The following is a 57,671-nucleotide window of genomic DNA, read 5'->3' as shown; positions in this document are numbered from 1 at the left end:
CGAGCTCGGTGGCCATCCGGACGGCGCCGTGCCGGGGCCGGGAACAGGCGTGCAGGGTGGTGCGCAGTCCCACTGACTGGCCCACGCCCAGGAGCATGTGGGCGTCCTCGGTGGTGAACTGCTGGTTGTCGCAGTAGACGTCGACACCGTCGGCTCCGGCCATGGCCGCGTCGCTGAGCCAGGAGGCGGCCGTGCTCACGTACTCCTTGGGGCGGCCGAAGAACTCGGGCGGGACACCGTGCGCGGGGAAGAAGGTGACGTGCAGGCGCGGCATGCCCGGTTCCTCCTCCAAGGAGCGCAGCAGGCGCACGTCGGCGAGCTCGCCGTCCCTGGTGAGGTGGTAGCCGGTCTTGGCCTCCACGGTGGTGCTGCCGGACAGCACCCAGTGCCGCAGCCGTTCGCGGACGGCGTTGCACAGCGTCCAGGGGTCGGTTCCCCGGGTGATGGTGACGGTCGTGGACACACCCCCGCCCGCCGCGAAGATGTCGGCGCGGGTGGCCCCCTTGGCCCACATGTTGACCTCGGCGTAGCGGTCACCCGCGTAGACGGGGTGGCAGTGGGCGTCGACCAGTCCGGGGGTGACGAGGCCGCCGCCGATGTTGACGATCTCGTCGACGTCGGTGAGGTCCTCCATCACGCCTGGGATGTGCTGGGGAAGTTCCGCGGCCGCGCCGACCCAGGCGATCCGGTCGTTGTCCAAGAGGACGGCGGCTTTCGTGAGCAGCTCGTTCCCGGTCCAGAGCCGACCGATGTTGGTGAGGAGTACTACCGGCATGGGTGGTCCGCCCTCGCCGGTCAGTTCCGCTGGGGTGCGTGCGGAACGGGCGCGTGGGGTGCACGGGCGGACATGGGGACCTCGTATCTGGGTGCGATTCCGACAGGGCCGTGAGCGACCCTGGGTCGCTTCGCGGTGCCGTGACAGTGGGGGTTCGCATCGGCCTCGGGGGACAGCGATCACTGTCGGCCAGTGCTCAAAGACCGTAGTCCATCCGCGGACTCCGTGTACACCTCCTCTCGGGGACGAATGCGAGCGTTCACGACCGAAATTCGCAAGCCGAAAAGGTGATGAAGGCCACTCTCACCCCGGAGGCCTGGTCAACAGCGCGGCCGGGCCGCCTCGTGGGCGCCCCGGCCGTGTGTCGCCACCGCCCGCGCACCCGCGGGCCGTGCCTCGCTTCTTCTTCTCGTGTCCAGCCCGCCTGTCTGAACCCGCCAGTCAGCCCCGCCTAAGCGTTACTGGGCGTGAACTCCTCCAGCTTGGCGGCGAGCAGTTCGGGGACGAAGGCGTGGAGCGCCGTGCCCTCCCCGGTGTGCTCCTCGCTGAGGATGCGGCCCTCGTCGTGCACCTTGGCGACCAAGTCGCCCCGGGAGTACGGGACGAGCGCGCGTACTTCCTCGGCGAGCTCCGGCAGTGCCCCGGCCAGTGCCGTGACCAGTGCGGGGACGCCCTCTCCTGTCCGCGCCGAGACCTCGACCAGGTCGGGGTAGCGGGTACGCAGTGCCTTGAGCGTGTCCGGGTCGGCGGCGTCGACCTTGTTCACCACGACGAGCTCGGGCACGTCGACGGCCTCGATCTCGGCGAACACCTCGTGGACCGCGCTGATCTGCTGCCCGGGGTCGGGGTGGGAGCCGTCGACCACGTGCAGGATCAGGTCGGCGTCGGCGACTTCCTCCAGGGTGGAACGGAACGCTTCCACCAGCTGGTGCGGCAAGTGCCGGACGAAGCCGACCGTGTCGCTCAGAGTGAAGCCGCGGCCGTCGGGCGTGCGGGCCTGGCGGACCGTCGGGTCCAGGGTGGCGAACAGGGCGTTCTCCACCAGCACCCCGGCTCCGGTGAGCCGGTTGAGCAAGCTGGACTTGCCCGCGTTGGTGTATCCGGCGATCGCCACCGAGGGGACCTTGCGGGTGCGGCGGACGTCCTTCTTGACGTCGCGCGCGGTACGCATGTGGGCGAGCTGACGGCGCAGTTTGGCCATCTTGTCGTTGATGCGTCGGCGGTCGGTCTCGATCTTGGTCTCACCGGGACCACGCAGTCCCACACCGCCGCCGGAGCCGCCTCCGGAGCCGCCCGCCTGTCGGGACAGGGAGTCACCCCAGCCGCGCAGGCGCGGCAGCAGGTAGTTGAGCTGGGCGAGTTCGACCTGGGCCTTGCCCTCGCTGCTGCGGGCGTGCTGGGCGAAGATGTCGAGGATGAGGGCGGTCCGGTCGACCACCTTGACCTTGACGACGTCCTCGAGCTGGCGCAGCTGTCCCGGGGTGAGCTCTCCGTCGCAGACGACGGTGTCCGCCCCGGTGGCCTCGACGATGTCGTGGAGTTCGCCGGCCTTGCCCTTGCCGACGTAGGTGGCTGGGTCCGGCTTGGAGCGGCGCTGGGTGAGCCCTTCGAGGACGAGGGCGCCCGCCGTCTCGGCAAGTGCGGCGAGTTCGGTCAGGGAGTTGTCGGCTTCGGCCTGGGTTCCCCTGGTCCAGACACCGATGAGGACGACCCGCTCGAGGCGCAGCTGCCGGTTCTCGACTTCGGTGACGTCGGTGAGTTCTGTGGACAGGCCCTGGACGCGGCGGAGCGCGTGCCGTTCGGCCAGTTCCATCTCACCCTGGTCGGGGGCGTAGCCCGGGTCCTCGTAGCGGTCGCTGCCCGCGGTCTCGCGGGGTGCGTCGTCGGCGTGGACCCCGCCCCCGACGGTGGTCGCCTCACGGAACGGGTCCTCTCCCTGGGCACTGTGGCCCGGGAGGTCGCTTCCGTGGGTGTCAGCTGTATTCATATCCCTCCAGGTGGGTCAACGCTGATGCGGCCGTGATTCTTCCCTGTCCGCCGCGTACGCGGCACCGCCCCGCTGCCCCGTGGCGTGGTCGGCGACGGCCGAGGCCCAGTACGCGGGCGGAAAGTGCTCACTGGGTCGATGGTGACACCTCGCTACGGGTGAAGGCACGTTAATTATCGCGGGTGACGTGACACAGGCCACCACCCCCAGAGCCGCAGGTATCCGTGCCAATCAGCGCCAAGACTGAAAAACCACGAAACTTCCAGAAGAAGTTTTACTGCGCTTCCCTCTGTGGAAAAATTGCACGTCACTGACACCACGAGTGACGTTGACCGCTCGACATCAAGATAGTAGTTTCACTTCCACATACCAGAAGCTTGTTTCGTATTGCGGAAGGTTTTCCATGGGCGCCAAGCACGGGGTTGAGATCACCGGCCCCCTCAACGAACGGTTCGACGAGATCCTCACCGAGGACGCCCTCGCGCTCGTCGCCGAGCTGCACCGCAACTTCGAGTCCCGCCGCCAGGAACTCCTGGCCGCGCGCAAGACCGTCGAGGCGCGGGTCGCGGCCGGTGAGGACCTCGACTTCCTCCCGGAGACCAAGCACATCCGTGAGGACGGCAGCTGGAAGGTCGCGCCGCCCGCACCGGGCATCACCGACCGCCGCGTCGAGATCACCGGACCCACCGACCGGAAGATGACGATCAACGCGCTCAACTCCGGCGCGAAGGTGTGGCTGGCCGACTTCGAGGACGCCAACACCCCGCTGTGGGAGAACATGGTCCAGGGGCAGCTCAACCTGCGCGACGCCCTGGACCGCGAGGTCGACTTCACCTCCCCCCAGGGCAAGACGTACTCCCTCAAGGAGGACTCCGAGCTGGCCACGATCGTCGTGCGCCCGCGCGGCTGGCACCTGGACGAGAAGCACATCCTCGTCGACGGCGAGCGGGTCAGCGGCGGCATCGTCGACTTCGCGCTGTACTTCTTCCACAGCGCCAAGCGCCAGATCGCCAAGGGCAAGGGCCCGTACTTCTACCTGCCGAAGATGCAGAGCCACCTCGAGGCCCGCCTCTGGAACGACATCTTCGTGCTGGCCCAGGAGCGCCTGGAGATCCCCCGCGGCACCATCCGCGCCACGTGCCTGATCGAGACCATCCCGGCCGCGTTCGAGATGGAGGAGATCCTCTACGAGCTGCGCGAGCACTCCGCCGGCCTGAACGCCGGGCGCTGGGACTACCTCTTCAGCATCATCAAGACCCACCGCACCCGGGGCCGCAAGTTCCTGCTGCCCGAGCGCAACGCCGTCACCATGACCGCCCCGATGATGCGCGCCTACACCGAGCTGCTGGTCAAGACCTGCCACAAGCGCGGCGCCCACGCCATCGGCGGCATGGCCGCCTTCATCCCGTCCCGCAAGGACGAGGAGGTCAACAAGGTCGCCTTCGCCAAGGTCCGCGACGACAAGTCCCGCGAGTCCGGTGACGGCTTCGACGGCTCCTGGGTCGCCCACCCCGACCTGGTCCCCGTCGCCAAGGAGATCTTCGACGGCGTTCTGGGCGAGAAGCCCAACCAGATCGACAAGCAGCGCCCCGACGTCGAGGTCAGCGCCGCCGACCTGCTCGCCGTGGACAAGACTCCGGGCGGCAGCACGATCGACGGCCTGCGCGGCAACATCAACGTCGCCCTGCAGTACCTGGCGGCCTGGATGGGCGGCAACGGCGCGGTGGCCATCCACAACCTCATGGAGGACGCCGCGACCGCCGAGATCTCCCGCTCGCAGATCTGGCAGTGGCTGCACAACGACGTCACCCTCGACGGCGGCGAGAAGGTCACCGCCGATCTGGTCAAGCAGATCATCGGCGAGGAGCTGGCCACCATCAAGGAGAGTCTCGGCGACAACTACAGCGAGGACCTGTTCACCCAGGCCAGCGAGCTGTTCACCGAGGTCGCGCTGGACGACGACTACGTCGACTTCCTCACCCTGCCCGCCTACGAGCGCATGCCGTAGCAACAAGCTCCGGCAGCCGGGAGCACACCGGGTCGCCCCGGCCAAGGGCGACCACCCGATCCCCGCGCCGCAGATAATTTCATGAAACGGAAGACTGCTTCCACCGCGCCCCTTGCCCTGGCAAGGGGCGCGGTCGTACGGTCCCCTTGCGAGGTCGCAGTCGGAGAAGGAGACCCCGGCCACACTCTCCGACCGAACCCGGGAGGCGCCCATGGCCACGACCGCACATCCAAAGAGCACTCCGGCGGCACTGGCCGCGCTGGTGCCCCGACTACGGGAGATCTGCGGTGCGGACGGCGTCCTGACCGACCTCGCCCAACGGCGCGTCTACGAGAGCGACGGCCTCGCCTACCACCGCTCCACGCCGGGCGTCGTGGCCATGCCGACCTCCACCGCGCAGGTCGCCGCCGTCATCCGGCTCTGCGCCGAGCGCGGCGTTCCCTACGTTCCCCGCGGGGCCGGCACCGGACTCTCGGCGGGAGCGCTCCCCCACGCCGAAGGCGTCCTCCTCGTCACCTCCCGGATGCGCCGGATCATCGAGATCGACCTCGACAACGAGTGCGCGGTCGTCGAACCCGGCGTCGCCAACCTCGACATTACCCGTGCCGCGAGCCCCCACGGCTACTACTACGCGCCCGACCCCTCCAGCCAGCAGGTGTGCTCAGTGGGCGGCAACGTCGCGGAGAACTCGGGCGGAGCCCACTGCCTCAAGTACGGGTTCACCGTCAACCACGTGCGCGGCCTGGAGATCGTCACCCCGGCCGGAGAGGTCGTCGAACTGGGCGGAAAGGCCACCGGAGCACACGGTTACGACCTCATCGGGGCGTTCGTCGGCTCCGAGGGCACCCTGGGCGTGGCCACCCGCATCACCGTGTCCCTCACCCGCTCACCGCAGAAGACCGTCACCCTGCTGTCCGCGTTCACCTCCATGGACGCCGGAGGCCAAGCGGTCAGCGCCATCATCGCCGACGGCCTCCTCCCCTCGGCGATCGAGATGATGGACGCACTCGCCATCGAGGCCGCGGAGAAGGCCGTGGCCTGCGACTACCCCGAAGGCGCCGCAGCCGTGCTGGTCGTGGAGCTGGACGGCCCCACGGAGGAGGTCGACGCCCAACTGGAGCGGGTCACCGCCCTGTGCGCCGACGCCGGCGCCTTCGAGACCCGCGCGGCCAGCGGAGCCGAGGAACGCGCGCTCATCTGGAAGGGCCGCAAGTCCGCCTTCGCCGCGGTAGGCCGGATCAGCCCCGCCTATATCGTCCAGGACGGCGTGGTGCCGCGGACCGCCCTGGGCGAGGTCCTGGGCCGGATCGCCGCGCTGTCCGCCGAGAGCGGGATCCGGGTGGCCAACGTCTTCCATGCCGGTGACGGCAACCTGCACCCCCTGGTGCTCTTCGACGACACCGAACCCGGCGCGGGCGAGCGCGCCGAAGAGGTCTCGGGCGCGATCCTGGACCTGTGCATCGAGCACGGCGGCTCCATCACCGGTGAACACGGCGTGGGAGTGGACAAGGCGTGCAAGATGCCGCGCATGTACGACGACGCCGCGCTGGACACCTTCGACCGGTTCCGGCGGGCCTTCGACCCCGACGGGATCGCCAATCCCGAGAAGCTGTTGCCCACCCCGCGCCTGTGCGGAGAACGGCCAGGGGTCACCACCGGCGTGCACCCGCTGGTGGAGTCCGGCAAGGCCGAGCAGTTCTGAACCGGACGGTCGTGACCAACTCACAGGGCCGGGAGGGCCGAGCGTGACAGAGGACTTGGACGTCGAGGGCTGCGTCCTGCGGGAGGGAACCCCCGAGGACGCCGTGTGCGCGGTCGTGCCCGGGCGTGTGGCACGGCCGACCGACACCGAGGCGCTGGCCCGCCTCTTGGCGGCCGCCCGCCGGAGCGGGCTCTCCGTGGCCGCACGCGGCGGCGGGACCGCTCTGGACTGGGGGGCACCGCCGCGTTCCCTGGACCTGCTGGTGGACGCCTCCGCGCTGTCCTGGATCGACCACAACGCCGGTGACCTGGTGGTGGAGGCCGGGGCCGGCACGCCGGTGGCCGAGCTCCACGAGGCCTTGGCCGCGGCCGGGCAGCGGCTGTCCCATGACCCCGTACGGCTCGGCGGCTCCGTCGGCGGGGCGGTGGCCACCGGCGTGAGCGGCCCCCGCCGCCTGCTCTCCGGCGCCTTGCGCGACCTGGTGATCGGCATGACCGTGGTGCGCGCGGACGGGGTGGTGGCGCGCAGCGGCGGCCGGGTGGTCAAGAACGTGGCCGGCTACGACCTGGCCAAGCTGCACACCGGCGGGTTCGGCACGCTCGGCGTGATCGCTTCGGTCGCCTTCCGCCTGCACCCCGTCCCGGACGCGCTCCGCGTGGTCAGTGCCCCGGTCCGTTCCACCGAGGCGGCGGAGCGCGCTCTGGCCTCCCTGCGGGCGAGCACCGTGGTCCCGGCCGCGGTGGAGCTCGAACGGCCGCCGGGCGGTCCGGACGGCCACGCGAAGCTCACGGTGGTCCTGGAGGGGACGCCCGAAGGCCTGGCCACGCGCGTGACCGAGACCGAACACGCTTTGGGCGGGGAGGCCGAGGTCGCCCAGGAACTGCCCAAGGACTGGGGTGTGCTGGCCGCGGAGGGCTCCCTGGTACAGGTGTCGGTACCGCCCGCCGAACTCCCCTCGGCCGCCCAGGCTCTGGGCGGATTGGCCGGAGGCGGTTCCGGAGCGGACGCGCACATCACCGGCTCGGTCCCGGCCGGCGCCCTGTACGCCGCGTTCCCACCGGGTGCGTCCGCCGAGGCCGTGGCCGCGCTCATGGACGGGGCCCGTTCACATCCGCACTGGTCGGCGACGCTGCTGCGCGCCGAACCGCACGTCCACGCCACCGGGGTCGACCCGTGGGGCGAGGTACCCGGGCTGGCCCTGATGCGGTCGGTCAAGGACTCCCTCGACCCCGACCACCGCCTCTCCCCCGGCCGCTTCGCCGGTGGCATCTGAATCGCCGAACACCCCCGCGACGACCCTTGGGAGGGCCCGTGACCGACCTACCGACCGAACCGGCCGGATCCGGCAGCGCGCCCGGCAGTACGCCCGGTAGGACGTCTGGCGATACGCCCAGTAGTACGTCCGGCGAGCGCGAGCGGCTCTTCGGCGACCTGCTCAACGAATGCGTGCACTGCGGGTTCTGCCTGCCCACGTGCCCCACCAACGTGCTGTGGGGTCAGGAGATGGACTCCCCGCGCGGGCGCATCCACCTCATGGGGCAGATGCACGAGGACGACGTGCTCAGCCAGACCGCCGTCGGACATTTCGACAACTGTCTGGGCTGTCTGGCCTGCGTGTCCTCCTGCCCGTCCGGGGTGGCCTACGACGCCCTCCTCGAGCACACCAGGCACCGGGTCGAGGAGGAACACGAGCGCCCGCGGAGCGAGCGTGCGCTGCGCGGGGCGGTGTTCTCCCTGTTCCCCTACCGGAACCGGCTCCGGGCGATGCGCGGACCGCTGCGCGCCTACCAGGCCAGCGGGCTGTCCAAGCTGGTCCGCGGGTCGGGGCTCCTGGAGCGGATCTCACCGACCCTGGCCACGATGGAGCGCATCGCCCCTCCGCTCTCGGCACCCCCTCCCCCGCTGCCCGAAGCCGTGCCCGCCGAGGGAGACAGGCGTGCCCGGGTCGGCATGCTCGTGGGCTGTGTGCAGGGCGCGTTCTTCCCCGAGGTCAACACCGCCACCGCGCGCGTCCTGGCCCTGGAGGGCTGCGAGGTGGTGATCCCGCGCTCCCAGGGGTGCTGCGGCGCGCTCTCCGGGCATTCGGGAAGGCTCTCCGAGGCCGTCCGCCTCGCCAAGGACCTGATCGAGGTGTTCGAGTCCCGCCAAGTGGAGCGGATCGTGGTGAACTCGGCGGGGTGCGGCTCCAGCATGAAGCACTTCGACCGGACCCTGGAGGAGGCGGGCGAGAGCCGGGCCTGGGTGGACCGGGCCCGCGCGGCAGCAGCGAAGGTCGTCGACCTCACCGAGTACCTGGTCGAGCTGGGCCCCCGCGCCGAACGCCACCCGATCCCGCTCCGCGTCGCCTACCACGACGCCTGCCACCTGGCGCACGGGCAGGGGATCACTCAACCGCCCCGCCAGCTCCTCGAGCAGATTCCCGGACTCGAGGTCACCGACCTGCCCAACAAGGAGGTCTGCTGCGGTTCGGCGGGCGTGTACAACCTGTTCAAGCCGGAGGCCGCCGGCGAGCTGGGCGACCGCAAGGGCGAGGACGTCGCCTCGACCGGTGCCGGGGTCCTGGTTTCGGGCAACCCGGGCTGCTCGCTCCAGATCGCGTCGGCGATGGAACGCGCCGGTTCGTCGGTGGCGGTGGCCCACACCGCCCAGCTGTTGGACGCCTCCCTGCGCGGCCTGAGCGCGGAGCAGCTGTTCGGCCAGCCCTGAACTGCCCTGCGCGGCGGTCAGACCAGGTCAGAGCCTGCTGACAAAAGGTGTTGGGCTCCCTTGGTCAGCAGGCTCTCAGACCAGGATGGTCTCACCGTCGGCGACGATGACGGCAGGGCCGCGCAGCCTGGCACCCGAAGCGTCCAGGAAGACCGTGCACTCACCGCCGAGCACGCGTACCCGCCACGTGGCGCCCTCGCCCTCGGGGGTGGCCGCGGCGGCGGCCGCCACGATGCCGGTGCCGCAGGACCGGGTCTCACCGGAGCCCCGCTCGTACACCCGCATGTCCAGCACGCCGGGGGCCGCCTCGGCGTACACCTCGACGTTGGCGCCCTCGGGGAAGGCCTCGGGGTCGAGTTCGGGGAGTCTGGTCAGGTCGACGTCGGCGACCGGCCCCTCGACCTCGCAGGCCAGGTGCGGGTTGCCCACGGAGATCTGTGCGCCGTGCACGACCTGCTGGGCGAGCTTGGCCGACGAGGTGCCCTGCATCTCCACCCGGCCCATGTCTATGGTGATGTCGCCGTCGTCCTCGACCACCACCCCCTTGGCGCCGTCGCGGGTGCCGACCTCGAAGCGGTCGCCCTCGACCAATCCGGCGTGCCGCAGGTAGTGCGCGAACACCCGCACACCGTTGCCGCACATCTCGGCGATACTGCCGTCCGAGTTGCGGTAGTCCATGAACCACTCGGGGCGTTCAGCGGTGCGGGCCGCGGGAGCGAGGGTCCCATCGAACGCGCGCGTGCGCACCACCCGGAGGACGCCGTCACCGCCGATGCCCGCCCGGCGGTCGCACAGCAGCCGGACGGTCTCCTCCGTGAGCTGGAGCTCCCCTTCGGGGTCGGGGAGGATCACGAAGTCGTTCTCTGTTCCGTGGCCCTTGGCGAATCGCATGCGGACCATCCTAGATGCTCACGCTCCAGCTACCGACCGGCCTCACGACCAGCACGATTCCCACCGTCTTCTCACCCGTACCGGGCCCAGCCGGTGCTCCACCTGGCTACGCTGGGAGCATGATCAAGGTGATCGCGGTCGTGGGCCCGACCGCTGTGGGCAAGTCGGACCTGGCCGTGCATCTCGCGGAGTGGTTGGAGGAACGCACCGGCCGTCGCGGCGAGGTGATCAACGCCGACTCCATGCAGCTCTACGAGGGCATGGACATCGGCACTGCCAAGCTCCCCGAGGCGGAGCGCAGAGGCGTGCCCCACCACTTGCTGGACATCTGGGACGTACACGAACCCGCCGACGTGGCCAGCTACCAGGCACTCGCCCGGGACCGGGTGGAGGACTGCGCCGACCGCGACGTCATCCCCGTCCTGGTGGGCGGATCCGGGCTGTACGTGCGCGCGGTCCTGGACCACATGGAGTTCCCGGGCACCGACCCCGAGGTGCGTGCCCGGTTGGAGGCCGAGCTCTCCGACCTGGGCCCCGGGCTGCTGCACGCCAGGCTCGCCGAAGCCGACCCCGACGCCGCCCGCACGATCCTGCCCGGGAACGGGCGCCGGATCGTCCGGGCACTGGAGGTCATCGAACTCACCGGCCAGCCGTTCACCGCCAACCTGCCCGACCACACCTCGTTCTACCCGTGCCTGCAGCTCGGGCTGACCGCACCGCGCCCCGAACTCGACGAGCGCATCGCCCAACGGGTCGAGCACATGTGGGACCAGGGCCTGCTGGAGGAGGTCCGCCGCCTGGACAAGCAGGGGCTGCGCGACGGCCGCACCGCGTCGAAGGCGCTCGGATACGCGCAGGCGCTGGCGCAGCTCGACGGCGAGATCACCGAGACCGAGGCCAAGGAGCAGACCGCCCAGGCAACCCGCCGGTTCGCCCGCCGCCAGGAGTCCTGGTTCCGCCGCGACCCGCGGGTGCGGTGGCTGCCCTACGACGCGCCCAACCTGTTGGAGCGGGCGATGGCCCACGTCGAGGCTGCCCTGGCGGGCCAGAGCGAGGATCCGGGCGAGGCCCTGGTGGACGTGGCCACCCTGCTGCCGAACTCCCAGCGCTGACTGTTCGGGACCGGGCGGTTCGGGACCGGGCTGTTCAGGACCAGGCGGCCACGAAGTACCCCACGCCGTAGGGCGCCTCGTAGGCGATCAGATCACCGGTGAACGCGCGGCCACCGGCGGCACCGGCCAGGACCTGCCACGCTGGGCGCCCGGCGACCATGAGATCGCGGGCCGGCGCGGGGTCGAGCCCGGCCAGGCGCGCGGTGTCCGCTTCGGCCAGTGCCTCGGCGACGGCGTCGTCGTACGGGATGGCGCGCCGGTCCACGAACCCCGGAGAGTGTTCGGTGCGGCGGGCGCTGCCGTCCCCCATGACCAGCAGCGCGACCCTGTCCCCGTACCGGGCCAGTTCGGCACCCAGCGCGGCCGCGCGCTCCGGCGGGGTTGTGGAAGGGACCTCCAGGTATCCGTCGGGACTCATCCCGGAGCGGTCGGCCAGCCACCGGCCGGTGGTCGCGGCCAGGCCCAGGACGCACGGCTCCGGCCCGACCCGCAGGCCCACCCCGTAGGCGGAGAGGTCTCCCCCGGCCTCGGGCCCGTGCCACCGTTCCTCCGTCCCCCGGCCCACCACGTAGAGGCGGTCGGCCCCGCAAGCGCCGAGCCCGGCGACCGCCCGGTCACAGGCGGCGCGCAGGTCCGCCAGCTCCGGCGCGGCCCCTTGGGCGACCTCCGGAAACAGGACGGGCGGGTGGGGACAGACGGCAGCGGCGTTCAACACAGGTGCGAGGCTATACCCGGGCCGCGCTCCCCGCGGCCCCTCCCACCCCTTGCCCGAGGTCCGACCCTCGCCTATATTTGACTGTGTGACCATGTTTGAAATTCGGTCACACAGTCAGAAGGGCGCGGTCGCGGGACGGGGGCTGGATATGGTCTTCGCACTACCCGACCCAGAGGAGCCGCCTGTGTCCCCGTCCGCCAACCAGTCCCCGGCCGAACGCGAGCTTCGGGCCGACCGCATCCTCGATGCGGCGGAGGAGCTCATGGTGGCCTGGGGCCACCGCAAGACCACCATCGAAGACGTCTCCCGCAGGGCGGGTGTCGGCAAGGGCACGGTCTACCTGCACTTCCCCACCAAGGAACGGCTGTTCCTCACCGTGGTGATGCGCGCCCAGCACGGAATGGTCACCCGCCTCGTCCAGCTCATGCGCGAGGACCCGGAAGCCGTGCGGCCCAGCGAGATCGCCCGCAACATCTACCTCCTACAGTTCGGCGCGCCGATCATCCGGGCGATTTTCACCAACGACACAGAGGCACTGGGCACCCTCTCCCGCACCGTCACCGACCTGGTCGGCGACCTGGCCAAAGCCCGACAGGAGGTCCTGGCCGATTACTGGGGCGTACTGGGTGAGCACGGGGTGCTCAGCACGCAGCTCCCCGCGGAACAGCAGATCTACGCCTACAGCGCCACCGTCACCGGACACCTCGTCGCCGACGCCCTGCTCGCCCAACAGGGATTTCCCGTCCCCGACGTCAACGCCAGGGCCGACCTGACCGCCCGCAGCATCCGCCTGCTCCTGGAGCAGGACGTCGCCGAAACCGCCATGAGGTCCGCCCGAGCCGAAGCTGTCGCCCTTTTCGAGGGCCTCCGCCAACGGCTGGACAGCGAGCTCGAGGAACAGAAGCGCGTCAAGCGCACCACGTAGCACTCCCGAGGAGGCACCATGACCGCCGCAGCCACGTCCACCCCCGGTGACAACCGACTCAACCTGCGCGAACAGGAGTTCGTCGAGGAGCCGTTCAGGGTGATCGAACGGATCCGGGAGGCGGGCGGCTCCGCACCGGTGCTCTTCGTCGACGGCCAGGAAGCGCGGGTCTTCGTCGACGACGAGGACGCGCGCACCATCCTCAGCGACCGGCGGTTCGCCGTGAACGCGGAGAACGTGCCCGAGGGCACTGAGGGGGCCTCACGCACCAACGCCCTGGCGACCCTGGGCATCCGTCCCGACCTGGTCACCTACCTGACCGAGTCCGTACTGGACAAGGACGGCTCCGACCACACCCGGCTGCGCAAACTCGTCTCCCGGACCTTCACCGTCCGCCGGGTGGGGGAGCTGCGCCCGAGCGTCGAACGCATTACCGCGGACCTGCTGGCCGAACTCCCCTCGCACGCTGACGAGGACGGCGTGGTCGACCTGATCGAGCACTTCGCCTACCCGCTGCCCATCGCGGTCATCTGCGACCTGGTCGGGGTCCCCGAAGAGGAGCGGGCCCAGTGGCTGGCCTGGAGCCATCAGCTCACCAGGTTCGACCCGTCCCGCCCCACAGAGATGAACGAGACCCTCGGCGAGATGATCGACCACATCGAAAGGATGATCGCCGAACGCCGGGAGACCCCGCACGACGATCTCCTGGACGCGCTCATCCGGGAACGGGACGAGGACGGCGGCCGGCTCAGCGGGGCCGAACTCGTCACCATGGTGTTCAGCCTGGTGATCGCCGGGCACGAGACCACCGCGCACCTTCTGGGCAACGGCACCCGCGCACTCCTCGAAAACCCCGATCAGCTCTCCCTGCTCCGGTCCGACCCGGGGCTGCTGCCCGCCGCCGTCCACGAGATGCTCCGCTACGGCGGTACCGCCGTCATCACCCGGGCCCGCTACGCCACCGAAGACGTCCGGCTCAAGTGCGGGGACGTAGCCGCAGGGGAACGCGCCATCGCGCTCGTCGCGGGCGCCAACCGGGACCCGAACGTGCACCCCGATCCGTACCGCTTCGACATCACCCGGCACCAAGGGAAGCCCGGCGAGGCACACGTCGCGTTCGGCCACGGCATGCACTACTGCCTCGGTGCCGCCCTGGCCCGGCAGGAGGGCGAGATCGCCGTCCAAGCGCTCTTCGATACCTTCCCCGACCTGGCCCTGGTCCCCGGCCGCCCGCCCCGGCCCGATCTGGTCCCGGGGGCCCTGCGGCTGAGCACCCTGCCCCTGCGGCTCACACCCTAGGAGCACGGTCCCGAGGATCCCAGTGTCCCGGGAACGGACCCACTGCTCCCGGGAACGAACCCCTCCTGCCCAGGGGAACAGGAAGGCCCCGGCGCCGTGCCCGAACTCAGGCAGCGCACCGGGGGCCTCGGAGAGCCTTCCGGGTCAGGCGTCGCAGCAGCCGCCCGCGGGGGCCGGCTCCTCGGCGGGCGCCCCGACCTTGGGCATGCCCAGCAGCACGTCCGGCTTGCTGATCTGGACCGGCTTGCCCTGACGGGCGTCCCACGCGTCACCGGCGCGCGTCCGGCGCAGGTTCCGCACACCGGAGTCGGCGACCAGGTGGTGCGGAGCAGCGTAGGTCACCTCTACGGTCACCATGTCGCCCGGCCGGGGCTCCTCGGCATCGCCCACGGCGAAGTGCACGAGGCGGTTGTCGGGGGCGCGGCCGGACAGGCGGCGGTGCGCACCGTCCTTCTTGCCCTCACCCTCGGAGACCATCAGCTCGACCTCGCGGCCGACCATCTTCTGGTTCTCCTCCCAGGAGATCTGGTCCTGCAGCGCCACCAACCGCTGGTAGCGCTCCTTGACGACCTCCGGCGACACCTGGCCGTCCATGGTGGCGGCCGGGGTCCCGGGACGTTTGGAGTACTGGAAGGTGAACGCCATCGAGAACCGGGACTCGCGGACCACGTGCAGGGTCTCCTCGAAGTCCTCCTCGGTCTCACCGGGGAAACCCACGATGATGTCGGTGGTGATCGCCGCCTGGGGCATCGCCGCGCGCACCTTCTCCACGATGCCCAGGAAGCGCTCCTGGCGGTAGGAGCGGCGCATGTCCTTGAGGACCTTGCTGGACCCGGACTGCAGCGGCATGTGCAGCTGCGGCATGACGTTGGGGGTCTCGGCCATGGCCTCGATGACGTCGTCCGTGAAGTCCCTCGGATGCGGAGACGTGAAGCGGACCCGCTCCAGGCCCTCGATCTCGCCGCAGGCGCGCAGCAGCTTGGAGAAGGCCTGCCGGTCGCCGAACTCACTGCCGTAGGCGTTGACGTTCTGGCCCAGCAGCGTCACCTCGGTGACACCCTCCTCGACCAGGGCCCGGACCTCGGCGAGCACGTCGCCGGGGCGGCGGTCCTTCTCCTTGCCGCGCAGAGCGGGCACGATGCAGAAGGTGCAGGTGTTGTTGCAACCCACTGAGATCGACACCCAGGCGGCGTAGGCGGACTCGCGGCGGCTGGGCAACGTGGACGGGAAGTGCTCCAACGCCTCGGCGATCTCCACCTGCGCCTCGCGCTGGACACGCGCACGCTCCAGCAGAGTCGGCAGGGAACCGATGTTGTGCGTTCCGAACACCACGTCGACCCAGGGGGCGCGGCGCACGATCTCGCCGCGGTCCTTCTGGGCCAGGCACCCGCCCACGGCGATCTGCATCCCGGGATGGGCGTCCTTGACCGGACGCAGGTGCCCGAGGTTGCCGTAGAGGCGGTTGTCCGCGTTCTCCCGGACCGCACAGGTGTTGAAGACGACGATGTCTGCGGTGCTGTCCTCAGCTGCGCGAGCGTACCCAGCGTCCTCCAGCAGACCGGAGAGGCGCTCGGAGTCGTGGACGTTCATCTGGCAGCCGTAGGTACGCACTTGGTAGGTACGACTCTGGCTCACCATTTCAGGCTAACCCTTGCGGTGGGCGCCCGGGTACGGGTGGCAGGTCCGGTTCGGTAACGGAGGGGAACGCCCGCGGGGACGGCCCCCGATGAGCACCCCGAGGAAAAGGCCGTGCCCCCGACCCGGCGGGTCGGGGGCACGGCTGGAAGCACGTCCGGATCAGTGCATGTGCGTGACCGGCTTGGGCTCCACCTTCTCCATGTCCTTGGTAGCCCAGCGCTCGTAGAGAATGATCGCCGCGGCCAGAGCGATGCCCAGCGCCGTCGTGAAGTAGTTCGAGGAGACCACGAACAGGCCCGACAGGATCAGCGCACCGCGCATGTACCAGGCGATGTAGCGGTCGAGGAAGCCCACCAGGCCCATCGCGACCAGGATCGCACCGACGATGCCGGAGATCAGCGCGACCGTGCCCGTGACGAGGTTCACGTCCTGGAGCAGCAGCTCCGGGGAGAACACGAACATGTACGGCATGATGAACGCCGCGATGGCGACACGCACGGCGTAGAACGACGTCCGGATCGGATCGCCGCCGGAGATGCCCGAAGCCGCGTAACAGGCCAGGCAGACAGGCGGTGTGATGTCCGCCAGCACGCCGTAGTAGTACACGAACATGTGCGCCATCAGCATCATCGACAGCGTGCGGGTGTCGAACTCGCCCTCCAGCACCATCACGATCGCCGGAGCGGCGAGGGTCGCGGTGATGACGTAGTTGGCGGTGGTCGGCAGGCCGATACCCAGCACCAGACAGGCCACCATCGACATGAACAGCACCAGCGCCAGGTCCAGGCGCAGGTCGACCACGGCCTGGGCGCCGAAGTCCGGGCCGGCCCCGGTCCAGGCGAACAGCGGGGAGGTCGCGACCGCGGTGAGCAGGTAGGCGATGCCGTCGGTGACGGTGCTGGCCACTCCCAGAAGCCCCGCGCTGAGCTTGAGCCCGAGATCCGTCGTGGTGATGACACCGGCGATGATGCCCGCGGAGGCACAGGCGATGATGATCGGCATCGCCAACCGGGCGGCACCGACCAGCCCGTCCATGAAGGAGTGCAGGTTGAGCTGGTCGTTCCTGGTCTCCTTCCACCTCTTGAACATCAGGGCGACGGCCATGGCGGTCAGCGTGATGAGCACCGAGATGACCAGGGAGACCACACCGCGGTCCATGCCCAGATCGAACGTGGTGTTGGCGAACTGGACGAGGGTGGCGACCACCGACGCGCCGACGGCGGCCACGATGATCGGCAGGGCCAACCTGACCGCCAGGAAGAAGGCCACACCGACGGCGCGGGCACGCAGCTTCCCATCCACCCTCTCCCAGGGAATGGTGAGCAGCTGCACCACGAGGTTGACGGCGACCGTGGCCGCGACCGCGCCCATCGCCGAGAACATCGGCGAGTAACCGGCGGTGAGCAGGGCGAAGATCGCGATGATGGGGATCAGCAGATAGCCGCGCGTGAGCAGCACCTGGCGCACGTTCGGCAGCAGGTGCTTGGGCAGGCCGCCGATGCCCCAGCGCTTGGAGTCGTAGTGCACCACCACGTACTGCGAGACGAAGAACATGATCGCGGGGATCGCCGCCGCCTGCAGGATCTGCTGGTAGCTCGCACCGGTGAACTCGATCATGATGAAGGCGCCCGCACCCATGATCGGCGGCAGGATCTGGCCACCGGTGGAGGAAGCCGCCTCCACACCGCCGGAGTACTCGGAGCTGAACCCGGACCGCTTCATCAGCGGGATGGTGAACACACCGTTGGAGACCGTGTTGGCCACCGAGCTACCGGTGATGGTGCCTGAGAAGGCACTGGTGATGATGCTGACCTTGCCGGTGCCGCCCACCGCGGAACCGGTCATGCCCAGCGCGACGTCGGTGAAGAACTTCTCCATGCCGGTGCGCTGGAGCATCGCGGCGAAGATCATGAACAGGAAGATGAACGTCGCCGAGATACCCAGCGGTGTCCCGAAGACCCCCTCCGTGCCCACGAAGATATTGGTGATGATCTGGTCGACACTGGCGCCGCGGTGGCGCAGGAAGCCGGGCATCTCCTGGCCGAAGTAGGCGAAGGCCAGCATGCCCCCGGCCAGGACCACCAGGGCCGGACCGAGCACACGCGAAGCCGCCACCAGGATCAGCAGGATGCCGATGGTGCCCACCATGACGTAGGTCGGGTTGCGGATGCCGACCGTCTCGACGATCGCCTGGTAGTTCATGAACATGTACAGGCCGGCGAACAGACCCATACCGGCCAGCACGACGTCGAAGGCGGGCATCCCCAGGATGTTCCAGTGGAGATAGCGCGCGCCCTGCACCATAAGGAGGATCACGAAGGCCGGAGCCAGGACGTTCCAGCCCGTGACGTTGGCCGTGGCCATGTACACCAGCGTCAGCACACCGAGGATCGTCATGCCCCAGGTCGTGACGAAGGTCCACAGCACCTTCGGCAGCGCCTCAGGGAAGCACAGCAGCGCCACCGACAGGCCGATGGTGACCGCCAGCAGCACCACGCCCAGGATCGGCAGGAAGAAGTACCCGCCACCGGCGTCACTGGTGACCAGGTCGAGGCTGACCAGCGCCGACAGGACGAAGAGGGTGTACCCCGCGGAGCGCTGGGCCACCGAGGGTTCGGCGACCGAGCCCCGGCGCCGGATCAGGCCGTAGCTCGAACCCAACGCGATCACGGCCAGCGCACCGAAGGCCCACTGGGGCAGGTACAGGTACATGGCGGGGTTGCCGCCGGAGAACCCGCCCACCGCCAGATAACCGATCAGTGTGCCCGTGAAGGCCATGGCCGCGCCGTAGAAGGCACCACGGTGCTGGTGGACCTTGCGCGGTTTCGTGGGGAAGAGCAGGAAGGCCAGGGCAAGGCCCATCCCGAGGTGGAAGGAGCGCTGTTGCAGCGGGGGCAGGATCTGGGTGAACGCCGTCCACAGGTGGAAGACGGCGAGGGTAAGGGCACCGAAGAAGACCAGCCAGTGCCACAGGGGCCGCAGTTCGGTGCGGTTGCCCTCGACACCGGTGTCCTCGGTGAAGTCGTGGTCTTCGAGAGCCGCTAGATCCTCTTCGATCTTCTTCTCGAGGACGACACCTTGGTCGTCCCCGTTCTGACCGCCGCCCTTAGTGGCGGCACCACCGGGATCCCCGGTGGACTTGTGGTCGGATGTCATCGGCTTCGTCCTTGTCCTAGGCGGGGGAACCCCGGCCTTCACTCACTCGTGCGCCCCACCCAGGTAGGTCCGCACATACAGTTCGACGCCCGTTCCCGGACCCGCCAGGTCCAAGAGCCGGACATCCCTTCCCGCGACGGACAACGTGTGGTCGACATCGTCACTGCCGACCATCATGCGAACCGTCCCCAGCGGGCGCCCATGGTGGTCGACGCGGTAACCGGAACCCTCGCGCTCGAAGGTGGTGGTCACCCCGCCGATGGTCTCAGGACCCGAAGGGAGGTTCGCGCCGTGCGCGTCGAAACGCATCTCTTCCATCGCCAGCCCGGAGGACGGCGAAACCGAGTAGACCTCGTACACCGGACGCCGGTGCACGGAGTGCGTGTGGCTCAACTCGATGCGCTGGCCGATCTCGACCGGAAGGCTCAGCAGGGTCGCCTGTGTCTGCGCGTGCCGGATGCCGAACCAGGCTGGGCCCGGCCCGACGGATCCGGTCAGCGTCAACACGGACACCGACAGAACCAGTACAAGCGCAAGGCCGCCCGATACCCACCGGACGGCCTCACACGGGTAGGTCATCAGTCGACGACGCCCTCTTCGTCGAAGTAGCGCGCCGAACCCGGGTGGACCTCGAGGTCGCCCAGCCCGTCGAGCGCGGTCTCCAGAACCACCTGGCTACCGACCTCGTGACCGATCGCGTCCGCGTCCTCGTACATCACGCGGGTGATGTCGTAGGCGAGGTCGTCGTCCAGGGCCGAGGTGCCGTACAGCGTGGCCCACTGGGTCAGCGTCTCGGCGTCCTCGTCCTGGCCCGAGTACGTGCCGCCCTCGATGGTGTAGGGCGTGTAGCTCGGGTCCGCCTCGATCATCTCTTCGGCACCCTCACCCTCGATGGGGAGGATGCGGACGTCGTTATTGGCGGAGACCTCGATGATGCCCGCGGCGGGCACGGAGAGGACACCGAACGCGGCGTCGACCTGACCGTCGCCGAGCGCGGTGGCCGCGTCGCCGAAGGGACTGTCGAACGTGTTGACGTCCTCGACACCGTAGATGTCGAAGATCTGCTGGGCCGCGACCTCACTGCCGCTGCCGGGAGGACCGATCTCGACGTTGGCGCCCTCGAGGTCCTCGATCGTCTCGATGTCCGAGTCCTCCCGGACCACGATCTGCAGCACCTCGGGGTAGATGTTGCCCATCGCGTAGACGTCGTCCGGGTTGGCGAGAGGCTCGTCAGCGAACGGACCCTCGCTCTCCTGGGCCTGCATCGCCACACCGTTGATCGACATGATGAGTTCGCTCTGGTCGATCGCGCCCTCTTCCTCGTCCTCGGTCTCCCCCTCCAGAGCGCGGAGGTTCTGGACCGAGGCACCGGTGGCGAACGTGTCCACCTGGAGGTTGTCGATGCTGCTGGTCCAGAGCTGGGCGATCTCACCACCGAGCGGGTAGTAGGTGCCGCCGGTGGAACCGGTCGCCAGCTGAAGGAACACTTCCTCGTCGGCGTCGCCGTCGCCGGGGCCGTCCACATCCTCCGGCGCCGCGCACGCGGACAGCGCGACCACACCGGCCGCGGCGACAGCCACGGAGGCCCGGGCGGTCCTGCCTGCCTTGCTCATCGCTGGCATCCTCTCTAGCAGTTCGGTGACGATGTACCCTCCCCAGGAACCCGTCGACCAGTGCCGACGACCACCTGAACCCCATCGGCCACCACGTGATATCCGCGAAATCATAAACTGCGGCGCATGCCCTGCCTGTGTCGCGTGCGTCACGAAAAGAAAACGATGTCACACCCGTGATTGGCCCCCTGCCCAGGGTCACACGACGGGCCGCTCCGATCTCGGACAGATCAGGGCGGTTCGCGGCCTCCCCCAACTCAGACGCTGGGGACTAAGGTCGACATGCCATCTGATCACACCAACGACCCATCCTGAGCGGGACATGTCTGAACTGTCGAGCCCCCACGGCTCCTGGCCATCACCCATCAGCGCCGGTGACGTCGCCCGAGGGGTGCGCCGGATGGCGTACCCGTCCGTTCGGGGCGACGAGGTCTGGTGGGAGGAGTACCGACCGGCCGAGGAGGGCCGTACGACCCTCGTGCGGCGAGACGCGGACGGCACCGTCTCCGACCTGCTCCCCGCGCCATGGAGCGTGGGAACCAGGGTGCACGAGTACGGCGGCCGTTCCTACCTACCGGTCCCCCGGCGTGATGACAAGGCCATCCCCCGCGTCGGGGTGGTCTTCGCCGCAGCCTCCGACCAGCGCCTATACCTGCTGGAACGAGGCTCGAAGGAACCGGTCCCCCTCACCCCCGAACCCGCTGTGCGAGGGGCGCTGCGCTACGCCGACCCCGCACTGACGACGGACGGCAAACAGGTCGTCTGCGTGCGCGAACAGCACGCCGAAGGAACCGTACGCCGTTCGATCGTGTCCGTACCGCTCTCCGGCCGGGGCGCCGAGGACCCGGCCGCGATCCGCGAGCTGGTCTCGGGAGCGCACTTCTACGCCTCACCCACCCCCTCCCCCGACGGCGCGCACCTGGCGTACGTGCGCTGGAACCACCCGCGCATGCCCTGGGACGGCACCGAACTCCGGGTGGGCGAACTGACCGACACCGGCCTGTCCGGGGAGTACACGCTCAAGGGCGGCGTGGACGAGTCCGTCCTCTCCCCCACCTGGGCGGACGAGCGCACCCTGTACCTGGCGTCGGACTGGCCCGGTTTCTGGAACCTCTACCAGGCGGGCCTGAAAGGGCAGGCGATCGCCCTGTACCCGGCCGAGGAGGAGTTCCACACCCCGCCGTGGCAGCTGGGCGACCGGCCGTTCCAGATCCTGGAGTCGGGGCGGGTCGTGGCCCTGCACGGCGACACCGCCATGCGGCCGAGCGTGTACGACCCCGACACCCTGGACCTGGAACCGGTCACGACCGACCTGACCTCCTGGTCGCAGCTGGACTCCGACGGGCTGAGCGTCGTCGCCATCGCCGCCTCCACGGACACCGCCGGGTGCGTGGTGCGGCTGGACCCGGTGCGCCGCACCGTCGAGGTACTCCAGCGCTCGATGACGGAGGGCCCCGACCCCGCCTACCTGCCCGAGCCCCGGGTGGAGACGCTTCCGGGCCGCTACGGCGCGCCGGTGCACGCCAACGTCTACCCGCCCACACACCCCGACGCCCCCTCCGGCGGGCCCGCCCCGTACGTGGTGTGGGCGCACGGCGGCCCGGTGGGCCACTCCCGCCGCGAACTCGACCTGGTCAAGGCCTACTTCACCAGCCGCGGAATCGGGGTGGTGGACGTCGACTACGGCGGCTCCACCGGCTACGGGCGCTCTTACCGCAAGCGCCTGCACAAAGAGTGGGGCGCGGTGGACGTCGAGGACTGCACGGCTGCGGCCCGGGCCCTGGTGGAACAGGGCGTGGCCGACCCGAAGCGCCTGGCCATCCGCGGCCCGAGCGCGGGCGGCCTCACCGCGCTGTTGGCCCTGACCGGCGACGTGTTCGCCTGCGGGGTGTCGTACTTCGGTGTGGCCGACCTGCTGGGCCTGACCGAGACCACGCACGACTTCGAGTCGCGCTTCCTGGACACGCTGATCGGCTCGCTGCCGGGCTTCGTCGAGACCTACCGGGAGCGTTCCCCGATCAACCGCATCGGGGAGATCGACGTCCCCGTCCTGCTGCTCCAAGGCATGGACGACCCGGTGGTCAGCCCGGACCAGGCCTATCGGATGGCCAAGGCCCTCGGTGGGCGCGAGGTGCCGCACGCACTCCTGGAGTTCGAGGGCGAGGCCCACGGCTTCCGCACCGAAGCGGCCCGCGTGCGCTCCTTGGAGGCCGAACTGGCCTTCTACGGCAGGGTGTTCGGCTTCGAGCCGGGTGTGGAGCCGCTGGAGCTCACCACGGAGCCGCCGGAGCCGCGCCCCGAAACCGCACCGGAAGCAGAGGACGGGGACGGGGACGACGATCTGCCGGTCGCCGAGCAGCTGCCCGAGGTCACCCCCGAGTCCGGGGTCACCGCCGGGACCGGTGAGCCGGTGGTCCGCGAAACGGCCGAACGGGACTGACGGGTGCCCGCTGCCTGTCGGCGGCGGGCGCCTTCGTCAACGGCCGTTCATCAACAGCCACTCGCCAACGGCAGCTCACCCAACGGCCGCTCGCCAACGGCCGCTCGGGGAGTAGTGCCTGGCACCAGCAACGTCAGGGGCCGGAGCTTCCTCAAGGGGCGGAGCTTCCTCAAGGGTAGTGGTGCACTTGCTTCGGGGCCTCTCCGGCTAAGGTTGCGTTCCGGGCTGGAGTTCCCTCCTTTCCCGCCGCCCGATTGTGGCCGTCTCCGCTACGCGCCTCAAGGTCGTCGCCATCGAGCGCTTCGCGCGTCATTGGCGCTCCACCTTGACCCGCTCCGCTACGACGGCAGGTTGGCGGCTATCGGGAAAGGGGGACGGGTGGTTGAGGTCCGAGCGGCCCCGGCCTTCGGCCGGGCAACCCCGGTCGGCCTGACGGCCGATGCCTGCCACTCCGCCGGAGCGTTGACGGGTCGGGTGTCACGGCCGATCATTCTGAGCTGCGGACCCCGGTCGGCCTGGGGGCCGATGCCTGCCACGCCGCCGGAGCGTTGACGCCTGGGGGCCGATGCCTGCCACGCCGCCGGAGCGTTGACGCCTGGGGGCCGATGCCTGCCACGCCGCCGGAGCGTTGACGCCTGGGGGTGTCGCGGCTGGTCATGGTGTGCGGCGAACCCCTCGGGAGGGCTCCAGGTCATCAGGGTGTGGGGGCGTGGGGGCGTGGGGCGGTAGGGCCTTGGCAGGGGGTTACCGCTCCTCAGGTGTGGGGGTGGGAGTAGGGGTTGGGTCGGGGTCCCCGTCCGGGTCCTTTCCCTTCTCCTTGTTCCGGTTGCGGTGGGAGGGGCGGCCCTGCCACGTGGAGGCCTCGGGGTTGGTCTCCCTCCGGTACTTGAGCCGGTTGTGGTCCGAGCACAGCGGCTGGATGTTGTCCGCGCTCGTGGACCCGCCGGCCGAGAAGCTCCTCTTGTGGTCGGCCTCGGAGTCGCTGGCCGGGGTGTTGCACCCCTGGTACCAAGCGCAGGTGGTGTGACCGAACATCCCCGCATCCCGCACAGCACCCGTAGCGTTGCGCTGGGTACGGCCCACATCCAACACCCGGTCACCCTCAGGGGAGGTGATCATCCGACGCAGCACACTGTTGGGAGCCAGGGCACGGATCGCGGCCATAGAGACCACCTGCCCATCCTGCGTGGTGGCCGGACCCGCACCCCCGTCCTCGCCTTGGAGGCCGAGGAAGGTGGGCAGGGGCACCATGATGTTGATCATCGCCACCGCAGCACGCTTGCGACCCGTGCCGCGCTTGCCGTTGCTGTCCTTGCCCTCCCCGGCCCCGGCCTCGGCGCTCTCAGCGTCCCCGCCCTGGGCACCTTCGGCGTCCCCGGTGGGGTTGGTGGGGTGGGAGGCGGAGCGGACCAGGTTCATGAACGCGTCATACATCCGCTCCGAAGCCGACACGTGCAGCCTCTCGGGGTCATAGTCCACCTCGTGGGCCTTGAGCTCACGCTGGATCTCCTCGGCGTGCTCACCAGGACCCCACAGCTCGACCATGAAGGACGCATCAAAGGTGCGCACCAGGCGCGCACCCCGGGCGTCGAAGGCAGCCTGGTACTGCTCTTCCACCACGGCAGGGTTGTACGTGGCCAACAGCTCCCGGCCCAGCCGGGCGATGTGGGAGGTCGACATCGCCGGCTCCTTAGCCTTAGCGGCCACGATCCCGGCCTCCATCATCTGCCGGAAGATGCCCGCGTCCGGGTGGCGGCCGGTGTTGCGTGCCTTGACCGCCCTCTCAGCGGCCCGGCACACCGCCACCGCCTCCCCAATCGACAACAACCCCTCATCCAACCCCTGGCGGGTGGCAGGCAGCTCCAGGGCGAAGAGCCGGCGGGCCAGCTCGGCGCGCCCGTTGGCCTCACCGGGGACCATCCCCACCGAGTGGATCAGCCAGTTCTGCACCGACCTCTGCCCACCCGCCTCCAACAGGGTGCCGGCCGCCTCCAGCTGGGCCAGGCGCAGCAGCATCGCGAGCTGGGCCTGTTCCATGTCCTCGCACACCTGCGAGATCACATCCAGCACCTCACCAGCCGCACCGGTCGGAGGCACCTCGCCCATTTCCGAAGCGATGTTCTTCCGGGCAGCATCCATGGCGGAAACGGCGGGCGTATTGCCCGCCGTGTTCCCGCACTGCCCGAAAGAAGAAGTCATGCCCTAATGATATCAAGAAGGGCACAGAAAGGACCTATCCCGGGGGTGATAAAACCCTTACCCGGCCACCCCGACCCGCCTTTCTGTTTCCCAAGGAGAAGCCTTCCAGGCAAAGGTCCCCGGCCCCCCGTGCGCATTCTTTGGCAAAGCGGACATATGCATACCAGAATGGTGGTGATCTTGCCCCTGTCTCCACTCTCGACGGCCGAGGGTGGAGACAGGGGCAAGATCATCGGGGATTTCGCCTCCCACATTGACCGGCCGCGACACCGCCAAGCGCCAACGCTCCGGCGGAGTGGCCCACCGGCCGCCAGGCCGTGCTGTTCGGGGTCCGCCGCACACCTTGACCGGCCGCGACACCGCCAGGCGTCAGCGCTCCGGCGGAGTGTCAGGAATCGGCCGCCAGGCCGAGGAGTTCAGTTTTCGGGCGAAGCCCGAAATGGCTCGGACCTCAACCACCCGCCCCTCTTTCCCATAGCCGCCAACCCGCCGTCGCAGCGGAGCGGGTCAAGGTGGAGCGCCAATGACGCGCGAAAGCGCTCGATGGCGTCTACCTTGACGCGCGTAGCGGAGACGGCCACAATCGCGCGGCGGGAAAGGAGGGAACCCTGAACCATAGGAGAAAACCCAGCGATACAGAAAACCTTCACGGCGGGAAGAAATTCGCGCACAACAGGAAAACCGCACCAAGAAGAGATTTCTCAGAATAGAAAAAACCCCTATCTCGGAACGCGGTCCTCAACCCCCTTAGGCAGTTAGGGACCGGCAGGGGCCAGGGATGGCCGCCGTCTTCCCCGCCTGGTTGGTCAGGGTTCACAGGTCGGTGCCAGGGAGGCCGTGGTCGGGGTCAGGTTCGGGGAAGTCGACGTCGAGGCCCTCCCGTTCGAGTTCCTCACGGACGATCCGGTAGGCGAGGCCGCCCGGGTAGCCCTTGCGGCCCAGGGCGCCGAGGGCGCGGCGGATCCGTGCTTCCTTGTCCTTGTTCCGGCTGCCGCGCAGGCTCTTGCGGGCCAGGGACCGGGCACCGTCCTGCTCGTCCTCGTCACTGACCTCCGCGACCGCCTCGCGGACGGTCTCCTCCCCGACGCCCCGGGTACGCAGCTCCCGGGACAGGGCCCGGCGGGACAGGTGGCGGCTGTGCTGGCGCGAGGACACCCACGCTCGGGCGAAGGCTTCGTCGTCGACCAGCCCGGCCTCGTCGAGGCCGTTGAGGACCGACTCCACCACCTCGTCCGGGTACTCCCTGCGGTACAGGGACCGCTCCAGTTGGGCGCGGGTGCGCGGCGAGTGCGTGAGCATCCGCAGGACCAGGTTCCTCGCCCCGTTCTCCAGCTTGTCGCGGGCCTTGCCCCCGGGGTCCGTTCCGAACGGGTCCTGCCCGTCCGGAACGGACTCGTCATCGGCGCTCACCGGGTCGGCCTCGGCCTCCCCGGTGCAGTCAGGGGACCGGCGCCGCTCACGCATCCGGGTCGGGCGCCTTGGTGGTCTTGGCGGAGGCCCGCTTGGCGGGGGCCTTGGCCTCGTCCTTGGCCGGTTCGGCCTTGGCGTCCTTGACCTCGCCCTCGGCGGCACCGGAGGCGCTGTCGTCACCACCGCCGATACCCATTTTCTCCTTGATCTTCTTCTCGATCTCGAGGGCCACGTCGACGTTCTCCCGCAGGAAATTGCGCGCGTTCTCCTTGCCCTGCCCGAGCTGGGTGCCTTCGTAGGTGTACCAGGCCCCGGACTTGCGCACGATCGCGTGCTCGACCCCCAGGTCGATCAGGCTGCCCTCCCGGGAAACCCCGACACCGTAGAGGATGTCGAATTCCGCCTGCTTGAACGGAGGCGCGATCTTGTTCTTCACGACCTTGACGCGAGTCCGGTTTCCGACCGCATCGGTTCCGTCCTTCAGAGTTTCAATGCGCCGCACGTCCAAACGGACCGAGGAATAGAACTTGAGCGCCTTTCCGCCGGTGGTCGTCTCAGGTGAGCCGAACATCACGCCGACTTTTTCACGAAGCTGGTTAATGAAAATGGCGGTCGTTCCGGTAGAACTCAATGCACCAGCGATTTTGCGCAATGCCTGAGACATGAGGCGGGCCTGCAGGCCGACGTGGCTGTCGCCCATCTCGCCCTCGATCTCGGCGCGGGGCACCAGGGCCGCCACGGAGTCCACGACGATGATCGAGACGGCGCCCGAGCGGATGAGCATGTCGACAATCTCCAGCGCCTGCTCACCGGTGTCCGGCTGGGAGAGGAGGAGGTTGTCGGTGTCGACGCCGATCTTCTTGGCGTACACCGGGTCGAGGGCGTGCTCGGCGTCGACGAAGGCGGCGATACCGCCCATCTTCTGGGCACTGGCCACCGCGTGCAGGGCGACGGTGGTGTTGTGCGAGAGGACGCCGTTGGCCAGGAAGCTGTGCGTCTCGGGCAGCATGATGTCGAAGGTCGGCTGCAGCCCACCGTCCTCGATGGCGGTGATCCGCTCATAGGTGTAGGCGGCCGCGACCAGGCTCTCCAGGTACCCGAGGATGGCCTGCGCCGAGAGGGAGGGCGCCTGCCCCCGGGTCTTCGCCCAGTCGACGATGCCCGCCAGCCGCTCCCGGCTGCAGGACAGCTCGGTGTCGGCGCGGAACAGGTCACCCGCCACCCGGTCGAAGTCGCGGTCGCCGCCCATGCTGTCGCGCAGACTGCGGATCATCCCGGTGAGGTTCGGGATGTTCTCGTGCTGCGGGCTCCGCGAGGAGAGACGGAAGTTGCGGTCGACCTGGGCCGCGCGGCGCTCGGAGCGGAAGCCGACCTCGTCGAGGAAGCGGTGCGCCACCGACGGGTTGATCGCGACGGTCCAGTAGTCACGCTCGTACACGGGGTTGTACTTGGTGTAGACCGATGCGGGGACGCCCAGGCCGTAGAGCAGGAGCTGCACGTCCTTGGCGAGGCCCTCGGAAGCGGTGGCCAGGCCGACCGTGGAGCTACTGTCGATCCAGCCGTCGCCCTCGTACAGGGCGGACAGGAAGGCGCGCTGGGCCTTGTCGCCGCCGGTACGCACGGCGTGCGGTACGCGCTTGCCGGAGGACTTGACGTAGTCGAGCCCGTAGCGCTCGGCCACCTCCTTCCGGAGCTGCACGCCGGGTAGCACGTACTCGAGGCAGTTGTTGCCCTCGTACACCTTGACCTCGGTGTCGAAGAGCCAGGTCGCGATGGCGGAGAACTCGCGCCCCACCTCCTCGTCGCCGTTGGTGAAGCGGACGGAGGTGGTCGATCCGAGCGTGCCCTCGGCCACGAGGTAGCCGAGGAAGACCGCCTCGTCCTCGCTGATGCCGCCGCCCATGGCGGCCTCGTTGGCCCCGAAGCGCGCGGAGACGAGGGTGTCGCCCTCGACCAGGTCACCGGCCTTGCGCCAGACGATGTGGCCGCTGTCGTCCACCACCCGCAGGGGGTGGTTGTGGGTTACGCTCACCTCGCGCCCCGAGGCCGTGGCCACGCGGAGGACGGGCTTGCGGTTGTTGTGGCTCAGGGCGGCGACGGTCTCCAGTTCGCCGTTCTCGTTGACCACGCGGATGCCGAGGTCCCGGATGTCGGTGACCCTGCTGGTGCAGCTGGCGGGCTGCCCGGCGCGCTCGAAGAGTTCGGCGACGGTCTCCAGCCCGTGGTCGGTCCACACGTGGGTGTCGGCGGTCAGGCACTTACCGCTCGACTCGGGACCGTATACCTCCACGACCCGGCCCTTGGGCAGGCCGCCGATCCCGAGGGCGACGTCCAGGGCGATGGCGCCGGTGGGGATCGCCTCGATCGGCGGGCGGTCGTCGTCGCCCAGGCGCATGACGGAGCCCTTGCCGAACTGCCGCTCGATCTGCGCGAGCGCTGTCTCGAGAGCCTTGTCTCGGTCTCCAGATGCCACGGGGTTCCCCTGTTGGGTCGATGCCTTTTTCTTCATGATGCGCAAGACGCTACGCGGTCGCTACGACAATCGCGACGCCCGTCGTCGGCCTGTGGAAAACCCAGACTACCCGAACCCCTGTTCGAAAACAGGGACGGGCCCCTGCCGTGTCGGATCTTCCTGTGTCCGGCCGCGGCCGAGGTCAGCGGGCGGAGGTGGGAAGGTCGAACGCGTCACACACCGCCCGCCACACCTCCTTGGGCCCGATCCCGTCGGACAGCGCCTGGTTGACGGTCCGGGATCCGAGCCCTTCGATGACGTAGTCCTTGGCGAGGCTCTCCGCGTAGGCCTCGCCGAACTGCTCGTGCATGTTGCGCCAGAAAAGGGTGAGTCTCATCGCCATCAGTATGGGTGATGGAACGGACCCGCGCGGCCCGGTCCACAGGATGGCTCCGGTCTCACCCCGCTGCCCCGCTCCCAGCCGTTTGCGGCCCCGGGTGTCCTCCCCCGTTCTGTCCGAACCCTTCGCCAGACTGGCGGCATGACCCCTGCGACCAACCCGCTCGAACCCTTCGGTGCCTCGACGCGGACCTGGTTCGACCAGGCCTTCCCCGGCGGCCCCACCACGGCCCAGGCGCAGGCCTGGCAGGCGATCTCCGAGGGACGCAACACCCTGGTCGTCGCGCCGACCGGTTCCGGCAAGACCCTGTCGGCCTTCCTCTGGTCCCTGGACCGGCTCACCCGCGCGCCGGTCCCCGAGGACCGGTCCCGGCGCTGCCGCGTGCTGTACGTGTCGCCGCTGAAGGCCCTGGCCGTGGACGTGGAGCGCAACCTCCGGAAGCCGTTGGCCGGGATCGCAGCGGCGGCCGAGGCCTCCGGCGAGGAGCTCTCGCCGGTCACGGTGGGGGTGCGCACCGGGGACACCCCGGCTCAGGAGCGGCGCCGGCAGGCGACGCGTCCGCCGGACGTGCTCATCACCACCCCGGAGTCCCTGTTCCTGGTGCTGACCTCCAAGGCCCGCGAGGGCCTGTCCGGGGTGGAGACGGTGATCGTCGACGAGGTGCACGCCCTGGCGGGGACCAAGCGCGGCGCCCACCTGGCCCTGAGCCTGGAGCGGTTGACGGCCCTGTTGGACCGGCCCGCCCAGCGGATCGGCCTGTCCGCGACCGTGCGCCCGCGGGAGGCCGTGGCGGAGTACCTGGGCGGGGCCACGGTCGTGGCGCCGCCGGACACCCCGCACATGGACCTGCGGGTAGAGGCTCCGGTTCCGGACCTGGACGAGCCGGGCAGCCCTTCGCCCGAGGGGGTGCCGCCGGACCCGCGGGCGGGCAACACCATGAGCCGGGGTTCGGTGTGGCCGCACGTGGAGCGCCGGGTGTTGGAGCTGGTGGAGGAGCACCGGTCGACGATCGTTTTCACCAACGGCCGCCGGACCGCCGAGAAGCTGTGTGCCCGCCTCAACGACCTGCACGGCGAACGGGGCGGCGCTGGTGGGCTCCCGCCGGAGGAGGTCGCTGCCCAGGTCACCGGCCAGTCCGAGCAGAGCCGGGGCGGTGACGCGGTGATCGCCCGCGCCCACCACGGTTCCATGTCGAAGGCCGAGAGGGCTCTGATCGAGGACGACCTGAAGGCGGGGCGGCTGCGGTGCGTGGTGGCCACGTCCAGCTTGGAACTGGGGGTGGACATGGGCGCGGTGGACCTGGTCGTCCAGGTCGCCGCTCCCCCGTCGGTGGCCAACGGCCTCCAGCGGGTCGGGCGCGCGGGCCACCAGGTGGGTGAGACCTCGCGCGGGGTGTTCCTGCCCCAGTACCGGGGCGACCTGTTGGCGACCACGGTGGTGACCGAGCGGATGCGCGCGGGCGGGATCGAGCGGCTGGAGATGCCGAGTAATCCGTTGGATGTGCTGTCGCAGCAGGTGGTGGCGATGGTGGCGATGGATGACTGGCCGGTCGCCGACTTGGCGGCGCTGGTGCGGCGTGCGGCCCCGTTCACCGACCTGGCCGATTCGGTGCTGGAGTCGGTGTTGGACATGTTGTCGGGGCGCTACCCCTCGGATGAGTTCGCCGAGCTGCGTCCGCGGGTGGTGTGGGACCGGGACGGGGATGTGTTGCGGGGGCGTCCGGGTGCTCAGCGGTTGGCGGTGATCAGCGGTGGCACCATCCCCGACCGCGGGCTGTACGGGGTGCATCTGGCGTCGGACTCCGACAGCAAGGCGCCGACTCGTGTGGGTGAGCTGGACGAGGAGATGGTGTACGAGTCCCGGGTCGGGGACGTGTTCGTGCTGGGTTCGACGTCGTGGCGGATCGAGGCGATCACCGCCGACCGGGTGATGGTGTCGCCGGCGCCGGGGAGGCCGGGGCGGATGCCGTTCTGGAAGGCGGACGCGTTGGGGCGTCCGGCGGAGTTGGGCCGTGCGGTGGGTGAGATGACGCGTGAGTTGGCTTCGCGTGACCGGGTGGCGGGCCGGGAGCTGGCTGTGGCGGCGGGGTTGGACGGTTGGGCCGCCGACAACCTCGTGGAGTACGTGGCGGACCAGCGGGAGGCGACGGGGAGTGTGCCGGATGACCGCACGGTGGTGATCGAGCGCTTCCGTGACCAGGTCGGTGACTGGCGGGCGGTGGTGCATTCGCCGTTGGGTGCGCGGGTGCACGCTCCTTGGGCGTTGGCGATCGGCGGGCGGCTGCGTGCGCGGTTCGGGGTGGACGCGCAGGTGGTGCACGGCGATGACGGGATCGTGCTGCGGCTGCCGGACGTGGAGTTGAGCGGGGTCGGGCGGGCCGGTGAGCTGGCCGGTCTGGTGTCCGTGGATCCGGAGGAGGTGGAGTCGTTGGTCACCGACGAGCTCGCCGGTTCGGCGCTGTTCGCGTCGCGGTTCCGGGAGTGCGCGGCGCGGGCGCTGCTGTTGCCCAGGCAGCGGCCGGATCGGCGGATGCCGTTGTGGCAGCAGCGGTTGCGGTCGCAGCACTTGTTGTCGGTGGCTGGTCGGTACGGGTCGTTTCCGATCGTGTTGGAGACGGTGCGCGAGTGTCTGCGTGACGTGTTCGACGTGCCCGCGTTGGCGGAGGTGCTCGCTGATGTGCGGGCGCGCCGGATCCGGGTGGTGGAGGTGGAGACGCCTCAGGCGTCGCCGTTCGCCGGGTCGTTGCTGATGGAGTACACGGCGGCTTTTCTGTACGAGGGTGATGCTCCGGCCGCTGAGTTGCGGGCGCAGGCGCTCACTCTGGATCCGTCGTTGCTGGCGGACCTGTTGGGTACCGCGGATCTGCGGGATCTGTTGGACCCGGAGGTGGTGGAGCGCACGGGTGCTCTGTTGCAGCGGGTCGCGGCGCCGGTGCGGGATCTGGAGGGCGCCGCGGATCTGCTGCGGGAGGTGGGTCCGCTGAGCACGGCGGAGGCGGCCGAGCGGGGTGTGCGGGAGGAGTGGCTGCTCGGTCTGGCGGCGGCGGGGCGCGCGGTGCGGATGCGGGTGGCCGGGGGTGAGCGCTGGTGTGCGGTGGAGGATGTGGCGCGGTTGCGGGACGCGCTTGGGGTGGAGCCGCCGCCGGGGGTGCCGGGTGCCCTTCTTGAGCCGGTGGAGTCGCCCGTGTTGGATCTGGTGTCGCGGTACGCGCGCACGCACGGGCCGTTCACGTCAGCGGAGGCGGCGGATCGCCTGGGGTTGGCCCGGGACGTGGTGGAGGGTGCGCTGCGGGAGTTGGCCCGGGGCAGCCGGGTGGCGCGGGGCGGGTTCCGGCCCGGCGGTAGCGGTTCGGAGTGGTGTGACAGCGATGTGCTGCGGCGTCTGCGTCGGGGGTCGATCGCCCGGTTGCGGCGGGAGGTCGAACCGGTGGCGCCGGAGGCGTTGGCCCGGTTCGCGCCGTTGTGGCAGCGGGCGGTGGCGGGTGAGCGGTTGCGCGGCCCGGATGCGGTGTTCGAGGCGGTGGAGTCGTTGCGGGGTGCGCCTTTGGTGGCTTCTGCCTTGGAGTCGCTGGTGTTGCCGTGTCGGGTTGAGGGGTACGTTCCGGCTTCGTTGGACGCGCTGACGCAGGCCGGTGAGGTGGTGTGGGCCGGGGTCGGGACGCTGCCGGGTGAGGACGGCTGGTTGACGCTGGTTCCGGCCGATGAGGCGCCGCTGCTGCTGCCCGAGCCCTTCTGGCCGGAGGAGGGGGCGCTTTCGGACACGGTCCTGGGGGTGCTGCGGGAGGGCGGTGCGCTGTTCTTCCGGGACATCGCGGACCGGGTCGCGCGTGCCTTGGGTGGGGCGGTGGTCTCGGACGCCGATGTGGTGGCGGCGCTGTGGGAGTTGGTGTGGGCGGGGTGTGTCACCAATGACAGCTTGGCTCCGTTGCGGTCGGTGCTGGGTGCTCGGCCGGTTCCCCGCCGGTCGTCGCCGCGTGCCCGGCGGCGCCCGGTTCTGCCCACGCGGTCGGGGCCGCCGACGGCGGCGGGCCGGTGGTCGGCGCTGCCGGTTCCCGATCCGGACCCGACGCGGCGCACGCTGGCGCGTGTGGAGGCGCGGTTGGAGCGTGACGGGCTCTTGCTCAAGGGGCAGCAGGGGCGTGGGATCACGCAGGACGAGTACCGGGTGCTGCGGTCGATGGAGGAGGCGGGTCAGGTCCGTCGGGGGTATTTCGTGGAGGGGCTCGGTGGGGCGCAGTTCGCGCTGCCGGGTGCGGTGGACCGGTTGCGGGCACTGTCCGGTGACGCAGCTGGTGGTCCCGGCGGGGAGGGTGACCCGGTGGTGTTGGCCGCGACGGATCCGGCCAACCCCTTCGGTGCGGCGCTGGCGTGGCCCGCTGGCGCGGACGGGATGGACGTGGCGCACAGGCCGGGTCGGCTCGCGGGTGCGCTGGTGGTGGTGGACGGTGGACGGTTGACGCTGTACTTGGGCCGGGGAGGGCGGTCGGTGCTGACGTTCGGGTCGTCGCCGGCCCTGCTGGAGCGGGCCGCGGGTGCGCTGGCGGGTTTGGTGCGGGGCGGGTCGGTGGAGTCGTTGACGGTGGAGCGCGCCGACGGCGGGGAGGTGTTCGGTACGCCGGTGGACACCGCGTTGGTGTCGGCTGGTTTCCATGTCACGCCGAAGGGTCTGCGTCTGCGCCGGTGAGGGCGGGCGGGCAGTGGTTCGGGCTCGCCCGGGGTGGCGGAGGACCGGAGCTGGCGGGCCCGGAGCCGGCGGGGTTGGGTAAGGGGGGCGGAAAACCGTTCGCCCGTCTCTGGTCTTCGCGGGAGAATCTTCGCCGGTCCGCGCACTGAGATCCTGGGAGGCGACCGTGGCGCTGGAGATCCGTCCGATGGGAGACGGGGACGTCGAAGCTCTGGTGGAGGTATCGCTGGCCGCCGACACGCTCTTCGCGGAGGCCGGACTCGATCTTCCTCCGGACGACCCGCGGGAGGTGCTGGGCCACGTGGAGCGGGTTCTGGTGGCGGTCGCGGACGGTCGGGTGTGCGGGCTGGCGGCCACGATCACCTTGGACGGGGCCACGCATCTGGAACAGCTCGCCGTGCATCCGGACCACGGGCGTCGCGGTATCGGGAGCGCGCTTCTGGAGGCGGTCTGCACCGAAGCGGCGGACCACGGGCACATCCGCGCCACGCTCACCACTTTCCGTGACCTGGCTTGGAACGGGCCTTGGTACGAGCGGCGGGGCTTCTCCGTGCTGCCGAGGTCGCAGTGGGGGCCGGGGTTGGAGCGGCAGTGGGCGGACGAGGAGCGGGCCGGGATCGTGGTGCGGCCGCGGGTCGCGATGTCGCGGCGCCTCTGAGCTGACCGCGTCGGGTGCATTCCGCTGGATTTGGAAGAATGCGGCCATGCCTCCCAGCGAACCCCCGGAACCCACCGAAGACCTCTCCGCGCTCGCGCCGAGCAAGTCCGTCGGCCGCTACGAGCTCGGCGACGAACTCGGCAGCGGCGCCATGGGCACGGTGTGGCGTGCCTTCGACACCCGTCTGGGACGGAACGTGGCGGTCAAGGAGGTCCACCTTCCAGCCGACATGCCGCCCCGGGAACGGGCGCGGGCGCGGGCCCGGATGGTGCGCGAGGCGCAGGCCGCGGCGCGCGTCTCCCACCCGTCAGTGGTGACCGTCCACGACGTGTTGGAGGTCGGCGGTGTCCCGTACATCGTCATGGAGCTGTTGGACGGGGAGTCGCTGCGGGAACGGATCCAACGCGCGGGGCCCTTGCCGGAGCACGAGGTGGAACGGATGGCGCGGCCGTTGCTGGGTGCGCTGTGGGCGGCGCACCGGGCTGGGGTGATCCACCGGGACGTCAAGCCCGCCAACATCATGCTGGCGGAGGGCGGTGCGCGGCCGGTCCTGACCGATTTCGGGATCGCCAACCTGTCCGACAGCGGGGCGACCTCGCTCACCGGCACCGGGACGATCCTCGGCACCGCGGCCTACGCCGCGCCCGAGCGCCTGGACCAGGAGGAGACGACCGCGATCTCGGACCTGTGGAGTCTGGGCGCCACGCTGTTCGCGGCGCTGGCCGGGGAGTCCCCGTTCAAGCGGGAGACGCTCACGTCGACTCTCACGGCGGTGCTCACCCTCCCGGTGCCGGACCCTCCGGCCCGGGGTCGCTTGGTCCCGCTGATCAGCGGACTGCTGCAACGGGACCCGAGGGGGCGCTTGGCTCCGGACCGGGCGCTGGCCCTGCTCTCCGCGGCCCCGTCCGGGCCGGGGCCGAATGGCGCTCAGGGTGGCAGGCCCAGGAGCTCCGCGCGGCGGTTCGCGCTGTGGACGGCCGCCGCGGCCTTGGCGGTCCTGGTTGCGGCCGCCCTCACGGTACGGATCCTGCTTCCGGGGCAGGAGGAGGGCGCAGTTCCGCCCGCTTCCCCTGCGGAGGGGGGCACCGGGTCCGAGGAGGAAGCCGAGGGGCCCGGGACCGGGACGGGGGAAGACGTGCCCGACGGCTTCGTCTGGGTCGACGACGATGCCATGGGCTTGGCGGTTCCGGAGGACTGGGGGGTCGCGGACACCACCGACGAGCACGAGGGCGAGGCTTCCACCCGCCTGGCCGGGTACGAGTTCGAGACCGGGGTGGCGACGGGCACGGCCGAAGCCACCGCAACAGGCTACGAGATCCTGGTACGCGAGGCCGAGGACTCCATGTTGCGCTTGGAGGAGATCCTCCTCGAGGACGAGGACTATGCCGACGTCGAGCGTCTGCGGTTGGACACCGGAGCCACGCCCGAAGGGTGGGAGAGCACCGTCTTCGAGGCGACGTTCCAGCACGAAGTGCGCGAGCACCCGGAGCGCTGGATGCTGGTCCGGGAGGTCAGCGACGCTTCCTCGGGTGTCTCCTACCGGGTGACCTTCAACTTTCCCCTGGATCAGCGTGAGGAGTACCTCGAGGACTTCGAGCGGGTCCTGGACTCCCTCGATCCCGCAGCGGCGTAGCCCCGTTTGGGAGCGGACCCTGAACCGGCCGGGCCCGGACGCACGCCCGCGCCCCGGCGGGTGAGGGGTGCCGGGGCGCGGGCGAAGGGCTCTGACACGGTCAGACGGTGGAGGAGAAGACCTCGTCGCGTGCGTGGTCCAGGGCGTGCAGGAGTGCGCCGCGCACAAGCGGGCTGCCCTCCACCGACCCCATGGACACTTCGGTGGCGTTCGGTGCGATCCGGGCGGTGGCGGCCCGGACCCGTTCGGCGAGCCTGGTGCCCCCGGCCTTGGCCACGTCGCCGGCGAGGACGACCAGGCCGGGGTCGAGGATCACGCTGACGGCGGCCACGCCTCGGGCGAGCCGGTCGGCGAAGGCGTCGAGGAAGGCGTCGCTCTCGGGGGTGTCCGAGGCGGCGGCGGAGGCCATGACCTCGGTGATGTCGGAGCCGTTGATGCCGTGCTCCGCGGCGAGCTTGACGACCTGCTTGGACTTGACGAGGGCTTGGAAACCGTGCGGCAGTTCCCGGTCCCCGTGCTCCTTGTGGTCCTCGTAGCCGCCGTCCAGGCCCACTTCCTCCGGGAGGGGTGCGCCGGGCACGGGGAGGTAGCCGATCTCACCCGCGCCGCCGGAGCGGCCGCGGTGGATGCGCCCGTCGATCATCGCGGACATGCCGACACCGCCGGCGGCGCTGAGCCAGATGAGCACGAACTCGTCGACGCCCGAGGCGGCGCCTTCGGCGTGCTCGGCCAAGGCGGCCAGGTTCACGTCGTTCTCGATGATGACCGAGCGTTTGAGGTCGGCGCGCAGGGCTTCGAGGACGCCTTCGTGCCAGGACATCAGGTCGAAGGAGAAGCGGATGTCGCCGGTGCGGGGGTCGACGACACCGGGGGTACCGATGACGCAGGCGCGGACCTTGTCCAGGGGGACCTCGGCGGTGTCGACCAGGCGCATCACGGCGGTGTGGACGAGGGCGACGGGGTCGTCCGAGGCGCTGGGGTCGACGGTGACGTCGCTGATGACCTCCCCGGTGATGTCGGCGATGGTCGCGGTGACGCGGTGGGCGCTGACGTCCAGGGCCGCGACGTAGGCGCTTTCGGGGACGACGGCGTAGAGGGCGGCGTTGGGTCCGCGCCCTCCGGCTTGGCTGCCGACCACGCGGACCAGGTCGCGTTCCTCCAGCCGTGCGAGTAGTTGGGACGCGGTGACCTTGGACAGACCCGTGCGCGTGCCGAGCTGGGTCCTGGTCAAGGGACCTCCGGACAAGAGGAGTTCCAGTGCCGCGCGATCGTTGAGCTGGCGCAGCAGCCGGGGAGTCCCCGGACGTTGAGACATAACCGTGACACCTCACCCTGTTTTTATTAGGAAAGTTTCCTGTTAATTTAGCTCACAACCTCACAGGAGGTCACGTCCCGGCAGGCCCACAGCAGCAACCCGGGCCACCGGTACCCGCGCCGGCGGGGCGGCCAAACGTGCTGTCCCAGCACACCCCCCAAATAGACGTCGAGGCGCCCGGATCCGTCCATGATCCCAGGTCGCTTCGAGCACAGGCGCCGCGCCCCAGCGCGTCGTGCGAAGGGAGATAGGTTCACATGAGGTTCTCCAAGATCGCCTTGGCCTCGGCCGTGGTCATGCTCGCGGCAGCCTGCGGCAATGGATCCGGCGACGACGGCGGAAGCGCCGGCGATGCGCCCGACACCCTGACCGTATGGCGCATGGGCGACGCCAGCGAAGAACAGAACGACCACATGGACATGGTGACTGAGCAGTACCAGGAGCTGCACCCGGACACCGACGTCGACGTCCAGTGGATCCCCTGGGACGAGTTCAGCCAACGCTTCCAGACGGCCCTGGTCTCCGGTGGCCCCGACGTCGTCGAGATCGGCAACGACCAGGTGCCCACCTGGGCCCACTCCGAAGCCCTATACGACGTCTCCGAGTTCGCCGAAGAGTGGGACGACACCGACGACATGCTCGAAGGAGCCTACGCCAACGGCACCTTCGACGACGCCCAGTACAGTATTCCCTGGTACAGCGGGGTCCGGGCCCTCTGGTACAACACCGACTGGCTCGAAGAGCTCGGCCACGAGCCCCCCGAGACCTGGGACGAGCTGACCGAGGTCGCCGAGGACATCGAGGACGAGTACGACGTTCCCGGCTTCGCCGCCCCGACCGACTTCCTCAACGGTATCGCCAGCTTCGTCTGGGCCAACGACGGCGACTTCGCCACCCAGGAGGGTGACGAGTGGGTCGGCGAGCTCGACTCGGCCGAGACCACCGAAGCGCTGGAGTTCTACGCCGGCCTCACCGTCGACGGCCACTCCCCCAGCGCCTGTGTGGGCGTCGACGAGGTCGAGTGCGCCCACGCCGACTTCGTCAACCGCGACATCGGCATGTTCATCGACGGCCCCTGGGCCCAGCCCCAGCTCGAGGAGCTCAACGACGACCACGTCGACCACTGGGCCACCGCGCCCATCCCGGGCACCGACGGCATGGCCCCCGCCTTCGGCGGAGGTTCCGACCTGTCCGTGTGGGGCACCACCGAGTACCCCGAGGCCGCCTTCGACTACATCACCGTCCTGAACAGCAAGGACAACGCGATGCCCTACAACGAGGTCGCGTCGATGTTCCCGGTCTACGAGGACGTCCTCGAGAGCGACGCCTTCCAGGAGGACCCGATCCTCGCCGGCGCCGCCACCCAGGCCACCGGTGACCTGCGCCTGTTCCCGGACACCGCCAACTGGGGCCACGTCCAGTGGGAGCTGACCACCATCCAGACCGCCGTGCAGCGCTTGGCCGACGGCGAGTCCGCCGACGACGTCCTCCCCGAGCTGAACGAGGAGCTCGCCGAGGCGCTCAACCGCCCCGAAGACGAGTAACCGACCTAGCCACCGCCAGCGCGTTCGCCACACGCGCAAGGGAGTGTTCAGCGGATGCTTTCGGTTGGTCGGCGCTTGCGCCGGTCTCCGCGAGCGGCCGTCCACGCAATCTCTCGCCAGACGATGAGCGAAGCTGCCCCTACTGTGCACTGCTTCGCAAGCTCAGCAGTGTCGCACAGCGGGGGCCCGCCCGGGTTTGGCTGTCCGAGCGACATCGGCGCAGCGAGAGGCGGCGTGGTGGTTCCGTGGAAGTACTATCGCGCGCCAGCGCGTCCGTTGAGGGCGGTGGTGGGCGACGGTGCGGGACCGAAATGATCCGCTGAGCACGACCGGGGGGCGGCCGACCGTACCCCTCACGGCACCCCACGGCCGGAAGGACCGAAACGGCGGTCGCCCCCGCTCAACCTGCCAGGAACGGCTGATGACACAAACGTTGGAACGCTCCGCACCCACTGAGGGTGAGCGGCCCAAGAGCCGCAGTCGCCTCTCACCCAGAGCGCGGCACGCGTTCATTCCCTACTTCCTGATCCTGCCCGCCGTGGCCGTCCTGGCCGTGGTCCTCCTGTGGCCCATCGGCCAGATGCTGTGGATCTCGCTGCACGACTACGGTCTGCGGCAGCTCCAGGGGCAGGAAGCGCAGTGGAACAACTTCGGGCACTACCTCCACGTACTCACCGACGAGCGCTTCTGGTCGATCTTCCGCAACACCATCCTGGTCTGCCTGGCCATGGTGGTCCTGACCATGGTCCTCGGAACCCTCGTCGGTCTGCTGATGCACCGGCTTCCGCGATGGGCGTCGACCACGCTGGGCATCGGCCTGATGCTCGCCTGGGCCACCCCGGTGATCAGCGCCGCCATCGTCTACAGGTGGCTGTTCGACACCAGGTACGGCCTGTTCAACGCCATCCTGACCAGCCTTCCCGACTGGCTCGTCGGCTCCGGATGGCAGGAGTTCAACTGGCTCAGCTCACCGAGCACGCTGTTCCCGATCCTCGTCATCACCGTGGTCTGGCAGTCGTTCCCGTTCGTGGCGATCAGCGTCCTGGCCGGGCTCAAGAGCATCCCGAGCGAGCTCTACGAGGCCGCCCGCATCGACGGCGCCAACGGCTGGACGGCCTTCTGGAGCGTCACCGTGCCGATGCTGCGGCCGCTCTTCGCACTGCTGCTGGTCCTCCAGATCATCTGGGACTTCCGGATCTTCACGCAGCTGTTCATCCTCGGCGGCGGCGTCACCAACCGCGAGATCGCCCTGATCCCGACCTACATCTACCAGCTGGGCTTCGCCTCGACCCCGCCGAACTACGGCATGGGTTCGGCGATCGCCGTGATCATGACCGTCCTGGTACTCGTCATCAGCGCCTACTACCTGCGCACGATGATCCGCCAGGAGGAGGCCCGATGAACAACCGGTACCGCCTGCGCAAGCTCCTCGGGAAGACCGGCACGTACGTCGCGGCCCTCGCGGTCTTCGTCTTCGCGATCTTCCCCGTCTACTGGGTCCTGGCCACGGCCCTGCGGCCCACCGGAGAGATCTTCACCCGCGAACCCACGCTGTTCCCGCGGGAGATCACCTTCGAGCACTTCGAGCGCGTGACCTCCGGGGTCCTGATCCCGGGGGCGTCCTTCTGGTCGTTCCTCACCAACAGCCTCATCGTGACGGTGGGCTCGGTCGCCTTCGCGGCGCTCCTGTCCCTGCTCGCGGCGATCGCCGTCGCCCGCTTCAAGTTCAAGCTGCGCTCGGTCTTCATCATCATGCTGCTGGTCATCCAGATGGTCCCGGTCGAAGCGCTGATCATCTCGCTCTTCATCAACTTCTTCCACATGGGCAACGCCCTCGACATCGAGCTCGTCAGCAACCTGAGCGGCGTGTTCATCATCTACGTCGCGGTCGCGCTGCCCATCACCATCCTGATGGTTCGCAGCTTCGTGGCCGCTGTGCCCAAGGAACTGGAGGAGGCCGCCGCCATCGACGGCGCCAGCGGATGGACGATCTTCTGGCGGATCCTGATGCCGCTCGTCGCCCCGGGCCTGGCCGCCGCCAGCATCTTCGCGTTCATCACCGCGTGGAACGAGTTCCTGGTGGCCTTCACCTTCCTGCAGAACAACACGGGCGCCTACACCCTGCCGATCTCCCTCCAGTACTACTTCGGCGCCGTGTCCGTGGAGTGGGGGTCGATCATGGCCGCCTCGACCCTGCTCACCGTGCCCGTGATGATCTTCTTCCTCTTCGTCCAGCGCCGCATGGTCTCCGGTCTGACCATGGGCGCGGTCAAGGGCTGACCGCCCGCAAACCACCAACGCACACCTTCCCCGCCACGCGTCTGCCCTCGCCGGGGCACCCTTGATCACCGAACGGAGTTCGTCATGCCACACGACCCGACACTGGAGCGTCTGGCCAACGCCACGCTGCTGGTGCCCTTCGAGTCCCTCCAGGCCCCCACATGGATCCTGGACGGACTGGCGGACGGGATCTCCGGCGTCTGTCTGTTCCACAACAACTTGGAGAGCCCTGAGCAGGTCACCGCGCTCAACGCGAGCCTGCGCGAGGCAACGGACACCCCGCTGATCTCACTGGACGAAGAGGGTGGCGACGTCACCCGCATCGGCCAGGCCCGGGGCAGTGACTACCCCGGAAACGCCGCCCTGGGAGCGGTCGACGACACCGACCTCACCCGCGCCACGCTGCGCGCCCTGGGGGTACAACTCGCCGACCTCGGCTTCAACCTGGATCTTGCCCCCTCGGTGGACGTCAATGTCGCCGACGACAACCCCGTCATCGGCACCCGCTCCTTCGGAGCCGACGCCGAGCTCGTGGCCCGGCACGCCGCCGCCTCCGTCCAGGGACTCCAGGAGGCCGGGGTGGCCGCGTGCGCGAAGCACTTCCCCGGCCACGGTGCCACCTCGCAGGACTCCCACCACACGCTGCCCAGAGTGGAGGCAGACGCCGACCTGCTGCGCAGACGTGAACTCCTGCCGTTCCAGGCGGCAGTCGACGCCGGAGTCCGGTCCATCCTGACCGCGCACATCGAGCTGCCCGGCCTGGGCGGTGACGGCCCCGCGACCCTCAACCGCTACCTGCTCAACAACCTGCTGCGCGACGACATGGGCTTCACCGGGGTGGTGGTCAGCGACGCCATGGACATGCAGGGCGTCAGCGGCAGGATCGGCATCCCCGAGGCCAGCGTGCTCGCGGTGGCCGCCGGCTGCGACCTGCTCTGCCTGGGCCGTTTCGTCTACGCCGACCAGGTCGCCCGGGTCCGGACCGCGCTGATCGACGCGGTCGGCGACGGCCGCCTGTCGGGCGAGCGCCTGGAGGAGGCCGCTGAGCGCAACGCGCGGCTGCGCGACTGGATCAAGAGCACCGCCGAGGGGCCGTCCAGCACCGGCGGCACCGAACTGGTCGGGCTGGCCGGGGCCCGCCGCGCCACCCGCGTGGACGGCGACATCCCGCCCCTGGAGGACCCGTACGTGGTCGAGGTGGACGCTCCCGCCGGGATCGCCGTCGGCGAGGTGCCGTGGGGGCTGGGCCCGTGGTTCCGCGACACCGTCCGGGTCTCCCCCGAAACGGATGAACCCGCCGCGGTGCTCGCCGCCGCCCAGGGCCGCGACCTGGTGGTCGTGGTGCGGGACGCGCACCGCTATCCGAGCGCCCAGGCGTTCGTCAGCGGCCTGCTGAGCGCCCGGCCCAAGGCCGTGGTCGTGGAGATGGGGCTGCCCATCTGGCGGCCCGACTGCGGCGCCTACGTGAGCACCTACGGCGCCGCCCACGTCAACGGACTGAGCGCCGCCGAACTCCTCGGCTCCGCGGGCGCGCTCAAGGCGACCAACTGACCTTCCCCCGCACCGGCCCGGCCCCACTCCCCACTCCTCAGCGGGCCGGGCCGGTGGCCAATTCCGGCCATACTGGTGCACGGCCGCACTGGTGGGGGACGACGGAGCGGGGGAAGCCTGTGGGGAGGCCAGCGAGGGAAGATCGCCTCCGATGTCCCCGAAAGCCGGTCGGAGAAGTACCCTTAGCATGTAGCACCCCGGCCGTCGACGACACCCGTAGGCGCCCGGTGCCCCATTCGCCCTTCAAACCACGGCATAATCACAGCATGCGCCTTTCAGCCCGGGTCGACTACGCGCTACGCGCGGCCGCAGAGCTCGCTAACGCCAGCGACGGTCCGGTGACGGCCGAGCAGCTCGCACGCGCGCAGGCCATCCCCGGAAAATTTCTCGAGAACATCCTCACCCAGCTACGCCGTGCCGGGTTGGTGCGCAGTCAACGGGGTCCCGTTGGCGGCTACTGGCTCGCCCGGCCCCCGGGGGAGATCTCCCTCGCCGACATCATCCGAGCGGTCGACGGTCCGCTCGCCAACGTGCGCGGGGAACGCCCCGAACACGTGGACTACGACGGTGCGGCCCGCAGCCTGCAACAGGTGTGGATCGCGCTACGCGCGAGTGAGCGCGTCATCTTGGAGGGGGTCACCCTCCAGCACCTGGTCAGCAACGACCTCCCCGAGCAGGTGCGCACCCTGGCTGAAGACCCCGAGGCCTGGGTCAATCACACGCACCGCTGAGTGCCGCTCTACGAGGCGGGGAGCACGAACTCGAGGAGCCGGTCACCCCGCGGGGTGACCGGCTCCTCGAACGAGATCTGTGAGGCGGCTGACGTACGTATGCGGGCCCGGGTGTCAGACCCCGGCCATATCGGCGACCTGGGGAACACGGTCCGGAACGGGCTCGATGCCGAGGTCCTGGGCGGGGACGGGGTCTGTCGTGACCGCGTCGCCCAACAGGGCGGCCTCCTGGAGCTCGGCCAGAGCGAGCTGGTCGGAGACCTCTCTGAGTACCTGCGAAAGCGGGACACCGAGGGCCCCGCAGATCGAGGCGAGCAGCTCGGAAGAGGCTTCCTTCTGCCCTCGCTCGACCTCCGACAGATAGCCGAGGGAAACACGCGCATCGGCCGACACCTCGCGGAGGGTGCGGCTTTGGCGCTGCCGCAGCCGCCTGAGCACGTCACCAAGTAGGTGACGAAGCAGGACCATCATTCGCGCTCCCTCCCACTGGTAGCGACCTTCATATACAACACCGTACCTGCCCCACGCCCGATTCGGGCACCTCTTGCCGTCCTGTTCGCTGGAGGGGGAACCGTGTACGAGGGTGGTTTTGTTCCCGCGCCCTGGGGTGCGGGGAACCCGCCGAAAGGGTCAGTCCCGGGTGTTTCCCGCCACGTCCCCGCGAACGGCGGTCCTCAGGATCCTCAACGCACCCTCGACCGTGTCGTAGCGGATACCCGAACGATCCCCGGTGAAACTGAAGCGGACGACCTCGGTGTGTGAGCCTGATCCCGCCACGGCGGCGTAGACGGTACCGACCGGCTGTCCGTCCTGGGGTTCCGGACCGGCGACCCCGGTGACGGCGAGCCCGTGGTCGGCGCCCATCAGACGGCGTACGCCCCGTGCCATGTGGGCCGCGACATCGGGGTGGACGGCGCCGTGCGCGGCCAGCAGCTCCTCGGGGACACCGAGGAGGGAGGCCTTGGTGTCGGTCGCGTACGTGACGGCCCCGCCCCGGTAGGTGGCCGAGGCCCCGGGGATCGCCGTCAGGTGGGCGCCGATCAGTCCTCCGGTGAGGGATTCGGCAGTGGCTACGGTCGCCCCGGACCGCAGCAGGGCCCGGTGGGCGGCCCCGGCCGCGTCCAGCGCCGCTCCCCCGAGCCGGTGCCCTTGATCCGCCGTCACGTGGCTACTTCTCCTGCGCGCCCTTGGCGCGCGCCAGGCGGACGGCGTCGACCACGTAGACCAGACCGGTCCACAGGGTGACGGCCAGGGCCGCACCCATGACGCCGTGCGCGATCCACACGAACACCTCGGTGAACGGGAGGAGCTGCAACGGGAACAGGTAGATACTGATCGCGACGATCTGCAGGACGGTCTTGAGCTTGCCGCCCTTGCTCGCCGGGATGACGCCGAAGCGCAGCACCGCGAAGCGCAGCGCCGTAATGCCCCACTCGCGCAGCAGAATGGCGATGGTCACCCACCACCACAGGTCTCCCTGGATGGAGAGCACGATCAGCGCGGCGCCGGTGAGCGCCTTGTCCGCGATCGGGTCGGCGATCTTCCCGAAGTCGGTGACCAGGTTCCGGCGTCGTGCCAGCTCACCGTCGATGCGGTCGGTGATGGCGGCCAGCACGAAGACGGAGAAGGCAGCCATCTCCCACCACGTCCCGTCCAGGAACATGAACCAGACGAAGACCGGCACCATGACCAAGCGGCTCATCGTGAGGACGTTCGCGATGTTCCACAAGGGCGCTTGGGGTGCGGACGAGGCCGCGGGGTCGTGCGTGCTCATCTGTCTCCGGCTTCCCCGTCCTGCTCCGCGACGAGGTCGGCCCCGGCCGCCTGGATGACGGTGGCCCGCACCAGGTCCCCGACGGCGAGGTCCTCGCCGTACAGGATGGTGCTGCCGTCGACCTCGGGTGCCTGGTGCTCGGCGCGACCCTCGTAGGCGCCGTCCTCCAGCACGGCCTCCACCAGCACGTTCACCTCGGTGCCGATGCGCTCCTCGGCCCGCTGGGCCATGAGCTCCTCGGCGAGCCGGTTGAGTGTGTCCACGCGCTGCGCGACCACGTCCTCGGGAACCTTGTTCTCGTGGTTGAGGGCTTCAGTGCCGTCTTCGTCCGAGTAACCGAAGACGCCGATGGCGTCCAGGCGGGCCTCGGTGAGGAAGGCCACCAGCTCCTCGAACTCCTCCTCCGTCTCGCCGGGGAACCCGACGATGAAGTTGGAGCGGGCACCGGCCTCGGGTGCACTCTTGCGGGCGGTGTCCAGGAGCTCCAGGAAGCGCTCGCGGTCACCGAAGCGACGCATACGGCGCAGCAGCGGGCCGCTCGCGTGCTGGAAGGAGAGGTCGAAGTAGGGGACCACACCGGGGGTCTTGGCGATGACGTCCACGAGCCCGGGACGGACCTCGGCGGGCTGCAGGTAGCTGACCCTGACCCGTTCCAGGCCCTCGACCGCGGCCAGGCGCGGCAGGAGCTTCTCCAGCGCGCGCACGTCGCCCAGGTCCTTGCCGAAGGACGTGGAGTTCTCGCTGACCAGGAACACCTCGCGCACGCCCTCGCTGGCCAGCCATTCCGCCTCACGGACGATCTCGTCGGGCTGACGCGAGATGTAGGCGCCGCGGAAGGCCGGGATGGCGCAGAAGGTGCACCTGCGGTCGCAGCCGGAGGCGATCTTGAGGTTGGCCACCGGGCCGCCGGTCAGGCGGCGGCGCGGGACAGTGGCGCGGTAGGGAAGGTCGGTGCCGTCCGCGCCCTCGGAGTCCTCGAACCCGGCGTGTCCCGGCACGTGTACCTGGGAGGCGTCGCGTTCGGCAGGGCTGATCGGCAGCAGGGTGCGGCGGTCGCGCGGGTCGTGTGGGACCAGCTCGCGCCCGGCCACGACGTCGTCGAGCCGCTCGGTGATGGTGGCGTAGTCGTCGAACCCGAGGACGTTGGCTTCGGGGAGGGCGTCGGCGAGTTCTGAGCCGTAGCGCTCGGCCATACACCCGGCGGCGACGACCTTTCCGCCGTTCTCGGCCGCTTCCAGCAGGGTCTCGATGGAGTCCTGTTTGGCGGCGTCGATGAACCCGCATGTGTTGACGACGGTCACGTCCGCCTTGGTGTCGTCGTCGACGAGGTCCCAGCCGCCGGCTGCGAAACGCCCGGCGAGCTCTTCGGAGTCGACCTCGTTACGCGCACACCCCAGGGTGACGAGTGAGACAGTACGGCGCGATGACATGGCTTCCAAGCGTGTGGGAGAGCTTCGAGTGGTACGGGGCGCGGCACGGCCGGAGGCCGGGATACCCGGGTCGGCTCGTGGTCGCGCGACGGCGTCGAGTGGCGCCGCCCGCAACCCCCCACACTACCGTGGTTGACCAACCCTCCCGTACCCCGGCCTTGGGCCGTACTGTGGCGTTCCCCGTCGTGAAGACCCTCGTCAGTCGTCGAAACCGTCGGCGCCGATGGTGATCTCCTTCACCTCGCCGAATCCTCCGCTGGGGCCGAGGTCCTCTCCGTCGATGGCGACCTCGACCGCTCCGGCGTTGCCTGCCCACACGGTCACGGGCTCTTCCGTAACGAAGTCCTCGGTCTCTCCGTTGGTGAGGAATCCTGTGAAGAGGTCGCCGCCCTCGAGGTCGCTCACCTTGACCCAGGTGCGGTCGGAGGCGCTGAGGGCGACGGTGAACTCCCCGGCCTCCCCTTCTGCGGCGTCCGTGTCCTCGACGGCCGCTTCCTCGGAGATCTGGTCCGCCTCGTCCTCGGAAAGCACCGAGGAGTCGACGGTGTCGCCGCCGTCTTCACGGACGGACTCGAAGGCGGTGCGGGCGGGGTTTCCGTCTTCCCAGCCCTGCCAGGTCCGGACCCCGACGAAGACGCCGGCGACGATGATGACGGCGACGACGGCCCAGGGCCAGTGTTGCCGGAACTTCTCGCCGCCGCGCGTCCTAGTCCGGGTGAGCGCGGGCCGGGCCGCGGCGGCGACCGGGGCCGCGCGGTTCTTCTGGGCCTTTGCCCTGCCTCGCCTGCCCGAGCGCCGGGGCTCGGGCACCCCCGCCGCTGCGGGCTTGGCGCGTTTTCCCCGTGGACGCCGGGCGAGCTTCTGGGTGCGTTCGAAGTGGCCCCAGTTCTCTGCCCGCTGCTCGGGGTCGGTGTCCTCGTCTCCGATGCTGGGCGAGCCGCCCTGTGCGGCGGCGACACGGACCGACTCGGACTTGGCGGACGGAAGCCGCTGCGGGGGGATGAACGTCGGCTTCTCCGTGGAAGCGTGTTCGCGGTCGTACTCCTCCAGGAGCGGCGCGGGGTCGATTCCGAGGGACTTGCAGATCCTCCGGATGTGCCCGCGCGCGTAGAAGTCCCCTCCGCAGGGGACGAAGTCCTCGTTCTCGATACCTCTGAGGACCTGCATGCGGATGCGTGTACGTGTGCTCAGGTTCTCCAGCGAGCATCCCGCCGCGATCCGTGCGGCGGACAGAGTCTGGCCGATCGTCGCCATGCGCACTCCCCCCGCGACTATCTGTGCCTACGTGACCCCACTCTGCTACTCAAGACCGCTCAGTGCAGGTCACCACGCCCCATGGAGCTGCCAAGATCGCACCAAATCGGGCGACCCGGTCAGCTCCCCCTGATGTCGGTGAGCACGGAGGCGAGGTCGTCGGGGGTGACGAGGACGTCGCGGGCCTTGGAACCCTCGCTGGGGCCGACGACGTCGCGGCTCTCCATGAGGTCCATCAGGCGGCCCGCCTTGGCGAAACCGACGCGCAGTTTGCGCTGGAGCATCGACGTGGACCCGAACTGGGTGGTGACGACCAGCTCGACCGCCTGCAACAGCAGGTCCATGTCGTCGCCGACGTCCTCGTCGATCTCCTTCTTCTTGGCCTCGGGTGCCGCGACGTCCTCGCGGTAACTGGGCTCGGACTGCTTCTTGCAGTGGTCGACGATCCCGCGGATCTCCTTCTCACCCACCCAGGCGTTCTGGAGGCGGATGGGCTTGCCCGCGCCCATCGGGAGGAAGAGCGCGTCGCCCTTGCCCACGAGCTTCTCCGCGCCGGGCTGGTCCAAGATGACGCGGCTGTCGGAGAGGCTGGAGGTGGCGAAGGCGAGCCGGGAGGGCACGTTGGCCTTGATCAGGCCCGTGACGACGTCGACGCTGGGGCGCTGAGTGGCCAGCACCAGGTGGATGCCGGCGGCGCGGGCCAGCTGGGTGATGCGCACGACCGAGTCCTCCACGTCGCGTGGCGCGACCATCATGAGGTCGGCGAGCTCGTCGACGATCACCAGGAGGTAGGGGTAGGGCTCGTACTCGCGTTCGCTGCCGGGCGGGGCGGTCACCTCGCCGGTGCGCACCGCGGCGTTGAAGTCGTCGATGTGGCGGTAACCGGAGGCGGCGAGGTCGTCGTAGCGACGGTCCATCTCCCCCACCACCCACTGGAGGGCCTCGGCGGCCTTCTTGGGGCTGGTGATGATCGGGGTGATCAGGTGCGGGATGCCCTCGTACATGGTGAGCTCGACCCGCTTGGGGTCGACGAGGATCATCCGCACCTCGTCCGGGGTGGCGCGCATCATCAGCGAGGAGATGAGCCCGTTGATGCAGGTCGACTTACCGGCGCCGGTCGCACCCGCGACCAGCACGTGCGGCATCTTGGCGAGGTTGGCGACGACGTTGGTGCCCTCGACGTCCTTGCCCAGGCCCACCAGCATGGGGTGGTGGTCCGACGTGGCCACCGGGGAGCTCAGCACGTCACCGAGACTCACTATGTCCTTGTCGGTGTTGGGGATCTCCACACCGATCGCGGACTTTCCGGGGATGGGCGACTGGATGCGCACGTCAGCGCTTTTGACCGCGAGCGAGATGTTCTTGGAGAGGGCGGTGACCTTCTCGACCTTCACCGCCGGTCCGAGTTCGATCTCGTAGCGCGTGACCGTCGGGCCACGCGTGAATCCGGTGACCTCGGCGTCGATCTTGAACTGGGTCATCACCCCGGACAGCGCCGCGACGACGTCGTCGTTGGCCTTGGTACGCGCCTTGGCGGGCGAGCCGGGCTTGAGCATCGTCGGGACGGGCAGCTCGTAGTCGCCCTCCACCACGCGGGAGGGGATGGACAGCTGTTCGGTGGTGGCCGGGGGCGGCGTGGGATCGGGTGTAGGCGCCTTGGCCTTCTTACGGGCAGCGGGCTTCTTGGCCTCCGCCTCCCCCGCTTCCTTGTCGGTGAGGGCGGGGGCGACCGGCTCCGGCTCGGGTTCGCTGGGCAGGACCGGGCTGTCGTAGGGGCGTTCGTGGTCGCCCGCGACCGTCTCCCCCTTGGGCTTGCGCTTGCGCCGCTTGGCGGGCTTCTCCTCGGCGTCCGCTCCGAGGATGCCGATCCCGGAGTCGGGGCCGGTGTCGCGCTCCATCAGGGCGCCGAACAGGGTCTGGAGGCGCTCCGGGATCCGCCGGATCGGGGTGGCGGTCACCACCAGGATGCCGAACATCAGGATCAGTGTGAGAAGCAGGCCGGTGAGCCACGGTGTCACCACGGCGCTGAGCGGTCCGGAAGCGACGAACCCGATGAGGCCGCCCGAGTTCTGCAGTCCTTCGATGCCGTCGGCGGGCTGCGGGATGCCGTGCGCGATGTGGATCAGGCCGAGCAGGCCGAGCATGATCGCGGTGACGCCGATGAAGAGCCGACCGGCGTCACCCTCCCTGCCGGTGCTCGGCGTGCGCATCAGCTTCACGGCGATGGGCAGGAAGAGCAGCGGCAGGATCGGGGAGAAGGTACCGAAGCCTCCCACGACCACGAAGCGGGTGGCTTCCAGCAGCGGCCCGTCGCTCTGCCACCACACCGCGGCGGCCACGAGGATGCCCAAGGCCAGCAGGACCAGGCCGATGCCGTCCCGCCGCAGGTCCGGGTCGAGGTCGCGTGCGCTGCGCCCGACCGCTCGCGCCGCGCCGCCCACGGTGTGCGCGATGAGCTTCCACAACACGAGCAGGAACTGGCCGAAGAGGGTGACCACGTAGGCGATGGGCCCGTCAGGCATGCGCTTCTGAGCGGCGGGCTTGCGTCCGCCGGACTTCTTACGCCCTGAACCACCAGAGGAGGCGCGCGTGGCCATCGGGGTCACCTCCACGGGGGACGGGGTTGGGGCCCGGACACAGCCGCCCGGCACGGCGGAAGCCTACTAAGGCCGCATAGCCGGGGCACGAACGCTGGACGGCGTGTCGCGAACACAAAGGGGCACCAACGCCGAACGGCCCAAAGCGCTCGGTGCGCCTTGGGCCGTTCGGCGTAGCGTGTTCGGGTCAGACCTCGACCAGAACAGGGATGATCATGGGACGACGGCGGTAGGTCTCGTTGACCCAGCGCCCCGTGCTGCGGCGGATGAGCTGCCGGATCTGGTGCGGGTCGTTGACGCCGTCGGAGGCCGCCTTGTCCAGAGCGGCCTGGAGCTTGTCGATGACGTCGTCGTAGGCGTCCGCGCCGATGCCCGCGCCCCGGGTGTGGATCTCGGGCTCGCCGAGCATCTTGCCCGTGTTGGAGTCCACCGCGAGGACCACGGAGATGAAGCCCTCCTCTCCGAGGATGCGGCGGTCCTTGAGCGAGGCCTCGGTCACGTCGCCGACCGACGAGCCGTCCACGTACACGTACCCGGCCTGCACGGCGCCCACGATCTTGGCGCGGTTCTTGTACAGGTCGACGACCACGCCGTCCTCGGCGATGACGATGCGGTCGTTCGGGACACCCGTGAGCTTGGCGAGGTCGGCGTGGGCTCGCATGTGCCGCCACTCGCCGTGCACCGGCATGAAGTTGCGCGGGCGCACCATGTTGAGCACGTAGAGCAGTTCGCCGGCGGAGGCGTGCCCGGAGACGTGCACCAGGGCGTTGCCCTTGTGCACGACGTTGGCGCCCCAGCGGGTCAGGCCGTTGATCACCCGGTTGACCGAGGTCTCGTTGCCCGGGATGAGCGACGAGGCGAGCAGGACGGTGTCGCCCTCCGCGATGCGGATCTGGTGGTCGCGGTTGGCCATGCGGCTGAGCGCGGCCATGGGTTCGCCCTGCGATCCGGTGCAGACCAGCACGACCTCGTCCGGCGGCATCTTGTCGAGCTGCTTGACGTCGACGATGGTGTCGCCGGGGATGCTCAGGTAGCCGAGGTCGCGCGCGATGTTCATGTTGCGGACCATGGAACGGCCCACGAACGCGATCTTGCGACCGTGCGCGGTCGCCGAGTCGATGACCTGCTGGACCCGGTGCACGTGCGAGGCGAAGCACGCCACGACGATGCGTTTCTCGGCCTGCCGGAACACCTTGTCGATGGCGGCGTTCAGGTCGCGCTCGTTGACGATGAAACCGGGCTGCTCAGCGTTGGTGGAGTCGGACAGCAGCATGTCGACGCCCTCGTCACCGAACCGGGAGAACCCGGCCAGGTCGGTGAGGCGCCCGTCCATCGGCAGCTGGTCCATCTTGAAGTCACCGGTGTGCAGCACCGTGCCGCCGGGGGTGCGGATCCCCACGGCGAGCGCGTCCGGGATGGAGTGGTTGACCGCGAAGAACTCGAGGTTGAAGGGGCCGAAGTCGTGGCGCTCCCCCTCCTCCACCAGAACGGTCTCCGGCTTGATGCGGTGCTCGCCCAGCTTGGCGCTGATCAGCGCGAGGGTCAGCTTGGAACCGATGATCGGGATGTCGGCCCGCTCACGCAGCAGGAAGGGCACGCCGCCGATGTGGTCCTCGTGCCCGTGGGTGAGCACGATCGCCTCGACGTCGTCGAGACGGTCCCGGATGTAGTCGAAGTCCGGCAGGATCAGGTCGACACCGGGCTGCTCCTCCTCAGGGAAGAGCACACCGCAGTCGACGATGAGCAGACGGCCGTCGTACTCGAAGACCGTCATGTTGCGGCCGATCTCGCCGAGACCGCCAAGAGCGACGACGCGCAGGACGCCCTCGCCCTGGGGCGGGGGCGGGCCGAGCTCGGGGTGCGGGTGACTCATACGGAACCCTCCGTGAGACGTTCGACGCGAACAGCACTGGCAGGCACGGCCTGGTGCGGCGCGAGCCCGATCGGGCCCTTGACCCCGGCAGCCGCCAAGTCTTCGCGGAGGAGTGCCTGGAGCTCGGAGGACGCGTCGGCGAGCGGTGTGCGGACCGGCCCGGAGGGCAAGCCGAAGAGGTTGAGGACGGCCTTGGTCGTGATGACGCCCTGGGTGCGGAACATGCCGGTGTAGACCGGGGTGAGGCGGCGGTGGATCGCCAGCGCCTGGCCGACCTCACCGTCGTCGAAGGCGTCGATCATGTCGCGCAGGTCGCTGCCGACGATGTGGCCGACGACGCTCACGAAACCGGCCGCGCCCACGGAGAGCAGGGGCAGGTTCAGGATGTCGGTACCGCAGTAGTACGCCAGGTCGGTGCGCTCCATGACCCAGGAGCTGGCACCGACGTTGTCCTTGGCGTCCTTGTTGGCGACGATGCGCGGGTGCTCGGCCAGCCGGACCAGGGTCTCGGAGGCGATCGGCGTGCCCGTCCGGTGGGGGATGTCATACAGCATGACCGGCAGCTCGGTGGTGTCGGCGATCTCCGAGAAGTGCCGGATCAAGCCCTCCTGCGGGGGCTTGTTGTAGTACGGCGTTACGGCCAGCAGGCCGTGCGCGCCCGCCTTCTCGGCGGCCTTCGCGAGCCGGACGCTGTGCCGGGTGTCGTTGGTGCCGACCCCGGCGACGACCTGGGCGCGGTCACCGACGGCCTCGACGACCGTGCGGAGCAGGCGCTCCTTCTCGTCGTCGCTGGTCGTGGGCGACTCACCGGTCGTGCCGCTGATGATCAAGCCGTCGTTGTGCTGCTCGTCCACCAGGTAGGTGGCGAGTCTCGCGGCGCCGTCGTAGTCGAGTTCCCCGTCCTCGAGCATCGGGGTGACCATCGCGGTCAACATCTTGCCGAATGGGCGGTACTGGTTCTCTACCATCGCGTCTGAAAGGCTCTCGGGCCCGGTGCCGGAACGGCGGTGGGCCCGCAGGTGCCCCTCCTCCTCTCCATGTGCGTCAGAAATCAATGGGTGTGTCCCGTGCCGGGTGCTTTCCGCCGTGCACGGGCGAAGACGGCGCTGTACGTCCGTCGCCGCGACCGGCGTCTGCGGCCGGAAGCGGGAAAGTCTGTGTCGCCCCGCTCATGGGAGTGCGCGGAAGCTGATCCGGTTCGGCCCCCGTCCTCGTTGGTTGAGGTGAGGGGCGTCCCGGCGGGTGATACCGAATGTGGAGCCTGAGTCGAGCCTAGACCAGTGAACCTACCCTCCCCGGGCCCGCGCCACGCGGGCCGGACCCGGGGCACCGCCCTCGGGAGGCGGCGGGAGGGGTTGTCAGGTGGTGCTCAGTCGACCTTTGGTTCTCAGTCGTCCTTCTTGTCCGGAAGGAACATGCTGACCAACCAGCTCACGACAGTGACGACGATGGCGCCGAAGAAGGCGGCCCAGAAGCCGTCCACGTGGAAGGGCAGGCTGAACCAGTCGGAGATCCACGCCGTGAGCAGGAACAGCAGCGCGTTCACGACCAGGCCGATGAGACCGAGCGTCAGGGCGTAGAACAGGCAGCCGACCGTTTTCACGATCGGTTTGATGACCGCGTTGACCACGCCGAAGATCGCACCGACCGCGAGGTAGGTGACGATCTGCTCGGTGGTGTCCTGTGTCCTGACCTCGACTCCGGAGACCAGGAGGACAGCCGCCCAAAGGGCGAGCGCGTTCACGATTACTCTGATAATGAGGCTCACAACGTAGATGTTCCCATGCCAAGGCAAGGTCCGAAAACTCCGGTGACGGTGATCTTGTCGACCCGCGCCCCGTGCCCCTTCAGGAGGCCCCCGTGTCCAGTGCCCAGCAGTTCGTCCGCCCCGCCCGCGCAGCCGATGTGGACACCGTGGTGGACCTGCAGGTGGCGTCGTGGCGGGAGGTGTACGGGGACCTGCTCCCCGAGGACGTGGCCGAGAGCCTGTCCGGGACGGAGGCGCGTCGGCAGTTCCACGAACAGTGGACGGCGTCGCTGGAGTCGCCCCCGACGTCCAAGCACCGGCTGGTGGTCGCCACGGACGAGGTCGGCGGGGTGCGGACCGTGGTGGGGTTCGCGGCCTTCGGCCCGGCCGGGGACCCTGACCTGTGGCCCGCCACGGACGCGGAGGTGTTCGCGCTGCACGTGGACCCGGAGCGGGTTCGGGAGGGGCACGGGAGCCGCTTGCTGAACGCCTGTGTGGACCACCTGGTGGAGACCGGGTTCGGCAAGGTGCACGTGTGGACCCCCGAGGAGGAGAACGCGCTGCGGTCGTTCTTCGAGGCGTCGGGCTGGCGGGCGGACGGTGCCCGGCGGGAGATCGACATGGGCCGCCTGCTGCCGATGGCCCGGCTGCACGCCGCGATCTCGGAGTAGTTCCACCAGCTCCAAGTAGTTCCGAGTAGTCCAGCCAACTCCGAGTAGTCCAGCCAGGTACTACCGTTGGGTAGTTGTCTGGTGCGCCCCACGGCGTACCGCCTGAGCGAACTGGAGGACCGGCGCGTGGCCACGGTCAGTGAATGGGTTTCGGGGCTGCGCCCCCGCACGCTTCCGAACTCGGTCGTCCCGGTTGCGGTCGGCACCGCGCTGGCCTACTCCCTGGACGGGTTCGTGTGGTGGAAGGCACTGCTGGCCCTGGCGGTGTCGATGGCGCTCCAGGTGGGGGTGAACTTCGCCAACGACTACAGCGACGGGGTCAAGGGCACCGACACCGAGGAACGGACCGGGCCCACGCGGCTGACCGCGACCGGGCTGGCCGCTCCCAAGCAGGTGCTGGCCGCGGCGCTGGGGAGTTTCGCCCTCGCGGGTGTGATCGGACTGGTGCTGGTGGCCACCACCTCGTGGTGGCTGCTGCTCATCGGTGCGGCCGCGATCGCCGCCGCCTGGTACTACACGGGCGGTCGGACGCCCTACGGGTACCGAGGGCTGGGTGAGGTCTCGGTGTTCGTGTTCTTCGGCGTCGTCGCAGTGGTCGGCACGGTGTTCGTGCAGCTGGAGTCGGCACCCTGGCAGGCCTGGGTCGCGTCGGTCCCGGTGGGTCTGCTGTCCTGCTCGGTGCTGGTGATCAACAACCTGCGCGACATCCCCACCGACCGGGAGACCGGCAAGATCACGCTGGCCGTCCGCCTCGGCGAGGTCGGCACACGGCGCCTGTTCGCGGGGATGATCGTGGGGTCCTTCGTCGTGGCGCTCGTGCTGACCCCGGTGTCCTGGTGGGTGCCGCTGGTGCTGCTGTCCGCGCCGTTGGCCGTGCAGCCGCTCCGCCGGGTCCTGGGCGGCCAGGTGGGGCGTGAACTGGTGTTGGGTCTGGGTGAGACGGGGAAGCTGCAGATGGCGTTCGGTGTGCTGTTCTCGATCGCGCTCGCCCTGGGCTGATACCGAGTGGAGGGCTGACTCCTAGGGGGACTGACTCCTAGGGGAGACTGATTCCTAAGGGGACTGACTCCTAGAGGTACTGACTCCGAGCGGAGGCTGAGCGGATGCGGCACCTGTCTGACGCGACCGACGAGAGTTTCTACGCGAGCCTGCCCGCGACCAGGGGTGCGGCGGGCGCGCTGATCCGTTCGGGGTCAGGCGACGTGCTGCTCGTGCGGCGCACGTACAAGCCCGACCAGCCTTGGGGGATCCCCGGCGGGGTCATCGAGGCCGAGGAGTCCCCACTCGCCGCCTGCCGGAGGGAGATCGGTGAGGAGCTGGGCGTAACAGCCCAGGTTGGTGGCCTGCTGGTGGTGGACTGGGTCCCGTCACGGCCGCCCAGGACAGCGGCCCTGCAATGGCTGTTCCGGGTGCGCGTTCCGGGGACGGGTTCCCAGATGGAAGTTCCGGAGGCGAGTTTTCAGCTGCCGCCCGACGAGCTGTCCGGTTGGGAGTGGGTACCGCCCGAGAAGCTCCACGAGTACTTGCCCGAGCACATCGCACGTCGAATGCTGGCCGCGGTCTCAGTGGATGACAGTGGTGACGGTGGTGGGGGTGGTGGGGCTCCGGTCTACCTAGAAGACGGGCAGCCCGTCCTGCCACGGTGAGGGTGGTGGGGGTGGTAGTGATGGTGGGGATGGTGGGGATGGTGGGGGTGCCCTTGCCCTTGTGGTTTGGGGTTCCCTCCTTTCCCGCCGCCCGATTGTGGCCGTCTCCGCTACGCGCCTCAAGGTCGTCGCCATCGAGCGCTTCGCGCATCAACGGCGCTCCACCTTGACCCGCTTCGCTGCGACGGCGGGTTGGCGGCTATCGGGAAAGGGGGACGGGTGGTTGAGGCCCATGCCGGGTCGGCCTGGCGGCCGATGCCTGCCCCTGCGCCGGAGCGTTGACGCCTGGCGGTGTCGCGGCCGGTCAATGTGCGCGGCGGACCCCGAACAGCACGGCCTGCGGCCGGTGGGGCCACTACGCCAGAGCACACCGGTTGGGGGTGTCGCGGCCGGTCATGGTGTGCGGCGAACCCCCCGGGATGGGTCTCGGTGAGCGGTGAGGGCCCCGGTTGGAAGCACTATCGGGGGTGAGGTTGCTTCTAGGCAGGGGTCTGGGCTGGGTCGGGGTCCCCGTCCGGGTCCTTACCCTTCTCCTTGTTCCGGTTGCGGTGGGAGGGGCGGCCCTGCCAGATGGAGGCCTCCGGGTTGGTCTCCCTGCGGTACTTCAACCGGTTGTGGTCCGAGCACAACGGCTGGATATTGTCCGCACTGGTGGACCCGCCGGCCGAGAAGCTGATTTTGTGGTCGGCCTCCGACCCGCTAGCCGGGGTGTTGCACCCCTGGGGCCAAGCGCAGGTGGTGTGACCGAACATCCCCGCATCCCGCAGAGCACCCGTGGCATCGCGCTGGGTACGGCCCACGTCCAACACCGTCTCCCCCTTCGGGGAGGTGATCATCCGACGCAGCACACTGTTGG

General features: G+C 69.6%; 42 protein-coding genes (1 of these 42 running past the window's edge). 19 read left to right on the top strand and 23 right to left on the bottom strand.

Going from position 1 to position 57,671, the window contains the following annotated elements; genetic code table 11:
• A protein-coding gene (locus ACYVDG_RS22370; RefSeq protein ID WP_460757079.1) for an amidohydrolase family protein crosses the window boundary here: on the bottom strand, positions 1-775 show its 5' portion. Its footprint begins 434 nt before the window's first position; only the first 775 of its 1,209 coding nucleotides appear in the window; its start codon is at positions 773-775; its stop codon lies beyond the left edge, outside the window.
• A gap of 451 nt (positions 776-1,226) precedes the next feature.
• Complete coding sequence (hflX, locus tag ACYVDG_RS22365) at positions 1,227-2,762, bottom strand: GTPase HflX (protein ID WP_460757077.1); 1,536 nt, start codon at positions 2,760-2,762, stop codon at positions 1,227-1,229.
• A gap of 403 nt (positions 2,763-3,165) precedes the next feature.
• Between hflX and aceB the strand changes: the two genes are divergently transcribed.
• The 4 genes from aceB to ACYVDG_RS22345 all read left to right on the top strand — a co-directional run bounded on the left by aceB (position 3,166) and on the right by ACYVDG_RS22345 (position 9,178).
• Complete coding sequence (gene aceB / locus ACYVDG_RS22360; protein WP_460757075.1) at positions 3,166-4,770, top strand: malate synthase A; 1,605 nt, start codon at positions 3,166-3,168, stop codon at positions 4,768-4,770.
• A 211-nt stretch (positions 4,771-4,981) separates the two neighbouring features.
• Positions 4,982-6,472: an FAD-linked oxidase C-terminal domain-containing protein gene (locus tag ACYVDG_RS22355; protein WP_460757072.1), complete on the top strand. Its 1,491-nt coding sequence runs from the start codon at positions 4,982-4,984 to the stop codon at positions 6,470-6,472.
• A gap of 43 nt (positions 6,473-6,515) precedes the next feature.
• Positions 6,516-7,745, top strand: coding sequence for an FAD-binding oxidoreductase (locus ACYVDG_RS22350; RefSeq protein ID WP_460757069.1), 1,230 nt, complete (start codon positions 6,516-6,518; stop codon positions 7,743-7,745).
• A gap of 38 nt (positions 7,746-7,783) precedes the next feature.
• Positions 7,784-9,178 carry a (Fe-S)-binding protein gene (locus tag ACYVDG_RS22345; RefSeq protein ID WP_460757066.1) on the top strand — a complete coding sequence of 465 codons (1,395 nt, stop codon included), beginning with the start codon at positions 7,784-7,786 and terminating at the stop codon, positions 9,176-9,178.
• A 75-nt stretch (positions 9,179-9,253) separates the two neighbouring features.
• On the opposite strand, the gene dapF is transcribed toward ACYVDG_RS22345, so the two are convergent.
• Positions 9,254-10,078: a diaminopimelate epimerase gene (dapF, locus tag ACYVDG_RS22340; RefSeq protein ID WP_460757063.1), complete on the bottom strand. Its 825-nt coding sequence runs from the start codon at positions 10,076-10,078 to the stop codon at positions 9,254-9,256.
• Positions 10,079-10,188: 110 nt separating this feature from the next.
• On the opposite strand from dapF, the gene miaA reads away from it, so the two are divergent.
• On the top strand, positions 10,189-11,181 hold the full coding sequence (gene miaA / locus ACYVDG_RS22335) for a tRNA (adenosine(37)-N6)-dimethylallyltransferase MiaA (protein WP_460757059.1): 993 nt from the start codon (positions 10,189-10,191) through the stop codon (positions 11,179-11,181).
• Between the two features lie 34 nt (positions 11,182-11,215).
• Here the strand turns inward: miaA and ACYVDG_RS22330 are convergent, their stop codons facing one another.
• On the bottom strand, positions 11,216-11,896 hold the full coding sequence (locus ACYVDG_RS22330) for a class III extradiol dioxygenase subunit B-like domain-containing protein (protein WP_460757054.1): 681 nt from the start codon (positions 11,894-11,896) through the stop codon (positions 11,216-11,218).
• Positions 11,897-12,080: 184 nt separating this feature from the next.
• Between ACYVDG_RS22330 and ACYVDG_RS22325 the strand changes: the two genes are divergently transcribed.
• Positions 12,081-12,821 (top strand): TetR/AcrR family transcriptional regulator, encoded by a 741-nt coding sequence (locus ACYVDG_RS22325; protein ID WP_460757051.1) that lies wholly within the window; start codon positions 12,081-12,083, stop codon positions 12,819-12,821.
• A gap of 18 nt (positions 12,822-12,839) precedes the next feature.
• Entirely contained in the window at positions 12,840-14,120 is a 1,281-nt protein-coding gene (locus ACYVDG_RS22320; RefSeq protein WP_460757047.1) for a cytochrome P450 family protein, read from the top strand.
• 144 nt (positions 14,121-14,264) lie between these two features.
• On the opposite strand, the gene miaB is transcribed toward ACYVDG_RS22320, so the two are convergent.
• From miaB to ACYVDG_RS22300, 4 genes are all read right to left on the bottom strand, one after another.
• Complete coding sequence (gene miaB, locus ACYVDG_RS22315; protein ID WP_460757199.1) at positions 14,265-15,731, bottom strand: tRNA (N6-isopentenyl adenosine(37)-C2)-methylthiotransferase MiaB; 1,467 nt, start codon at positions 15,729-15,731, stop codon at positions 14,265-14,267.
• 186 nt (positions 15,732-15,917) lie between these two features.
• Complete coding sequence (locus ACYVDG_RS22310) at positions 15,918-18,914, bottom strand: TRAP transporter permease (RefSeq protein WP_460757043.1); 2,997 nt, start codon at positions 18,912-18,914, stop codon at positions 15,918-15,920.
• A 42-nt stretch (positions 18,915-18,956) separates the two neighbouring features.
• Positions 18,957-19,427, bottom strand: coding sequence for a DUF1850 domain-containing protein (locus ACYVDG_RS22305; RefSeq protein WP_460757040.1), 471 nt, complete (start codon positions 19,425-19,427; stop codon positions 18,957-18,959).
• Between the two features lie 65 nt (positions 19,428-19,492).
• Complete coding sequence (locus tag ACYVDG_RS22300; protein WP_460757037.1) at positions 19,493-20,527, bottom strand: TAXI family TRAP transporter solute-binding subunit; 1,035 nt, start codon at positions 20,525-20,527, stop codon at positions 19,493-19,495.
• Positions 20,528-20,849: 322 nt separating this feature from the next.
• On the opposite strand from ACYVDG_RS22300, the gene ACYVDG_RS22295 reads away from it, so the two are divergent.
• Entirely contained in the window at positions 20,850-22,967 is a 2,118-nt protein-coding gene (locus ACYVDG_RS22295) for a S9 family peptidase (protein ID WP_460757032.1), read from the top strand.
• A 744-nt stretch (positions 22,968-23,711) separates the two neighbouring features.
• Here ACYVDG_RS22295 and ACYVDG_RS22290 read toward each other — a convergent pair.
• The 4 genes from ACYVDG_RS22290 to ACYVDG_RS22275 form a co-directional block, all read right to left on the bottom strand.
• On the bottom strand, positions 23,712-25,166 hold the full coding sequence (locus ACYVDG_RS22290) for an HNH endonuclease signature motif containing protein (protein ID WP_460757029.1): 1,455 nt from the start codon (positions 25,164-25,166) through the stop codon (positions 23,712-23,714).
• A gap of 813 nt (positions 25,167-25,979) precedes the next feature.
• Positions 25,980-26,630 carry a regulatory protein RecX gene (locus ACYVDG_RS22285; RefSeq protein WP_460757024.1) on the bottom strand — a complete coding sequence of 217 codons (651 nt, stop codon included), beginning with the start codon at positions 26,628-26,630 and terminating at the stop codon, positions 25,980-25,982.
• The gene (gene recA, locus ACYVDG_RS22280; protein WP_460757019.1) at positions 26,623-29,049 is read right to left on the bottom strand and encodes a recombinase RecA; all 2,427 of its coding nucleotides are present in this window, start codon (positions 29,047-29,049) and stop codon (positions 26,623-26,625) included. The genes ACYVDG_RS22285 and recA overlap by 8 nt, the downstream gene beginning before the upstream one ends.
• 181 nt (positions 29,050-29,230) lie before the next feature.
• Positions 29,231-29,425: a DUF3046 domain-containing protein gene (locus ACYVDG_RS22275; RefSeq protein ID WP_460757014.1), complete on the bottom strand. Its 195-nt coding sequence runs from the start codon at positions 29,423-29,425 to the stop codon at positions 29,231-29,233.
• A gap of 144 nt (positions 29,426-29,569) precedes the next feature.
• On the opposite strand from ACYVDG_RS22275, the gene ACYVDG_RS22270 reads away from it, so the two are divergent.
• From ACYVDG_RS22270 to ACYVDG_RS22260, 3 genes are all read left to right on the top strand, one after another.
• A complete protein-coding gene (locus ACYVDG_RS22270; protein ID WP_460757009.1) occupies positions 29,570-34,111 on the top strand; it encodes an ATP-dependent helicase in 4,542 nt (1,513 codons plus the stop codon).
• 187 nt (positions 34,112-34,298) lie between these two features.
• Complete coding sequence (locus ACYVDG_RS22265) at positions 34,299-34,769, top strand: GNAT family N-acetyltransferase (protein ID WP_460757195.1); 471 nt, start codon at positions 34,299-34,301, stop codon at positions 34,767-34,769.
• A 46-nt stretch (positions 34,770-34,815) separates the two neighbouring features.
• Positions 34,816-36,402, top strand: coding sequence for a serine/threonine-protein kinase (locus ACYVDG_RS22260; protein WP_460757006.1), 1,587 nt, complete (start codon positions 34,816-34,818; stop codon positions 36,400-36,402).
• A 100-nt stretch (positions 36,403-36,502) separates the two neighbouring features.
• On the opposite strand, the gene ACYVDG_RS22255 is transcribed toward ACYVDG_RS22260, so the two are convergent.
• The gene (locus ACYVDG_RS22255; RefSeq protein WP_460757003.1) at positions 36,503-37,717 is read right to left on the bottom strand and encodes an ROK family transcriptional regulator; all 1,215 of its coding nucleotides are present in this window, start codon (positions 37,715-37,717) and stop codon (positions 36,503-36,505) included.
• 257 nt (positions 37,718-37,974) lie between these two features.
• On the opposite strand from ACYVDG_RS22255, the gene ACYVDG_RS22250 reads away from it, so the two are divergent.
• The 5 genes from ACYVDG_RS22250 to ACYVDG_RS22230 all read left to right on the top strand — a co-directional run bounded on the left by ACYVDG_RS22250 (position 37,975) and on the right by ACYVDG_RS22230 (position 43,823).
• Positions 37,975-39,261, top strand: a complete 1,287-nt coding sequence (locus tag ACYVDG_RS22250) for an extracellular solute-binding protein (protein ID WP_460756999.1) — start codon at positions 37,975-37,977, stop codon at positions 39,259-39,261.
• Between the two features lie 421 nt (positions 39,262-39,682).
• A complete protein-coding gene (locus ACYVDG_RS22245; protein ID WP_460756995.1) occupies positions 39,683-40,663 on the top strand; it encodes a carbohydrate ABC transporter permease in 981 nt (326 codons plus the stop codon).
• A complete protein-coding gene (locus ACYVDG_RS22240) occupies positions 40,660-41,541 on the top strand; it encodes a carbohydrate ABC transporter permease (protein WP_460756993.1) in 882 nt (293 codons plus the stop codon). Before ACYVDG_RS22245 ends, ACYVDG_RS22240 begins: the two co-directional genes overlap by 4 nt.
• A gap of 84 nt (positions 41,542-41,625) precedes the next feature.
• On the top strand, positions 41,626-43,092 hold the full coding sequence (locus ACYVDG_RS22235; RefSeq protein WP_460756989.1) for a glycoside hydrolase family 3 protein: 1,467 nt from the start codon (positions 41,626-41,628) through the stop codon (positions 43,090-43,092).
• A 266-nt stretch (positions 43,093-43,358) separates the two neighbouring features.
• Positions 43,359-43,823 (top strand): RrF2 family transcriptional regulator, encoded by a 465-nt coding sequence (locus tag ACYVDG_RS22230; protein ID WP_460756983.1) that lies wholly within the window; start codon positions 43,359-43,361, stop codon positions 43,821-43,823.
• 114 nt (positions 43,824-43,937) lie between these two features.
• Here the strand turns inward: ACYVDG_RS22230 and ACYVDG_RS22225 are convergent, their stop codons facing one another.
• From ACYVDG_RS22225 to ACYVDG_RS22185, 9 genes are all read right to left on the bottom strand, one after another.
• The gene (locus ACYVDG_RS22225) at positions 43,938-44,294 is read right to left on the bottom strand and encodes a helix-turn-helix domain-containing protein (RefSeq protein ID WP_460756979.1); all 357 of its coding nucleotides are present in this window, start codon (positions 44,292-44,294) and stop codon (positions 43,938-43,940) included.
• Between the two features lie 159 nt (positions 44,295-44,453).
• Positions 44,454-44,987, bottom strand: coding sequence for a CinA family protein (locus ACYVDG_RS22220; RefSeq protein ID WP_460756974.1), 534 nt, complete (start codon positions 44,985-44,987; stop codon positions 44,454-44,456).
• A 4-nt stretch (positions 44,988-44,991) separates the two neighbouring features.
• Positions 44,992-45,597: a CDP-diacylglycerol--glycerol-3-phosphate 3-phosphatidyltransferase gene (gene pgsA / locus ACYVDG_RS22215; RefSeq protein ID WP_460756970.1), complete on the bottom strand. Its 606-nt coding sequence runs from the start codon at positions 45,595-45,597 to the stop codon at positions 44,992-44,994.
• Positions 45,594-47,027: a 30S ribosomal protein S12 methylthiotransferase RimO gene (rimO, locus tag ACYVDG_RS22210; protein ID WP_460756967.1), complete on the bottom strand. Its 1,434-nt coding sequence runs from the start codon at positions 47,025-47,027 to the stop codon at positions 45,594-45,596. The genes pgsA and rimO overlap by 4 nt, the downstream gene beginning before the upstream one ends.
• Positions 47,028-47,225: 198 nt before the next feature.
• A complete protein-coding gene (locus ACYVDG_RS22205) occupies positions 47,226-48,287 on the bottom strand; it encodes a helix-turn-helix domain-containing protein (RefSeq protein WP_460756961.1) in 1,062 nt (353 codons plus the stop codon).
• A 113-nt stretch (positions 48,288-48,400) separates the two neighbouring features.
• The gene (locus tag ACYVDG_RS22200) at positions 48,401-50,878 is read right to left on the bottom strand and encodes a DNA translocase FtsK (RefSeq protein WP_460756957.1); all 2,478 of its coding nucleotides are present in this window, start codon (positions 50,876-50,878) and stop codon (positions 48,401-48,403) included.
• A 187-nt stretch (positions 50,879-51,065) separates the two neighbouring features.
• Positions 51,066-52,751 (bottom strand): ribonuclease J, encoded by a 1,686-nt coding sequence (locus ACYVDG_RS22195; protein WP_460756951.1) that lies wholly within the window; start codon positions 52,749-52,751, stop codon positions 51,066-51,068.
• Positions 52,748-53,719, bottom strand: a complete 972-nt coding sequence (gene dapA, locus ACYVDG_RS22190) for a 4-hydroxy-tetrahydrodipicolinate synthase (RefSeq protein WP_460756946.1) — start codon at positions 53,717-53,719, stop codon at positions 52,748-52,750. The genes ACYVDG_RS22195 and dapA overlap by 4 nt, the downstream gene beginning before the upstream one ends.
• A 419-nt stretch (positions 53,720-54,138) precedes the next feature.
• Positions 54,139-54,519 (bottom strand): phage holin family protein, encoded by a 381-nt coding sequence (locus ACYVDG_RS22185; RefSeq protein WP_460756942.1) that lies wholly within the window; start codon positions 54,517-54,519, stop codon positions 54,139-54,141.
• A gap of 92 nt (positions 54,520-54,611) precedes the next feature.
• Here ACYVDG_RS22185 and ACYVDG_RS22180 point away from each other — a divergent pair, with 92 nt between their 5' ends.
• The 3 genes from ACYVDG_RS22180 (at position 54,612) to ACYVDG_RS22170 (ending at position 56,815) form a co-directional block, all read left to right on the top strand.
• Positions 54,612-55,169 carry a GNAT family N-acetyltransferase gene (locus ACYVDG_RS22180; protein WP_460756937.1) on the top strand — a complete coding sequence of 186 codons (558 nt, stop codon included), beginning with the start codon at positions 54,612-54,614 and terminating at the stop codon, positions 55,167-55,169.
• 126 nt (positions 55,170-55,295) lie between these two features.
• Positions 55,296-56,168 carry a 1,4-dihydroxy-2-naphthoate polyprenyltransferase gene (locus ACYVDG_RS22175; RefSeq protein ID WP_460757192.1) on the top strand — a complete coding sequence of 291 codons (873 nt, stop codon included), beginning with the start codon at positions 55,296-55,298 and terminating at the stop codon, positions 56,166-56,168.
• 104 nt (positions 56,169-56,272) lie between these two features.
• Positions 56,273-56,815: an NUDIX domain-containing protein gene (locus ACYVDG_RS22170; protein ID WP_460756932.1), complete on the top strand. Its 543-nt coding sequence runs from the start codon at positions 56,273-56,275 to the stop codon at positions 56,813-56,815.
• Positions 56,816-57,294: 479 nt separating this feature from the next.
• Here ACYVDG_RS22170 and ACYVDG_RS22165 read toward each other — a convergent pair.
• The coding region (locus ACYVDG_RS22165; RefSeq protein WP_460756929.1) for an HNH endonuclease signature motif containing protein at positions 57,295-57,671 on the bottom strand (377 nt) is incomplete at its 5' end.

It is taken from the genome of Nocardiopsis oceani (assembly GCF_054777395.1).
Note: the sequence above shows the minus strand (reverse complement) of the source record. Positions and strands in the feature narration are given on the sequence as shown.

What these genes read in the sequence shown, in the direction of transcription:
- hflX (WP_460757077.1), bottom strand. Translation starts at nt 2,762, where the DNA reads ATGAATACAGCTGACACCCACGGAAGCGACCTCCCGGGCCACAGTGCC.
- aceB (WP_460757075.1), top strand. Translation starts at nt 3,166, where the DNA reads ATGGGCGCCAAGCACGGGGTTGAGATCACCGGCCCCCTCAACGAACGG.
- ACYVDG_RS22355 (WP_460757072.1), top strand. Translation starts at nt 4,982, where the DNA reads ATGGCCACGACCGCACATCCAAAGAGCACTCCGGCGGCACTGGCCGCG.
- dapF (WP_460757063.1), bottom strand. Translation starts at nt 10,078, where the DNA reads ATGGTCCGCATGCGATTCGCCAAGGGCCACGGAACAGAGAACGACTTC.
- miaA (WP_460757059.1), top strand. Translation starts at nt 10,189, where the DNA reads ATGATCAAGGTGATCGCGGTCGTGGGCCCGACCGCTGTGGGCAAGTCG.
- ACYVDG_RS22320 (WP_460757047.1), top strand. Translation starts at nt 12,840, where the DNA reads ATGACCGCCGCAGCCACGTCCACCCCCGGTGACAACCGACTCAACCTG.
- ACYVDG_RS22310 (WP_460757043.1), bottom strand. Translation starts at nt 18,914, where the DNA reads ATGACATCCGACCACAAGTCCACCGGGGATCCCGGTGGTGCCGCCACT.
- ACYVDG_RS22300 (WP_460757037.1), bottom strand. Translation starts at nt 20,527, where the DNA reads ATGAGCAAGGCAGGCAGGACCGCCCGGGCCTCCGTGGCTGTCGCCGCG.
- ACYVDG_RS22295 (WP_460757032.1), top strand. Translation starts at nt 20,850, where the DNA reads ATGTCTGAACTGTCGAGCCCCCACGGCTCCTGGCCATCACCCATCAGC.
- ACYVDG_RS22290 (WP_460757029.1), bottom strand. Translation starts at nt 25,166, where the DNA reads ATGACTTCTTCTTTCGGGCAGTGCGGGAACACGGCGGGCAATACGCCC.
- ACYVDG_RS22285 (WP_460757024.1), bottom strand. Translation starts at nt 26,630, where the DNA reads ATGCGTGAGCGGCGCCGGTCCCCTGACTGCACCGGGGAGGCCGAGGCC.
- ACYVDG_RS22275 (WP_460757014.1), bottom strand. Translation starts at nt 29,425, where the DNA reads ATGAGACTCACCCTTTTCTGGCGCAACATGCACGAGCAGTTCGGCGAG.
- ACYVDG_RS22270 (WP_460757009.1), top strand. Translation starts at nt 29,570, where the DNA reads ATGACCCCTGCGACCAACCCGCTCGAACCCTTCGGTGCCTCGACGCGG.
- ACYVDG_RS22265 (WP_460757195.1), top strand. Translation starts at nt 34,299, where the DNA reads ATGGGAGACGGGGACGTCGAAGCTCTGGTGGAGGTATCGCTGGCCGCC.
- ACYVDG_RS22260 (WP_460757006.1), top strand. Translation starts at nt 34,816, where the DNA reads ATGCCTCCCAGCGAACCCCCGGAACCCACCGAAGACCTCTCCGCGCTC.
- ACYVDG_RS22255 (WP_460757003.1), bottom strand. Translation starts at nt 37,717, where the DNA reads ATGTCTCAACGTCCGGGGACTCCCCGGCTGCTGCGCCAGCTCAACGAT.
- ACYVDG_RS22250 (WP_460756999.1), top strand. Translation starts at nt 37,975, where the DNA reads ATGAGGTTCTCCAAGATCGCCTTGGCCTCGGCCGTGGTCATGCTCGCG.
- ACYVDG_RS22245 (WP_460756995.1), top strand. Translation starts at nt 39,683, where the DNA reads ATGACACAAACGTTGGAACGCTCCGCACCCACTGAGGGTGAGCGGCCC.
- ACYVDG_RS22240 (WP_460756993.1), top strand. Translation starts at nt 40,660, where the DNA reads ATGAACAACCGGTACCGCCTGCGCAAGCTCCTCGGGAAGACCGGCACG.
- ACYVDG_RS22235 (WP_460756989.1), top strand. Translation starts at nt 41,626, where the DNA reads ATGCCACACGACCCGACACTGGAGCGTCTGGCCAACGCCACGCTGCTG.
- ACYVDG_RS22230 (WP_460756983.1), top strand. Translation starts at nt 43,359, where the DNA reads ATGCGCCTTTCAGCCCGGGTCGACTACGCGCTACGCGCGGCCGCAGAG.
- ACYVDG_RS22225 (WP_460756979.1), bottom strand. Translation starts at nt 44,294, where the DNA reads ATGATGGTCCTGCTTCGTCACCTACTTGGTGACGTGCTCAGGCGGCTG.
- pgsA (WP_460756970.1), bottom strand. Translation starts at nt 45,597, where the DNA reads ATGAGCACGCACGACCCCGCGGCCTCGTCCGCACCCCAAGCGCCCTTG.
- rimO (WP_460756967.1), bottom strand. Translation starts at nt 47,027, where the DNA reads ATGTCATCGCGCCGTACTGTCTCACTCGTCACCCTGGGGTGTGCGCGT.
- ACYVDG_RS22200 (WP_460756957.1), bottom strand. Translation starts at nt 50,878, where the DNA reads ATGGCCACGCGCGCCTCCTCTGGTGGTTCAGGGCGTAAGAAGTCCGGC.
- ACYVDG_RS22195 (WP_460756951.1), bottom strand. Translation starts at nt 52,751, where the DNA reads ATGAGTCACCCGCACCCCGAGCTCGGCCCGCCCCCGCCCCAGGGCGAG.
- dapA (WP_460756946.1), bottom strand. Translation starts at nt 53,719, where the DNA reads ATGGTAGAGAACCAGTACCGCCCATTCGGCAAGATGTTGACCGCGATG.
- ACYVDG_RS22170 (WP_460756932.1), top strand. Translation starts at nt 56,273, where the DNA reads ATGCGGCACCTGTCTGACGCGACCGACGAGAGTTTCTACGCGAGCCTG.